The organism is Nocardia sp. NPDC059229, from assembly GCF_042754165.1.
Lineage (GTDB): Bacteria > Actinomycetota > Actinomycetes > Mycobacteriales > Mycobacteriaceae > Nocardia.
Genome location: NZ_JBHZAK010000006.1, coordinates 277,315 through 333,006, shown reverse-complemented (window position 1 = coordinate 333,006; position 55,692 = coordinate 277,315). Strand labels below are relative to the sequence as shown.

The window sequence follows — 55,692 nt, the reverse complement described above, 5'->3', positions numbered from 1 at the left end:
GATCGTCGATGCCAGGGTTTGCATGAACGCGTGTATGCCCGCCAGCGTGTGCGCCGGCATCATGACGTCACAGAACGGCAGCGCCGCCGCCATCGCACCGGTGGTCGGCTGGAATAGGGAGTCGCCGGCCCGGGGATTGAGCCAGATGACGCGCCAGGCCCGGCGTCGGATCCGGGCCATCGCGCGGGCGAGGACATCGGGTGTGTCGCTGTCCCAGCCGTCCGATGCGATGACGACGACGGCGCCGCGCACGGCGTTGCCAGACGGAGTCGCGAGCAACGTACCGAGGCACCGGCCGATATGCGTGCCGCCGTAGCGGTCGACCACCTTGTCGTTGGCCCGGGCCACCGCGACATCCGGGGAGCGGTGCGCCAGCACCGAGGTCAGCCTGGTCAGCGAGGTGGAGAAGGCGAACACCTCGGGGCGATCGGGCGAACGGCGCTGCATCGCTGCCCGCATCAGGTGCAGGTAGATCGTCGAATACGGCTGCATCGAGCGGCTGACGTCGCAGAGCATGACGATTCGGCGCGGGCGGCGCCGATGACGAGTACGGATCAGCACCGCCGGCTCCCAGCCGGTACGGCGGGAGTGGTCCATCGTCGCCCGGAAGTCGATCCGCTTGCCGTGCGGATGGTGTGCCCAGCGCCTGCTCCGGCGCTGCGGCCACAGCGCCGACGCCTGCTCCAGCCAGGCGCCGACCATCCGCAGGTCGTCCGGATCGAAACGGGCGAACGGTTCCTGTTCCCGGGCCGCGAACCGGCTCGGCAGCACGTCCGGCAGCGCCACACCCCGGTCGGTCGATCGGTCGGCACCGGTTGCTGATTGCAGTGTCGCCCAAGGGACTTCACCGCCCTGCCCGGACTGCCCCCGGCCGCCCGTGCCCGGCGCCGGCGCGCGTTCGGTCGGCAGTCCATGGACTCGGCTCGCCGGGTCCACACCGAGCACCGCGTCGGCGAACACCGTCGCGAAGACCGCGTCGAAGGCGGCGAGATCCTGCATGCGATCGACGAGCGTGAGTCGCGCAGCCCAATAGAGTTCGGTGCGCGACCGCGGCGCCATGCGACGCAAGGCCTGCACGAACAGCGCGGGCCCGCTCGGCGCCACCGCGACGCCACCACGCCGCAGCCGCGCGACCACCGCGACAGCGAACGCGGCCAGATCGACGCGCAGCAGTGCCGCTCGCGTCATCGCTTCCCGCGCATCTGCCTGCGTACCAGGATGATTCCGAGTACGGCCGCGAGCACGAACGCGATCGCGGGCCCGTACTTCTTGATCATCGCGGGCACGACGAGCTCGACCAGATCGAGCGGCGCCGGCTCGGTTTCCGCGACCGGTTGCGGCCGTGCCGCTCGGCTGTCCGGCCCGGCCGTCGCTGCGGCGGCCGAATCGCCCGCTGCGAGCTTCTCTTCCAGAGAGGCGACGAATTGACCGATCATCTTCTCCGACACCTGCTGCAACATCCCGCTGCCGAACTGGGCGAGCTTGCCGACGATCTTGAGGTCGGTGTCCACGGTGACACGGGTCTCGTCACCGTCTTCGCGCAATTGCGTGGTGATGGTCGCCGCCGCGTTTCCGGATCCGCGTGAATCCCGGCCGCTACCGGTGATGACGGCGCGATGGTCGTGTTCGTCGCGCTCGACGAAATTCGCCTTCCCGGTGAATTCACTGGTCACCGGGCCGACTTTGACCTTCAGTTTGCCGAGGAAGTCCTCACCCTCCCAGCCGACCAGCTGTGCCCCGGGCATGAGCGGAACCACCTGTTCGAGATCGGTCAGCACCGCCCATGCCTGCTCGAGGGGTGCGTGGACGGTGAACTCATTGGCGATCTTCATCGGAGTATCCCTCTCATCCGGTAGCCAGGCTTCGGGTGTATTCGACGAATGCCTCATGGACCGTGGTGCGGTCGTCGGGTGTTTTCGCCAGTGCGCTGAGCGCGGCGACCGCCTCCGGCGCGGTGAGATCGGCGACGTCGAGCGTCACCAGCGCGGCGATCCAGTCGATGGTCTCGGCGACACCGGGCGGCTTGTCGAGATCGAGATCGCGAGCGCGGCCCACGAATTGGGTGGCGTGCTCGATCAGCGCGTCGGTGGCCCCGGGCACGGTGCGTCGCACGATCGCCACCGCACGGGCCGGTTCCGGGTAGTCGATCCAGTGGTAGAGGCAGCGTCGCCGCAGCGCGTCGTGGAGGTCACGACTGCGGTTCGAGGTCAGCACCGCGAGCGGCGGATGTTCGGTGACAAAGGTCCCGAGTTCGGGAACGGTCACCGTGGCCTCACCGAGGAATTCGAGCAGCAGCGCTTCGAATTCGTCGTCGGCACGGTCGATTTCGTCGATCAGCAGCACCGGGGGCGTCGGGCCGCGATATCGCACACAGCGCAGGATCGGGCGGTCGACCAGATATGCCTCGGTGAACAGGTCGGCTTCGGTGAGCTCGGCGCCGCGCGCCTCGGCGAGCCGGATGCTGAGCAGCTGACGCTGGTAGTTCCAGTCGTACAGCGCTTCGCTCACGGTGAGGCCCTCATAGCACTGCAGGCGGATCAGCGGCGCACCCAGCACGGTGGCCAGGGTCTTCGCCGCCGTCGTCTTGCCCACTCCCGGTTCACCTTCCAGCAGCAGCGGCCGGCCCAACGTGGTGGCCAGATAGAAGGCGGCGGCGGTTCCGGTATCGAGCAGGTAGTCGTCGGCGTCGAATCGCCGCACCACGTCCTCGATATCGTCGAACGGCGACATCATGGCGACGTCGCGGCGCGCAGGCGCTTGTAGTCGTCCCAGGTGTCGACGTCCAAGGGCACCGGTGCGTCGACGTCGAGTTGCGACACCGGGACGCGGCCCGACTCGATGATCTTCCACACGGCCTTGTCGCCGTGCAATCGCGCCAACTCACCGAATATGCTGCGACTCAGCCAAAATGGATGCCCGATACCGTCGTGGTAGCGGCAGACCGTGAGCACGGCGGACGTTCCCTCGGCGATCAGCCGCTCGACGGTCGCCGCCGGCAGACCCGGTTGATCACCGAGCATCAGCACGATTCCGGCGGCCCGAGGATGCACCAGGTTCAGGGCCGAACGCAACGACGACGAACAGCCCGAACCGAAGTCTTCGGCCAGCACGACCTCCACCCCGGTGAGATCGACCTGCTGGGCCACCGCCGCCGCCGAGCCGCCGAGCGTGACGATGATCTGATCGAACGCGCAGGACCGCACCATGTCGAGGGTGGCGCCGAGAACCGTCGTATTCCGGTACGGCAGTATCTGTTTCGCCGTGCCGAGACGCTCCGAGGTTCCCGCCGCGAGCACCACTCCGGTGACGACCCCGTTCGTCATGAGCCTGTCCTCGTCGCTGCGAAAGAGGTGCGGCAGCCGGAGCTGCAGAACCAGTGGTCGACACCGTCGACAATGAGATGCGGGGTGTCCGGCCCGACGGTCACCGTCATGCCGCACACCGGATCGAGCACCTCGATCGGGACCTTCGCCGCGCGGGACGTGACGGCCAAGCCACCTTTACGGATCGCCTGGATCACTTCCGCGACAATCGAGACCGCTATCTCCGCGGACGTCTTGGCGCCGATCGGCAAGCCCACCGGGGTGCGTACGCGAGCCCGCTCGGCATCGGTCAATTCGAGGTCGTCGAGGATCGACGCGCCCCGAATCGTGCTGGCCACCAACCCGATGTACCCCACACCCGCGTCGAGCGCGACGCGGATCATCTCGGCCTCCGGGCCACCGTGGCTGGCGATCACCACCACCGTCGTATCGGCCAGCGAATCCAGCGAGCCGGCGTCGGCAGCACCGCGCCGCACCCCGAAGCCCACCAGTTCGCACATGTCGGCCAAGGCATCCGCGATGGGTGTCGCGCCGCAGATGCGCACCAGCGGCGCCGGGATCTGCGGCTCCAGGAAGATCTCCAGCGCTCCACCGGACAGACAGGGATTCACCACCACCGCCGCGCCGGGCGCTTCGGGAAAATGCAGATCGCCGTCGGGCAGTACGCGCAGCAGCACGCTCTCGTGCGACTGCAGGGCACCCAGCGCCGCCTTGCGGACCGAGTTCTGGGCGCACTGGCCGCCGACGAATCCTTCGATCGTCCCGTCCTGCAACAGGATCGCCTCGTCGCCGGCGTGCGCCGAGGTCGGCTGCTGGGCGCGCACGACGGTCGCGTGCACGAACGGGGTCCGGGTGCGGACCAGCTCCTGTGCACGGTCGTTCATCTTCATCGGTGATCCCATCGCTCGGACCCCACTCAGATGGGCGGTGTGGCGCGGCCCTGCATCGCGTCCCACACCCGCGACGGCGTCAACGGCATGTCGGCGTGCCGAACCCCGAACGGCGCCAGCGCATCCACCACCGCGTTGACCACCGCCGCCGGCGATCCGACCGTGGCCGATTCGCCGATGCCCTTCGCGCCGATCGGATGATGCGGCGACGGCGTGACCGTATATCCGGTCTCGAAGTGCGGAACCTCCAGCGCCGTCGGGATGAGGTAGTCCATCAGCGATCCGCCGAGGCAGTTGCCGTCCTCGTCGAAGGCCATGATCTCCATCAGCGCCATGCCGATGCCATCGGTGATGCCGCCGTGCACTTGACCCTCGATGATCATCGGATTGATCCGGGTGCCGCAATCGTCCACGGCGAGGAAGCGCCGCACCTTCACCACGGCGGTCCCCGGGTCGATGTCGACGACGCAGAAGTACGCACCGTAGGGGAAGGTGAGATTCTCCGGGTTGTAACAGATCTGCGCGTCGAGTCCGCCCTCGATCCCCTCGGGCAGATCACCGGCGCCGTGTGCGCGCATCGCGATCTGCTGGATCGTCACGGCCGCGGACGGATCGCCCTTGACGTGGAACGAGCCCTTCTCCCACTCGAGGTCGGCGACGGAGACCTCGAGCATGCCCGACGCGATGATGCGCGCCTTGTCGCGCACCTTCCGCGCCACCAGTGCGGCAGCGGCGCCCGAGACCGGTGTCGACCGGCTGCCGTAGGTGCCGAGGCCGAACGGTGTCTGATCGGTGTCGCCGTGCACAACGTCGATGTCGTCGGGCGGGATGCCGAGTTCCTCTGCGACGATCTGGGCGAACGTCGTCTCGTGCCCCTGTCCCTGAGTCTGAACCGACAGCCGCACAACGGCTTTGCCGGTCGGATGGACTCGCAGCTCGCACCCGTCGGCCATCCCGAGTCCGAGGATGTCCATATCCTTGCGCGGACCCGCGCCCGCGGCCTCGGTGAAGAAGGACATCCCGATGCCCATCAACTCGCCGCGGGCGCGCCTTTCCCGCTGTTCTTTACGCAAGGCGTCGTAGCCGATCATGTCCATCGCCAGACGCATGGTCTTCTCGTAGTCGCCGGAGTCGTAGACCCAGCCGGTCTTGCTCTTGTACGGGAATTGTTCGGCGCGAAGAAGATTCCGCAGCCGCAGCTCGGCCGGATCCATCTTCAGCTCGTAGGCGAGGCAATCCACCAACCGCTCGACGAAGTAGACGGCCTCGGTGACCCGGAACGAGCACGCGTAGGCGACGCCGCCGGGGGCCTTGTTGGTGTAGACCGCGGTCATCTTGCAGTAGGCGGCCTCGATGTCATAGCTACCGGTGAAGACGCCAAAGAAGCCCGCCGGATACTTCAGCGGCGCGGCCGTGCCGTTGAAGGCGCCGTGATCGGCGAGCACGGTCGACCGGATGGCCAGGATCCTGCCGTCGGTGGTGGCGGCGATTTCGCCGACCATGATGTAGTCGCGGGCGAATCCGGTGCTGGTGAGGTTCTCGCTGCGATCCTCCATCCACTTCACCGGTTTGCCCAGCAACAGCGACGCGACGATGGCGCAGACATATCCCGGATAGATGGGGACCTTGTTGCCGAACCCGCCGCCGATATCGGGTGAGATCACCCGGATCTTGTGTTCGGGCAGTCCGGCCACCATCGCGTAGATCGTGCGGTGGGCGTGCGGCGCTTGGCTCGTCGACCACAGCGTGAGCTTCCCCGTCACGGGATCGAGATCGGCGACAGCGCCGCAGGTCTCCATCGGGGCGGGATGGACTCGCGGATAGACGATCTCCTGCTTGACCACGACATCGGCGCGCGCGAACACCGCCTCGGTCGCGGCGGCATCGCCGGTCTCCCAGTCGAAGCAGTGGTTGTCCCGCTTGCCCTGGAGATCATCGCGGATCACCGGCGTATCGGGCGCCAGTGCGGTCCGGGCATCGATCACCGGATCGAGCATCTCGTACTCGACATTGATGAGCTCCAACGCATCACGCGCGGAGTAGCGATCCTCGGCGACGACGAAGGCCACCTCCTGGCCCTGGAATCGGACCTTGTCCGTCGCCAGCACCGCCTGCACATCGTTGGACAGCGTCGGCATCCAGGCCAGACCCTTCGCCGCGAGATCGGCACCGGTGACGACCGCCTTGACCTTCGGATGTGCCTGTGCCGCTGAGACATCGACGCTCACGATCCGCGCGTGCGCGAACGGGGAACGCAGTATCGCCATGTGCAGCATCCCAGGCAGCTGTACGTCGTCGACATAGTTGCCGCGCCCGCGAATGAACCGCGGATCCTCCTTGCGGAGCATCCTGCCGTGACCGCACGGCTTGCGGTCGTTGTCGACTCGGTCTTCGGGCCGGGGCTCGACGGCGGTCATGACGTGCTCCCTACCGGCGTCGGCGTGGCCGCGGGTTCGGGCTCCACCGCTTCGCCTCGTTGCTTCGCCGCGGCCCACTGGATCGACCGCACGATGGTCGTATATCCGGTGCAGCGGCAGATCTGGCCCGAGATCGCCTCCCGAATGGTCTGCTCGTCGGGATTCGGATTGCGGTCGAGCAGGGCGCGGGCGGTGATCATCATTCCGGGCGTGCAGAATCCGCACTGCAACCCGTGACACTGCATGAAGCCCTCCTGCACGGGATCGAGCCGGCCGTCCACCTCGAGCCCCTCGACAGTGCGCACCGCGTGGCCGTCGGCCATCACGGCCAGCATCGTGCACGACTTCACCGGTTCGCCGTCGACCTCTACCACACAGGTGCCGCAGTTGCTGGTGTCACAGCCCCAGTGGGTTCCGGTGAGCCGCAACTGATCTCGCAGGAAATGCACCAGCAGGATGCGTGGCTCGACCTCCGCGGTCACCGGCTCGCCGTTGACGGTCATGGTTACCTGCATGGCTAATTCCCTTCCAGCGCAGATTCGTTCAGGACGCGCTCGACCGCGGTACGCAGCACGCGAATCGTCAGTTCGGACGCGAGATGGCGCTTGTAGTCCGCGCTGCCGCGCGCATCGGTGACAGGTGAGCACGCTGCGCTCGCGCGGCGGCCCGCCTCCGCGAAAACGTCTTCGGTGGGCGGCCCGCCGATGAGTGCGTCGACTGCGCCGGCGAGCGCCGCCGGATCGGGGTTGACCGCGGTCAGACCGATCCGTGCGGCCGCTATCGTCTCGCCGTGCAGTGTCACGGTCGCCCCTGCCGCCGCGATCGCCCAGTCGCCGACCCGGCGCTCCACCTTCGCGTAGGCACTCGAGGTCCGATGCCGCACCGGAATTCGGATCTCGATCAGAAGTTCGTTGTGCGCCATGGCGGTTTCGTACGGACCGACCAGGAAGTCGTCCATGGCGATCTCCCGGTCGCCGGACGGCCCGCGCACCAGGCAGGTGGCACCGAGGACCGTGCAGACGGTGGTGAGATCCTCGGCGGGATCGGCCTGGCACAGCGAGCCGCCGATCGTGCCGCGATTGCGCACGACCGGATCGGCGATCACACGCTCGGCGTCACGGAAGATCGGGCACACCGCGGCGAGATCGTCGGACTCGAGCAAATGCCGATGCCGGACCATCGCACCGATGCGCACCAGGGTCGGATCGGTGACGATGTAGCCCAGTTCGGCAGCCAGGTCGTTGATGTCGATGAGATATTCCGGATTGGCCAGCCGCAGCTTCATCATCGGTAGCAGGCTGTGCCCGCCCGCCACGATGCGCGCCTCGTCGCCGAGCCGGTCCAGTAGTCCGATGGCGTGATCCACGCCCGTTGCGCGCTCATATTCGAATGGCCCAGGAACTTGCACGTGATCTACCTCACATCAATGGGAAGAAGCTCAGCCTCTGTCCCGCTGATGCGGTCGTCAAGACCCAGTTAAGCAATCGCTTAACTGGCTGTTTGCGCCTTGTGGTGGATGCGGCCGCCGGTCCGGGTCAGGGAGCGACCGTGTCCGCCCCAGCGGCGCGCGATGATCTCCGCCGCGATGGACACCGCCGTCTCCTCGGGTGTCCGGCCGCCCAGATCCAGCCCGATCGGGCTGGCAAGCCGGGCGAGTTGCTCGTCGGTGAGACCTGCCTGTCGCAGCCGGGTCAGCCGCTCGTCGTGCGTGCGGCGCGACCCCATGGCGCCGACATAGCCGATCTCCGGCGCGCGCAGGGCCACCTCGAGCAGTGGAACGTCGAACTTGGGATCGTGGGTCAGCACGCAGACGACGGTCTGCGAATCGATCGCACCGGCCGCGATCTGCGCGGCCAGGTAGCGGTGCGGCCAGTCGACGACGACCTCGTCGGCGGTCGGGAACCGGGCGGAGGTGGCGAAGACCGGCCGCGCGTCGCACACCGTCACCCGGTACCCGAGGAACGATCCCTGCTGTGCCAGGGCGGCTGCGAAATCGATCGCCCCGAACACCAGCATCCGCGGCTGCCGGGCATAGCTCGCGACGAAAACCGCCATGCCCTCGCCGCGGCGCTGCCCGTCCGGACCGTAGGACAGCACCTCGCTGCGGCCTGCCGCGAGCAGCCCGCGCGCGTCATCGATCACCGCATCGTTTGCGCGCGCCGACCCCAGGGTGCCGTGCGCGCTGCGCGGCCGGATCAGCAGCCGTCGCCCTATCCGGGCGGCGTCGGGGTGCTCGATGACGGTCGCGATCGCGACGGGCCGATCAGCGGCGATCTCCGCGGCGACCTCGCCGAGTTCCGGAAACGTTGCCCGCGAGACCGCCTCGACGAAGATGTCGATGATGCCGCCGCAGGTGAGACCGACGGCGAATGCGTCGTCGTCGGAGATGCCGAACCGCTCCAGCACCGGACGACCGGTCCGGATGACGTCGGTGGCGAGTTCGTAGACCGCGCCTTCGACGCAGCCGCCGGAGACCGAACCGCCGACCGTGCCGTCCGAGGCGACGACCATGGCCGCGCCCGGCGGTCGCGGCGCCGAACGGAAGGTCCGCACGACCGTCGCCACCCCCGCCGTGCCCCCGCCGTTCCAGGTTTTCATCAGATCCGTGAGCACGTCCTGCATGGTGCGTCCTCCGGGCGCGATGCGGCTGTAGGCACTGCGTCCACCTCCAAACTAGACTCGGGTTGTGACGCCCGCCCAGCTTCGGGCCTACTCGACGGTGGTGCGGCTCGGCTCCGTCCATGCGGCGGCCAGAGAGCTGGGGATATCCGACGCCGGTGTCTCGACGCACATCGCGCAGCTGCGTAAGGAGCTCGACGACCCGCTGTTCACTCGCACGGCGGCCGGTCTGGCCTTCACGCCCGGTGGGTTACGCCTGGCCAGCCGGGCGATCGAGATTCTAGGACTGCAGCGCCAGACCGCCATCGAGGTGAGCGAGGCGGCGCACGGCCGGCGGCTGCTCCGCATCGCGGCCTCGAGCGCGTTCGCCGAACATGCCGCGCCCGGCCTCATCGATCTGTTCGCGGCGCGGGCGAAGGATCTGTCGGTCGAGCTGAGTGTTCATCCCACCAGCCAGTTCCGCAGCTTGATCGAGACCCGTGCGGTGGACATCGCGCTGGGACCCGGGCAGAACGACACCGATACGGCGACCACCACCCGGCCGTTCCTGAAGTATCAGATCATTTCGGTCGCGCGCCCCGACAGCCCGCTGGCGGACGTCGCACCGTATCCGGCGCTGCTGCGGGAGCAGCAGTGGATGCTGGGCCCCGGCGCCGGCAGTGTCGACGGGCGTATCGCGACGATGCTGCGCGAGTTGGCGATTCCCGAATCACACCAGCGGATCTTCCAGAGCGACGCGGCCGCCCTCGAAGAGGTCCGCCGGGTCGGGGGCATCACCCTCGCGATCGGCTTCGCCGTCTCCTCCGACCTCGCGGCCGGTCGGTTGACCCGCATCAAGGGAGCCGGCCTTCAGGTATCCGACGAGTGGTGCGCGACCACTCTGCCACCCGACACCCGACAGCCCGCGGTGTCGGAACTGCTGAGGTTCATCGCCACCCCGCGATGCATCCAGGCGATGATCCGCGGGTCCGGGGTCGGAGTCACCCGGTTCCGCCCGAAAGTGCATGTGACGTTGTGGAGTTGACCCTACTGACCGGCCAGATTTCCGCGCCGAGACAACGAGGGAGCAGCACATGGACGACGAGTTCGAACGCACGCCGCGTCTCACGGCCTTCCCGCGCATCGACGACTACGGTTTCATCTCCGACTGCGAGGTCACTGCGCTGATCGCCCCCAGCGGGGCCATCGAGTGGATGTGTCTGCCTCGCATCGACTCCGCCAGTGTCTTTGCGGCCATATTGGATCGTTCCGCCGGTTCGTTTCGGTTCGCCCCGGTCGAATTCATGGCGCCCACCGATCGCCGCTACGTCCCCGGGACGATGGTCATGGAGACGAGTTGGCGCAGTGGCGAAGGGTGGGCGACGGTTCGCGATGCGCTGCTGGTCGGGCCGTGGCGGCATCAGACACCCGGCCACAGCGCCCATCGTCGAACCCCCACCGACTACGACGCCGAGCACATATTGCTGCGGACGGTGCACTGTGAGACCGGGCAAATCCAGTTCGGGCTCGACTGCCAGCCGTCCTTCGACTACGGCAGGCATCATGCCCATTGGGAGTACCTCGACAGTTACTACGTCGCGCAGGCCAGCGCCGACGGGATCGATCTGGAGCTGACGCTCAGCACCGACATGCGCTTGGGACTGGAAGGTACGCACGCGCTCGCGCGCACCCTGCTGAAGGCGGGCGACACCCGCTTCTGCGCGCTCTCCTGGGGTAGTCGCAACGCGCCCACCGCGGTCGACGAGGCCGAAGAACGGCTGCTTCGGACGATCCACCATTGGCGGCACTGGCTTGCCGGCGGGCGGTTTCCGGACCATCCATGGGCCGCCCAGCTGACGCGCAGCGCGCTGACCCTCAAGGGGCTGACCTTCGCACCCACCGGTGCCATCAGCGCCGCTGCCACCACTTCACTACCCGAAACACCAGGTGGACAACGCAATTGGGACTATCGCTACTCGTGGATCCGGGACTCCGCCTTCGCGCTGTGGGGCCTGTACACACTGGGCTTCAGCTGGGAGGCGAACGACTTCTTCTCCTACATCACGAACTTGACCGAAGGCGTCCGCGACATGCAGATCGTCTACGGCATCGGCGGCGAAAGCGACCTCACCGAGCAGACCCTCACCCATCTGCGCGGCTACGAGAATGCCAGCCCCGTGCGCATCGGCAACGACGCGTACCGGCAACGCCAGCACGATGTGTGGGGCGCTGCGCTGGACGCCGTCTACCTCTACGCGCGCAACCAGGACCGAATCGACGCACGCGCCTGGCCGGTGCTGGGCCGGGCGGTCAAGAGCGCCCTCACCTACTGGCGCGAACCCGACCATGGCATCTGGGAAGTGCGCGGGAAGCCTCAGCACTTCACCTCCAGCAAGGTGATGTGCTGGGTTGCCGCCGACCGCGGTGCCCGACTGGCCCGCATCCACCAGGACTTCGAACGCGCGCATCGCTGGCAACAGGCCGCAGACGAAATCCATGCCGACATATGCGCTCATGCGGTCGACTCCCGGCAGGTGTTCACCCAGTACTACGGCGGTACGGCGCTGGATGCTTCGGCCCTGCTCATCCCGCTGGTTCGTTTCCTGCCCCCCGAGGATGAGCGGGTACGCAATACGGTGTTGGCCATCGCCGACGAATTGACCGAGGACGGCCTCGTATTGCGGTACCGAGTCAGTGAAACCGACGATGGATGCGCAGGGGAAGAAGGTGCCTTCACGATCTGCTCGTTCTGGCTGGTCTCGGCGTTGTCGGAGATCGGCGAGAAGAGACGAGCCAAACAGCTGTGCGAGAAACTGCTCGCCTACGCCAGCCCCCTCGGCCTCTACGCCGAGGAGATCAACCCCCGAACCGGCCGACATTGGGGCAACTTCCCCCAGGCGTTCACCCACCTCGCGCTGATCAACGCCGTCATGCACGTCATCCAGGACGAGCAAGCCGTCACGCGCCAGGCACTCGGCGGGGAATCGATCTCCCCGCGACTCGACGATGCATCATTCTCGCTGGGATACATTCGCTGACCGCGAAGAGGAATAATTTGGTCGCCACTGGCGGGCTCCAGCTCAGTGGCGTTTGGTGATCACGACCGGTTTGATCTCGGTGAGTATACCATCCAGCGCCGATACCGGGATGCCGAGAACAGTGGCGGTAACCTCGCGAGGAATCGAATTCAGGGCAGCGAGAATGCCGATATCGTCGCTTGTCTCCGGAGCGCTGGTGTTGAAGACGATAAGTAGTTCGAGTGGGGCGTCGGCGCGGGAATTTTCGAAGTAGTGAAAGAACCCCTGCGGGGCGAAGACCAGGTCGCCTGCGTGTGCTTCGAATACATCGTTGTGGTAGCTGCCGTCCGGATGGGTACCCATGACCGTCCATTTCGCGCTGCCGGAGATGTGGTAGTTGAGTTCCCACGCCGTGGGGTGCCAGTGTGGTTCGCGGACGCCTCCTGGCTCGAGTCGCACGAAGTACGCCGCACCGTTCTGGCCGGCCAGCACCGGGAAGTTCTGTTCGTGGGCTCCCTGCAGCGTGCCGCCGTCGTAACGGTCCGGTTCGGCGGCGCTGAGGTGGAACAGATGCGCGGACTTGTTCAGATTGGCATCGATGCTGCCGGCACTCGGTAGTTCGGTCCGCGCAGGCTCGGCGCAGGCCGCGGCGGCTGTCAAACCCGCACCGAGCGCCGCGCCGCCCAACATTGCCGCGCCGGTCCCGATGGCAGCGCGGCGGTTCACTGCTGGTGTTTCGTCAGGACGATCGCTCGACATGTCGCTCCGTTCCACACAGATTCGTCGCGGTCAACTCCGGGCAAATGCATCGACAGGGGCGCTCGACAAGGAGCGTACCCAGGGTCGCGCCGCCGGCACGGAAGCGACTCCCGAGCAGATGAACGCGCCGGGAGTGGTGGAACAGCAACGGCTTACGTCGCGCTGCAAGGAAGACGTCGATTTCTGTTGTGGCGCTCAGCTTTTGATGACCTTTCCGAGGCCATCCGCTATCGAGTCCGTTTCACCCGCACCGAAGGGGATACCCCAGCGGAGTACCCCCTCGAAACCGCCTCAGATCAGGCGAGTTTCAGGCTGCGGCCGATGATTTCCTTCATGATCTCGGTGGTGCCGCCGTAGATGGTCTGGACGCGGGCGTCCATGTACGCCTTGGCAATCGGGTACTCGCGCATGTACCCGTAGCCGCCGTGCAGCTGCAGGCACTTGGTGATGAGGTCGACCTGCTCCTCGCTCGACCACCACTTGGCCATGGCGGCCTCCTCGACGGTCAGCTTCCGGTCGTTGAGCAGCTCGATGCAGCGGTCCACGAACACGCGCACGGCGGTGGTCTTGGTGGCCAGCTCGGCGAGCACGAAGCGGGTGTTCTGCTGGGCGCCGATCGGCTTGCCGAATGCCTTGCGGTCGCGCACGTACTGGCAGGTCAGGTCCAGGCAGGCCTCCATGGCGGCGGCGGCCATGACGGCGATGGACAGGCGCTCCTGCGGCAGGTTCTGCATCAGGTGGACGAAGCCCTGACCCTCGGTGCCCAGCAGGTTCTTGCCGGGGACACGAACGTCGGTGAAGGACAGCTCGGCGGTGTCCTGCGCCTTGAGGCCGATCTTGTCCAGATTGCGGCCGCGCTCGAAGCCGGGCATGCCGCGCTCGACCACGAGCAGCGAGAAGCCCATCGCGCCCTTCGACGGGTCGGTCTGGGCGACCACGATCACGATGTCGGCATTGATGCCGTTGGTGATGAAGGTCTTGGCGCCGTTGAGGATCCAGTCGTCGCCGTCCTTGACCGCGCGGGTCTTGATGCCCTGCAGGTCCGAGCCGGTGCCGGGCTCGGTCATGGCGATGGCGGTGATGATCTCACCGGAGCAGAAGCCCGGCAGCCAGCGCCGCTTCTGTTCCTCGTTGGCCAGCTCCAGCAGGTAGGGCGCGATCACGTCGTTGTGCAGACCGAAACCCAGGCCGGAGTAGAAGCCCTTGGTGACCTCCTCGGTCACGATGGCGTTGTAGCGGAAGTCCAGCACGCCCCCGCCGCCGTACTCCTCCGGCACGGCCATGCCGAGAAACCCCTGCTTGCCGGCCTCCAGCCAGACCGAGCGATCGACGATGCCGTCGTGCTCCCACTGCTCGTGCTGGGAAGCCACATGCTGATCGAGAAACTTACGGAACGACTCCCGGAACAGCTCGTGTTCGGGTTCGAAAAGAGTGCGCTCCACGCCAACCTCCTACAGTGACCACATCGGCACCATCGCCTGTGCTCATTACCGTACTCGAAAGTCGAACGGAGGTTAACTTCACGGGGGAAGAAAGTGGTCCGAACTGCGACAGTCGCCATTGACGTCGCGGAACGGGGCTGCTGAACCCCGGTAAACCTACCGGGAAATCAGGGTGGTGCTCAGAGGCCGAAGCGGCCCAGGGTTCGGCCCAGCAGGCTGCGACCGCGGTCCCGGTCGCGCTCGGCCAGCAGGAAGTCCAGTTCACCTTCCAGGGCCTTCTTCACCACGGTCTGCAACTCGGTGGCGGCGGCCTCGAGATCCTCGGCGTCACGCCACGGGCTGGTGTCGATCGGGGTGCCGAGGGCGTAGTAGAAGCGCTCGGGCTTGGGCACCAGTGTCGGACCGAGGCCGCGGATCAGCGGCGGCGTCAGATTCGAGCGCAGGCCCAGGCCCTCGACGGCCTTGCGCAGCGGCAGCATGACCGGGTGATCGCCGTCGAAGACGATGTCGTAGATGTCGTCGCCGCCGACCATGGCGATCGGGACGATGGGCGCGTCGGTCGCGATGGCCATCTTGGCGAAGCCGGTCCGGCCCTCCCACAGCAGCTGGTACTTCTGTCCCTTGCCGCGCATGGCCTCGCGGCCGCCGCCCGGGAACACCGCCACGGCCTCGCCCTGTTCCAGCAGCGTGGTGCAGTTGTGGCGGTTGCCGCGCACGATTCCCCAGCGGTGCAACACATCTCGCAGCCCCGGCACATCGATGAGCACGTTCTCGGCGAGCCCCCGCACCAGCCGATCGTGCTGCACCAGAATCTCGTGCGCGAGCAGCGGGGCGTCGGTGCCGCCCGCCAGGCTGTGATTGCCGACGAGCAGCACCGGGCCCTGCTCCGGGAAGTTCTCCATCCCGTAGAAGCGCGGGCTGAACCACGCCCGCGAGGGGGCGATGAGCAGATCGATGATGCGGCGATCGGCATCGGTGAGATCGACGTGCAGTGGCGCGCCGTCGGTCAGCCCCCTGGGCGATTCGGTGTCGGACCATTGATCGTCATGACGAGACAAGACAAACCCTCCCTGCAAGAACCTTCGATAACGGCATCGTAACGAAAGTCCGCGCAGGTCACCGAATCAGGGTTAGAACAGGTTCGAGCGCCCGAATGAGACAAACTCGGCTTCGAGTTCCAATTTGCCGGAATCGGTGAAGATGTCGTACTCCGGTTTGCCGCGACCGGCCCAGCGATAGATCGGCTCGGATGTGTGCCAACGCTGTTCCTGGAGTTCGCGTTTGAGCACCTTGTTGGAGCCGGTGACGGGCAGATTTCCCGACACCCGCAGCAGCCGGGGCGCGCCCTTGCTGCCGAGATCGTCCTGGGCGCTGAGGAATTCGGCGAACTCGGCGGAATCGAATGCGGCCGGGTCGGCCACCTCGATGGCGGCCATCACCTGGTCGCCCGAGCGGGCGTCGGGGACGCCGTAGACCGCGGCGGCAATGACCGCGGGATGCCGTCGGATCACCTGTTCGATCAGCAGCGTCGAGGTGTTCTCGCCGTCGACGCGAAGCCAGTCACCTTTACGTCCGGCGAAATAGAGGAATCCGTCCGCGTCGATATATCCGAGATCGCCGGTCCAATACCAACCGTTCCGCAAACGTTCGGCATCCGCGACGTCGTTTTTGTAATAACCCTCGAAGACGAGCGCACCTGCTTTGTCGATCATCTCGCCGACCGATTCGTCCGGATTCAATACACGACCGTATTCATCCAATTCCGCTCGCGCGCAATCGGCGAGGGTCTCCGGATTCACCACCGCCACCCCCGGATGGGCCGGACGGCCCAGCGCCGCGGCCGGCGCCGCCGGGTCGATGGCGGCCAGGGCCGGGCCCTCGCTGGAGCCGTAGCCCTCGAAGAGCTCGGCCCCGAAGCGGCGGCGGAACTCGGCCTGGTCGGCCACCGACGCCTCGGTGCCGAAACCACGGTCCAGGGTGTTGTCGGCGTCCTGCGGACTCGCCGGGGTGGCCAGCAGGTAGCCCAGCGCCTTGCCCACATAGGTGAAGAAGGTCGCGCCGAAATACCGCACGTCCGAGAGGAATCCGGAGGCCGAGAACTTCGGGGTGAGGCAGACGGTCGCACCGTTGGCCAGGGCCGGAGCCCACAGCGCCATGATGGCATTGCCGTGGAACAGCGGCATGCAGCAGTAGTCGACATCCTCGCGTATGTGACCGAACTTGTCGGTGGCCGCGTACGCGATCACCGCCAGGCGGCGCTGCGTGCACTTGACCGCCTTGGAGGTGCCGGTGGTGCCGGAGGTGAACAGCAACAGCAGCAAGGCTTCCGGGCCCGCGTGGGCGGCGGGCTCGACCCGGTGCGCGTCGATCCGCTCGGTGTAGGCCGGATCGTCGACCAGCAGGAACCGCTCGGGTTCCAGGCCGAGATCCAGCCCGCGCAGGCGGGCCATCCCGGCCGCGTCGGTCACGATCAGCTGGCAGTCGACGTAGCGAATGTCGGCCTCCAGCTGGGCGTTTCCGCGCGTCGGGTTGATGCCCACCAGGGTCGCGCCCGCCAGCGCGGCGGCGCCCAGCCAGAAGACGAAGTCGGGCACATTGTCCAGCAGCACCCCGATGTGGAAGGGCCCGTCGCGCCGCAGCTCCCGGGCCAGTTCGGCGCGCGCCGCCGACTCCCGCACCACCGCGTCCCAGGTCCAATCCCGGTCGCGGGTCCGCACTCCGAGCCGCTCGTCGCCGCGGCGGTCGAGCAGCATGGTCGCGATGTCCGCGCGACGCCGGGGTTGCTCCGGCGACACCGCCGGGGTCTCCGCCGACACGGCCGGGGGTGCCACTGATAGGTCCGTCATGTCCGATTCGCCTTCCATATGCCGAGTCTCGCCGCTGTCAGACGGCAGGGTGCACGAGTTCGACGTATTCCCTGGGCAGCTCGTCGAACGACAGCTTGCGGATCTCCACCGGGCCCGAGTGGTAGGAGTCCTCGCCGACGATCAGGCCGTTCGCGTCGACCGGCCACAGCAGCAGCTGGCGGAAGGTGATCAGGTAGTCGGCGGCGGGATCGTCGACGGGGATGCCGATCTGGGCGGCGTAGGCGCCCGGGTAGATCTGCTTGAGGAAGCCCTCGGTGACCACGCAGTCGTCGTCGACGAGCAGGCGGTCCAGCTCGAACTCCAGGATGTTGGACTTGCTCTCGACGAAGGCCGAGTAGTAGGCGTGCACGGTGTCCCACCCCTTCGGGCCGACGTCCTGGCCCGCGTTCCAGAAGTGGTAGTCCGGTTCCGCGACCAGGGTGCGCATCAGACCGTCCAGGTCGGGGGCGGCCTCGGCCTTCATGTGCTCGATGACGATGCCGAGCACCTGGCGGTGGCGCTCGTTGGTGGTGACGGCCAGCCGCTGCTCGAGCAGCTCCCAGGTCTTGACCGGATCGACAATCGCCATGGTGTGAATCTCCTTCTCCCGCACCGGTTGTGCCCACCGATCGTCACCGACCGACGTGACCCGGATCACCCGCCGCCCGTCGCGGGTATCACCGCCTTCACCCGACACCTGTCGGTTCGGGCGGCATGCGGCCCGCCAACTGCGCGGACGACAGCGTCATGCGCCGGACCGTCAGCACCAGGGTGGCGGTGAACCGGTCCAGCGTCTCGTCCACATCCCAGCCCATCACCGCCTCGACCTGCGCTATCCGCGCGGCCACCGTGCTGTGATGCAGGTGCAGTTCGGTCGCGGTGCGCCGCAGGGTGCCGAAGACGCAGAACGCCTCGAGGGTGTCGACGGCCAGCGCTCCCGCCTCGGTGGCGGCGAACTCGTTGATCCGCATGACATCCGCCGTCCCCAGCAACCGCTGCACCGGCAGATCCGCCAGCAGCTCCAGGGCCCCCAGCCGCTCGAACGCGATCACCCGCCGCCCGTGCCAGGTCGACGACGCGAATCGCATCGCGCGGCGCGCCTGCTCCCACGAGGTGGCCGCCGCGAACGCCGGCAACCGCTCCCCCACCCCGATCCACGGCCCGCCGGTGCCCGCCTGCGATGCCGGGAACGACTGCGCGACAGCAGCATTCAAGACATCCGACAGCCCCCGGTCGACCATCGACGGACGCCCCGGCCCGGTCGTGACCGGCACCGCCGAGCTCCCGGCCGCAGGCACGGACCGGTCCGAAGCGGCAGCCGGGCGGCGCGCGGTCCCCCCGGCACCACCGGACGGCGCGAAATCCTGTACCAGCACCGCGGTCGTCGCCCCGATCACGGCCTGCCGCAGGATCGGCACGTGCTCGCCGATGATCCGCACCGCGTCCGCCGCGCCCGGCCCGGCCACCGCCAGCACCCGCGTCGCCCGCGCCGGATCCAGCCCGAGCAACCGCATGGCCCGCACGCGATCCTCACGCCGTTCCTTCTCCGACAGCACCACTTCCAGCAATGCCGGATCATCCATCCGCAGCGGATTGGCCGCCTGCCGCACCGACACCACGCGCAGACAATGCCGCAGCCGATCCAGCACCACGCCGTCCAGCGGATGCGCCGCGGCCGACGACTGTTGCCCGAGCGGACCCGGTAGCGCGGCGATCATGCTGTCCCGCTGCCGATTTCGTGGTCCGGCCGACGGTATACCGTTGCGTCGCGGCCGGTCGGATTCCCGTGCGTCGGCCGCGTCCGGCGCCACCTGCCGCTCCAGCCAGACGGCGGGATCGGTCCCGACCGCGTCGGCGGGTGTGCCCGCGGCGGCCAGCAGCCGGCCCGCGGCGTCGTAGCGGATCACGGTGCCGGACGGCCAGCTCGCCCCGACCGGGCATTCGGCCAGCAGCGCGGCGGCTCGCACGACCGTGTCGGCATTGGCGGCGGACTCGTCGAAATCGTCGAAGTGCGCGATGACCCGCAATACCGCGGTCGAATCAGCACCGAGCTCGGACAGTCGCAGCGGGTTCGGGGTCGGCGCAGGCTCCATCCCGCTGCTCCCTCCACTCTGATGGGATATCCCCTCAGACTCGCAACCGCTCGGCCGAATTCGTCACGAATCAGTCGAACCGTACAACTGAGTGGGACGCGACAACGCCGAGGGGTCAGGCGCGAAGAAACAGCCTCAGCGATTCGTCGACCACCGCATCGCGAGTGCGGTGATCCGGATCGGCCTCGGGGCGCAGCCAGATGGAGGCGTGGTTGAGGATGCCGTGCAGGCAGTGCAGGGCCACCGAGGGGTCGGGGCAGTCGAAGGCGCCGGAATCGATTCCGCGGTCGATGACCTCGCGGAAGAGGCGGTCGTGGCGGCGGCGCATGGTCTTGATGGCCTCGGAGTGCTCGCTCGGCCAGGGGGCGGGGAACGAGAAGAGCTTGCCGACCTCGGGATACAGCACGGTCAGCACATGCAGCTGGGCCGTGATCAGGACCCGCAGCTGCTCGGCGGGCGGCGCGTCGGCGGCGGTGTCCAGGGCCGCGCGGAGGCTGGTCAGAACATCGGCGGTGAGTTTCTCCAGGGCCGCGGACACCAGCGCGTCCTTGCTCGGAAAGTAGTGGTAGAGCGTGGCTTTGGCGATGTCGGTGCGCTCGGCGACGTCCTCGAACCGCATGCCCTGATAGCCACTGCTGGACAGGATCTGCAGCGCGGTCGCGATCATCTCCGCCTTGCGGCGGTCACGCCGGCGTGCCGCGCGCCCGGCGGGGGCGGCGTCCTCGTCCACGGTCGAAGTCATCGCTCGATCATAGGCGGCGCTAGGGTCGGTTGTTCCGACCACAAAGATGGTTTACCGACTAGCCAGATCAAAACTCGACCCGTAGGTTGGGAAACGTGACGGAGACGAGCGCACCCGCGTCCAGCTACTTCCGGCGAGTCGGCGAACACCGATTCGTCCCCACCCGCCATGCGGGCGGCGCGTGGGCCGACGACGAACAGCACTTCAGCCCGGTCGGCGGCCTGATCGTGCACGAGATCCTGCGCGCCCGCGCCGATCGCCCGGGTCTGGTGCCGAGCCGCATCAGCTTCGACATCCTCGGCCGGATCGGGTTCGAGGAGTTCGAGATTCGCGTCGAGACCGTCCGGCCCGGCCGCACCATCGAGCTGGTGCAGGCCACAGTCACCATCGGCGGCCGCAGCGTGGTGAGCGCCCGGGCCTGGTTCCTGGGCGTCCAGGACACCGACAGCGTCGCCGGCGGTGAACCGGACCGGCTACCCGCGCCCGAGGAGCTGGAGTCCTGGGAGCTCGGTTCGCTCTGGTCGGGCGGCTACATTGCCTCCATCGACACCCGGCCGGTCGGTATCCCGCAGCCCGGCCGCACCACGGCCTGGATCACCACCTCCCTGGACCTGGTCGAGGGCGAGCAGTCCGAGGCCCTCGCCTCCTACATCGCACTGGTCGACACCGCCAACGGCATCGCGGTCCGGCAGGAGCCCACCAAGTGGATGTTCCCGAATGTGGACCTGACCATCCACCTCTACCGGCAGCCGGAGGGCGAGTGGACCGGCCTCGATACGACGGTCACCTTCGGCCACACCGGGCAAGGGCTGACCAGCACCGTTCTCCACGACGTCCGCGGCGCGGTCGGTTACGCCCAGCAGATCCTGACTGTGCGCCCGCAGCCCTGACCGATCGGGCCCTATAGTCGATGGGCATGACCTTCCACAGCGACAGCAGCACAGTGCCGTCGATCGTCCTGAACGACGGAAATGCGATTCCGGCGCTCGGTTTCGGAGTGTTCCAGGTCGCCGACGCGGAGGCGTTCGACACCGTCACCGCGGCACTCCAAACCGGTTACCGCAGTATCGATACCGCCGCGATCTACGGCAACGAGGTCGAGGTGGGCCGAGCCATCCGCGAGTACGGGCTGCCGCGCGAGCAGGTCTACCTCACCACCAAACTGTGGAACTCCGAACAGGGCTACGACACCACTCTGCGCGCCTTCGACGCCAGTATGGCGCGGCTCGGAATGGACTATCTGGACCTGTATCTCATTCACTGGCCGGTGGCGCAGGCCGGTCGGTTCGTCGATACCTTCCGGGCCTTCCAGACCCTGAAATCCGAGGGCCGGATCCGGTCGATCGGCGTCTCGAACTTCAACCGCGATCACCTCGAGCGCATCATCGACGAGACCGGCGAAACTCCGGCGGTGAACCAGATCGAACTGCACCCGCATCTGGCGCAGCCCGAGCTGCGGGCCTTCCACGCCGAGCACCGCATCACGACCGAGGCCTGGAGTCCGCTCGGCCGGGGCGCGGATCTGAAGGATCCGACCATCGTCGAGATCGCGGAGGAAACCGGCCGGACCCCGGCGCAGGTGATCATCCGCTGGCATCTGCAGCTCGGCAATGTAGTGATCCCGAAATCGGTGACCCCGTCCCGCATCCGGGAGAACTTCGACGTCTTCTCCTTCGAGCTGACGCCCGGCCAGCTGGCCCGCATCGACGGCGTCGACCGGGGCAATCGGATCGGCCCCGACCCGGCCACCCTCACCGCCGGCCTGGACGTCTGAGCCCGCCGGTTATCGAGCGGCCTTCTGCTGGTGGGCGATTCGATAGCGGCCGGGGGTGGTACCGACGAGGGCCGTGAAAGCGGTGATGAAGCCGCTGGGATTCGACCACCCGCACGCGTGCGCGACCTGTGTCGTGTCATGGCCGTCGGCGAGGAGGACGAGGGCGTGATAGGCCCGGACCTGGGTGCGCCACTCGTAGAAGGTCATGCCGAGTTCGTTGCGGAACAGCCGGCTCAGGGTGCGGGAGCCGGCTCCCACCGCCCGGCCGAGATCCGCCAATGAGCTGTTGTCCCCGGGGTTTTCGTAGAGCATCCGTGCAAGGGCCTGCAACCGATCATCGCGGGGCTCCGGCAGTTGCAGTGGCTGCTCGCGCGCTTCGCGCAGTTCGTCGACGAGGACACGATGCAGGCGGGCACGCGCGGCGCGGTCGTAATCGCGGGCGCCGGTGAGCGCGAGCACGACTTCGCGGGCCAGGTCGGAGGCCAGGAACACGGCGGGATGGTCCGGTATCAGCCCGGCGAGCGTGGGCGGCAGGAAGACGATTCGCATGTCGGTGTGGCCGTGCGCGCGGTGGTAGTGCGTGAATCCCGCCGGCGTCCAGGCGATTCGATTGGCCGGGACGATCGAGGTGCCGTGTTCGGTGTGCACCGACAGCACGCCGCGCGCCGCGTACACCAGGTGCCCACGCGAATGGGAATCGGCCGAGCTCGCCGCGCCCGACGACCAGAGGTGGGCTCCGCCGGACGGCCACAGCCGCGACTCGAGAGGTTGGCGGCTATCGGGCATAGCTTGGCATTCTATCGGTAGCCCGCCAGCCTGCCGGTCGTCAACAGTGGATGCATGAACACGATGACGCGAGTGAATACGACTATGCGAGCGGCGATCTGCGGCCGGGCCGGCGACCCCGAGGTGCTGGAAATCCGCGAGCTGCCGATCCCCGAGGTCCGGGAGGGCTGGAGCCTGGTGCAGGTGAAGGGCGCGGGCCTCAACCGGTCGGAACTGCGGACCCGCCAGGGGCATTCGCCCAGCGTGCGCTTCCCGCGGGTACTCGGCATCGAATGCGTCGGAATCATCGCCGCATCCACCGATCCCGCGCTCCCGGAGGGCACGACCGTCGCCGCGGTCATGGGCGAGATGGGCCGCGATTTCGACGGCGGCTACGCCGAGTACGCCCTCCTGCCGAACTCCCTCCTGATGCCGATCACCACCACCCTGCCGTGGGAGATCCTGGCGGCCCTCCCCGAGTCCTACCTGACCGCCCAGGGTTCGCTCGACGCGCTGGAAATCGAGCCGGATACCAAGGGCCGGTTGTTGATTCGCGGCGGCACCTCCTCGGTGGGCATGGCCGCCGCGTCGATCGCCGTCGGCCACGGCATCGAGACCGCGACAACGACGCGGCAGCCCAGCAGGATCGACGCCCTGCGTGCGACCGGCGTCAACCATGTCCTCGTCGACGACGGCGAATCACTGGCCGCGAGCGTGCACGCCATCTGGCCCGACGGCCCGGACTACGTTCTGGACCTGGTCGGCGCCCGCACCGCGGTGGACTCGCTCCACCTGGTCCGGCGCGGCGGCACGGTCTGCGTGTCGGGCTCGCTCAGCGGATGGCTCATCTCCGATTTCGAACCGATCGCGATGATCCCCTCCGGCACCAGACTCACCGCCTTCCACAGCAAGAACCGCGAAGGCGGCGTGGGAACGCCTGTGCTGCAACGGATCATCCACGACATCGAATCCGGCGCCTACCGTCCCACCATCGACCGCATCTTCCGGCTCGACGAGATCGCCGCCGCCCATCGATACATGGAAAACAACCAGGCCACCGGCAAAGTCGTGCTGCTGCCCTGAGCCGCCGCGCACCGATGTTCAGGCAGGCTGCCAGAGCTCGATCCGGTTCCCCTCCGGATCGGTCACCCAGCCGAATCGCCCGACCCCCGCCATATCCTGCGTTTCCTCGGCTCATCAACCGTTGGTGGCACGTCACACGATTCAGTCGCCGCTGGGGCAAGATGCCTGGCATGAAGGTGATCCTCTTCGGAGCGACCGGCATGATCGGGCACGGGGTTCTCAACGAGTGCCTGGGGGACGAGCGGGTCGAGCAGGTCCTCGCCGTCGGGCGCAGCTCGCTCGGTATCGAGAACCCCAAGCTGCGCGAGCTGGTCCAGCCCGACCCGACCGATCTCTCCGCGATCGCCGGCGAGCTGCCGGAGTTCGACGCCTGCTTCTTCTGCCTCGGTGTTTCCTCCGTCGGCATGAAAGAGCAGGACTATCGCCGGATCACCTACGACCTGACCCTGAAGGTCGGTCGCACGCTGGCGGCCGCGAACCCGAAGCTGACGTTCGTCTACGTCTCCGGCCAGGGCACCGACAGCAGCGAGAAGAGCCGCTCGATGTGGGCGCGAGTGAAGGGAAAGACCGAGAACGACCTGCTCGCACTTCCCTTCCAGGCGTACATGTTCCGCCCCGGATTCGTCCAGCCCATGGACGGCGTGGTCTCCAAGACCCCGCTGTACCGCGCCGCGTACGCGGTCACAGGCCCACTGATCCCGCTGCTGAAGCGGCTGGCCCCGAACGCATTCAACGACAATCGCGAAATCGGTCGCGCCATGATCGCCATCGCAGCCTCCGGAGCGGACAGCCACGTCCTCACGTCCCGGCAGATCTCCGCGCACGCCAGGCCGTAACGGAGAGCGTCAGCCCTGACCAGTTGCCTCGCGAGGCCACGACTTCGGCGGTCGACGACGCCCTCGATCTGACCGCCGCCATGTTACCGGCGGCGGTATGCCAGATCAGCCGTTGCACTCCGTGGTCACGACGTGCCATTCGTCGTGCGTGCCGGCCGCGCTGCCGACGGGCGGTAGGCCCGAGGGCCCGGTCGGCAGCGCCACACACGACCGGTCGTCAGCGGAAGCCGCCGTAGGGCACCGTGATGATCTCCAGTCCGTGGCCGTCGGGGTCGTTCCAATAGAGGCCGCGCCCACCGTCATTGGTGTTGATCTCGCCCTCGAGGGTGTGGTGGGGGTCGGCCCACCAGGTGAGGCCGCGGTCCTTGATGCGGGCGTGGATGGCGTCGAACTCTGGCTCGGAGACCAGGAAGGCGTAGTGCTGGGGGTGCGGGGTGCCGCCGCCGTCGGCGAAGTCGAGGGAGACGTCGTTGTCGAGGACGACCATGAGGAACGGTCCGGCGACGATGGGGGCGGGGAGGCCGAGGATGTCGGCGTAGAAGTGGGATGAGACCTGTTTGTCCGAGCAGCGGACGATGGTGTGGTTGAGGTGAACACTCACAGTGCTTCTCCTGATCGTGTTGTGCCGGGCGCCGCTACCGCCGCCTCCGCCGGGCGGGAGCCTTGCGCATCGTCGGCATGGTCAACCCGATGGCGGCCGCTCATCAATTCTGGCAGGTCCGGGTCCGCAGCCGTCCCGACGCCTCCGAATCCCTGGCCACCGCGCCGGCGGCCCGCGACGACATCGCCCGGGTCGCGGTGACCGCCGCCTGTCCACCTTGATCCGCACCCGAACCAAGAAGCGGCCGAGTACGGAACGCGGACCGTTCGACACGGGTAATCAGCGAGAGTGGATGCTTGTCCAGTCTCGCTGGGCAGTGCGGCGAACGGATGTTCGTCGTGCTGATCTCGGGCGTCAGTGGTTGCAGGGCAGAGGAGGACGTGCGTGGTCGGTCTGGATCTGGAAATCCAGCAGTGGCTTTCTCAGCATCGGACACCGGTGTTGACGACGGTGGCACGGTGGGTCATGGATGCCGGGATGAGCGGCGCGGTCGTGGTTGCGGTCGGAGCGGCAGGGCTGGTGGTTGTGGTCATGAAACGCTGGTGGTGGCAAGGGATTACGGTCGGCGTGTCGGTGGTGACGGCGCAGGCGGCGGCCAGGGCGCTGAAGCAGATGATCCAGCGGGGGCGTCCGTCGGGGGATCTGACGGTTGTTCAGGTTGGCGCGTTTTCGATGCCGTCGACCGTGGCGGCGATGACGGCGGCTGTCGCGGTCGCCTCGTATCTGGTGCTGCCCTGGCCGGCGGAACGGCGCGGCTGGATCGTGGGACTGCTCGCCGCGCCGCTGGTATCGATCGGCGTCGCAATGGTTTATCTGGGGGCGCACTGGGCGACCGATGTGGTGGCCGGATGGGGTGTGGGGGCCGGAGTCGCCGGAGTTGTCGTGACCCTGGCACGAGTCGCCGCATCGAATGTCCGCGTAGACGGCGGGCAGGACGCTTCGACTAGGACCTGAGCACGCACTGCTTGGCGGCATCCGACCTACTCGACTTGTACCTCGTGCCGGTCGGCGGGAGCTTCGTCACAGCGCGTACTCCTTCGCGAGCCCGAGCAGCAGCTCTCTGGTGTCCGTCTCCGACAACGCTACCGCCCGCATGGACGCGACCGCGCGCCGATATCGGTCGATCTCCGTGGCACGTTCGTGGTAGAGACTGCCGATCGCGCCCTCGACGAAAACGACTGCGGGCAAGGCTGTTCCGCTCGAACCGTGCGGGAATTCGAGCAGGGTGAAGGGCTGGATCGTGAGGCCGCGGTGCGGGCCGGCCGACCAGGGGATGGCGCGAAGGCTGATGTTCTCCGTTCGCCGATCTCGGCGAGCCAGCGCAGCTGGGCCGCCATTGCCGCCGGAGTGGTCCGAGCTCGCCGAACAGGACAAAATGGCCAAAGCGCAAGGGAACTCGAAGGGCTTCTGGAAGGCCTACACCGATCAAGATCCGGTTCGTCGATCCGGATGATCGCGCGCCGGTGCCGTTCTGCGTCACTGCCCGGCCACAGCCGGAGCGCCTCGTCACGAACCTCTGCCGACGCCCCGTAGTTGGCGAGCAGGAGTTTGATCAGCGGCCCGGTGAGTTTGGTGGGACTCCCCTCCTCCATTCGCATGATGACCTGGCGGGACACCTCGAGGCCCGCCGCGGCGGCGAGGAGCGTCTGATGTGCGTCTTCACGTACTCCGCGCATGAAGTTCCCGAAATCCATGCGAGAGACCGTCAATTCAGTCATTTCCTAGCCTCGCTATCAGGGAAATGTCCGCCGCGGACACCGCCGAGACGGACTTTCATCGTATTTCGTGAAATGTTCGCGAGGGACTCACTCCGGCAACGCGTTTGGATGTCTACTTATCACAGAGCGTTCAGCAAATCAGATTCGACCGCAGGTTCATTCGCAATCCGAAGAAACAGTGGGAGTCGTAATGCCTTGGGATGCTTGGGTTTTGTCGCTGATGACCGTTTTGGGCGGAATATTGCTCGCCGCTTGCCTTGTCGAAGACATCAGGAACTCCGCCGCTCGGCGCGCACGGGCGGGGCGGCATCGCGCGGAGCGGCGATAGGTGAGGAACTGAGCCCAGCGATGACGCCGGACACGCCACAGCCGGAGGTAGTCATCCATACCTCCGGCCGGGCGGGTCAGGATTGCGAGCCGTTGGGCGAGCCGCCCGCGTGGGCGAACTCGGTCAACTGGCCGGCGAGAGCATCCGGGACGCGGGCGTGGACCCGGGTGCCGGACTCCTCGTGCTCGGAGCTGAGGATCTTGCCGTCGGCGTGGATGCGGGCGAGCAGGTCGCCGCGGGTGTACGGCAACAGGACGCTGACCTCGACATCCAGGCCGCCGAGGATCTGGCCCAGGAGGTCGCGGAGCTGGTCGAGGCCCTCGCCGGTGCGGGCGGAGACGAAGGCCGCGTCCGGCAGCCAGCCGCGCAGCTGGGTCAGCTCCAGCGGATCGAGCGCGTCGATCTTGTTGACCACCAGGAACTCCGGCGGCGCGGGCAGCTTGGACTCGCGCAGCACGTCGGTGATGACCTCGCGGACCGCCTTGATCTGCTGATCCGGCAGCGGGTCGGAGCCGTCGACCACGTGCAGCAGCAGGTCGGCGCCCGTCACCTCTTCCAGGGTGGACCGGAACGCCTCGACCAGCTGGGTGGGCAGGTGGCGGACGAAACCGACGGTGTCGGTGAACACCACTTCACGGCCGTCCTCCAGGGCGGCGCGGCGGGTGGTCGGATCCAGGGTGGCGAACAGAGCGTCCTGCACCAGGATTCCGGCATCGGTCAGCGCGTTCATCAGCGACGACTTGCCCGCGTTGGTGTAGCCGACAATGGCCACCTGCGGGATGCCGCTCTCCGAACGCTTGGCGCGCTTGGTGTCACGGGCGGTCTTCATCTCGCGAATCTCGCGGCGCAGCTTGGCCATTCGCTCACGAATGCGGCGCCGGTCGGTCTCGATCTTGGTCTCACCGGGACCACGCAGACCCACACCGCCATTGCTGCCGGCGCGACCACCGGCCTGCCGGGACATGGACTCACCCCAGCCGCGCAGCCGCGGCAGCATGTACTCCATCTGCGCGAGCGAGACCTGCGCCTTGCCTTCGCGCGAGGTGGCGTGCTGGGCGAAGATGTCCAGGATCAGCGCGGTGCGGTCGATGACCTTCACCTTCACGACCTTCTCCAGCGCGGTCAGCTGCGCGGGGGTCAGTTCACCGTCGCAGATGACGGTGTCGGCGCCGGACTCGAGAACGATGGCGCGTAGCTCCTCGGCCTTGCCGGAGCCGATATAGGTGGACTTGTCGGGGCGGTCACGACGCTGGATTATCGCGTCGAGCACCTCCGAACCCGCGGTCTCGGCCAGCGCGGCCAGCTCGGCCATGCTCGCCTCGGCCTGTGTGGCCGTGCCCTCGGTCCAGACGCCGACCAGCACCACCCGCTCCAGGCGCAGCTGCCGGTACTCGACCTCGGTGACGTCGGTGAGTTCGGTGGACAGACCCGCGACACGGCGCAGGGCACTGCGGTCCTCGAGCTGCAGTTCACCTACCGTCGGCGCGGCCGACCAGCCGTTGCGGCCGGTCTCGGGGGCGTCGTTGATCTCCTCGTCGAGGTCTTCGGCGGGAGTGAACTCATACGTTTCTGGCTTACTCATACACCTCCATGTTCCCACGTCCCAACGAACGACCGCATTCGGTTATTTCGCGGCGAAGCGTTCCCCGGCTCGGGAGATGACATCGTCGAGGACTTCGCGGGAGCGCAGGAGGTCGGCGATGGTGCGGTCGATGCGATCGCGTTCGGCAACCAACTCGTCGACGAGCTCGGGCGTGGCACGCTCGTTGGCGCCGCCGTCGGTGTCGCGCATGCAGGGCAGGATCTCGAAGATCTTCTTGCTGTTGAGGCCGGCGGCGAAGAGTTCCTGGATGTGGATCACACGGTCGACGGCGAGGTCCGGATAGTCGCGCTGGCCGCCGGGGGTGCGGGCGGCGACGAGCAGGCCCTGCTCCTCGTAGTAGCGCAGCGATCGTTCGCTCACGCCGGTGCGTCTGGCCAGCTCACCGATTCGCATGCGGCACTCCGGATTCCGAGGCTTGCACCTCACATCAATGTCAGGTTCTACCTTACGGGCATGACGAACACGGACCTCTTCAGCACCGGCCGGATCGGCCGCCTGGAACTCCCGAACCGGCTGGTCATGGCCCCTATGACCCGCAATCGCGCCGCCGCCGACGGGACCCCCACCGAGCTCATGGCGACCTACTACACGCAGCGCGCGGGAGCGGGACTGATCATCGCCGAGGCGGCCACCCCGAACCAGGTCGGACTGACCTACCCGAACATCCCTGCCCTCTACACCGATTCGCACCTCGCCGGCTGGCGGCGCGTCACCGACTCGGTGCGGGCCGCGGGCGGGCGGATGTTCCTGCAACTCCAGCACGGCGGGCGGGTCGGGCACCCGGACAACAGCGGACTGACCCCGGTAGCACCCTCGGCGATCCCACTGCCGGAGACCATCCACACACCGTCCGGCCAGCAGGAGGCGGTGACTCCGCACGAGCTCACCGACCACGAAATCCAGGACACCATCGCCGATTTCGCGACGGCCGCGCGCAAGGCGGTGGCCGCCGGATTCGAGGGCGTCGAGATCCACAGCGCCAACGGGTATCTGCTGCACCAGTTCCTGTCGGGCAATACCAATCGCCGCACCGACGCGTACGGCGGCTCGATCGAGAACCGGATCCGGTTCACCCTCGAAGTGGTGGACGCGGTGATCGCGGCCATCGGCGCGGAACGGGTCGGGGTGCGGATCGCACCCGGCGTCACCGTCAACGGCATCGCCGAAACCGATACCGGCGAGCTGTACCCGGCACTGGTCGCGGCGCTGGCGCAGCGCCATCCGGCCTACCTGCACGTGGTGTTCGCGAACCCGGAAAGCGCGCTCTTCCAGCAGATTCGCAGCCTGTGGCCGACCACGCTGATCGCCAATCCGAACCTCGGCTGGGGCATCCCGCTGCCCGCAGACGGCGGCGCCGCCGCGGCCCGCGCGCTGCTCGTCGCGGGCGCGGACCTGGTGTCACTGGGCCGGTCGTTCCTGGCCAACCCGGATCTGGTGGACCGCCTGCGGATCGGTGCGCCGCTGAACCCGGTGCGCGACGCACACCTGATGTATGTCGGCGGCGCAGCAGGCTACACCGACTACCCGGCACTCGAATCCCTCGCCGACACGGCGCTCGGCACCACGGCGGCGTGATCAGCGGGTCAGGCGTCCTGCCACCATTTGGCCGCAAGGCGGCCCGTCGCCACCAGCTCCGACGGGCCGCGCAGCCAGGCCGTCCCGTTCTCGATGCCGACGGTCACCACGCCGCCGGGAATGCGAACCTTCACATGCCCGGCATCGGAGGCCAGGTCGAAGCCGTCGCGGGCCAGGGCGGCGGCCGCCGCGGCCACGGTTCCCGTTCCGCAGGAGCGGGTTTCGCCGACGCCGCGCTCGTAGACGCGCATGTCGACGCCCCGCTCGCCGTCCGAGCCGACGGTGAGCGCGGTGAGGATCTCGACGTTCACGCCGTTCGGGAACAGGGTGTGGTCGAAGCCCGGTAGCTGCTCGAGGTTCAGTTCGGCGAGCGAAGCCGTGGTCAGCTCCGGGTCCACGCAGGCCAGGTGCGGATTGCCGACATCGATGCCGAGGCCGGTGAATTCGCGTCCGCTCACGGTCGCGGTCGAGACGCCGAGCGTCTTCACCCGGCCCATGGCCACGGTCACCTCGCCGTGCACGGGATCGGCGTGGTGCACTACCACCGGCCGCGCGCCCGCGCGCGAACCGACCACGAATTCCGCACTCTGCTCCATCCCGGTCGCGACCAGGTAATGCGCGAACACGCGCACCCCGTTGCCGCACATCTCGGCGATGGATCCGTCCGCATTGCGGTAGTCCATGAACCAGTCCCCGGCGCTGACGCCCTCGGGCAGCGCGGCCAGCACACCGGTCTCGATCAGCGCGCCCGCGCGCGCGACCCGCAGCACCCCGTCCGCGCCGAGCCCGCGCTGCCGGTCGCACAGCGCGGCGACCCGGGACGGCGTGAGCTCCAGCCACGCGTCCGGGTCGGGCAGCACCACGAAATCGTTCTGGGTGCCGTGGCCCTTGCTGAATTCGATGTCAGCGGCGCTGTTCTCGCTCGTCATAGTCCTCACCGTAGCGCCCGGCGCTGCCGGGATATTTCGTAGAGGGCCACCGCGGCCGCCGAGGGCGCACCGAGGGTGCCGTCGGCCGGGATGCAGATCAGCTCGTCGCACACCTGCCGCCAGGCGGGGGCGAGCGATTCGCTCTCGTCACCCAGGACCAGGACGGTGCCGCCGTCGAACTCGGCGTCGTCGAGGGCCAGGCCGCCGTGGTCGTCACTGCCGACGATACGGGTGGCGATGCCGCGGGCTCGCTGCCGGTCCCGGAACGCGCCCACCTGCGCCGGGCCCGAGGCGCGCAGCACGGGGACGGCGAACAGCGCGCCGTCGGAGGCGCGCACGCTCTGCGGGTCGTAGTGGTCGACGCCGGAACCGGTCACGATCACCCCGCCCACCCCGAACGCCGCCGCCGAACGGATGAGCGCCCCCAGCCGGATCGCCGACGCGGGCCGGTCGATGACCACCACGGTGGCCGGATCCTCCGGCGTGCCCGGCGCGAACTCCTCCAGCTCGGGCCGCTGGGTCACCGCCACCGCCACCAGTTCCGGCACCGGCTCAGTGGGTTCGGCCAGCCCGGCCATCACCTCCGGCACCAGCCCGACACTGGGCACGCCACTGGAATCGAGCACCTGCCGTGCCCACGGTGACGGCTCGGGTAGCCGGTACACGAGAGTCTCCAGCGGCCAACGGCATTCGAGGGCGCGGCTGATGGGCCGCATGCCCTGCACCAGGAATCGATTGTCCCGGATCCGGGCGGCACGGGTGGTCAGGTAGGCCTGCCACACCTGAACCGCCGCAGTGCGAGTGTTCGCGCGACGCGTCACTGGGGTTCCTGTTCGTCCCTCATCGGTGAGGAGTTGACGAGGGCCAGCGCGGTGTCCGCCAAGGCGGGATCCGCGCCGTCCACCCATCGCACCCGCTGGTCTCGACGGAACCACGAACGTTGTCGCCGGACATAGCGCCGGGTGCCGATGAAGGTGCGCTCCTGAGCTTCGTTCAGCTCGTATTCGTTGTCCAGGAAATCGAGGACTTGCGCGTAACCGATGGCGCGCCGGGCGGTTTGGCCGTGGCGCAGGCCCAGCGCGATGAGGCCCTCGACCTCCTCGACGAGACCGGACTCGAACATGATCGCGGTGCGCACCTCGATGCGGGCATCCAATTCGGCCGTGTCGCGATCGACGCCGATGATGACCGTCCCCCACCGTGGTTCACCGATCCGGGGCGCCGAGGCGGCGAACGGCTCACCGGTCAGCTCCACCACCTCCAGCGCGCGCACCATGCGGCGGCCGTCGGTGGGCAGGATGGTCTGCGCGGCCACGGGATCGGCCCGCTTCAATGCCTCGTGCACGGCGACGGTGCCGCGATCGGCCAGCACCGCCTCCCATTTGGCGCGGATCTCCGGGTCGGTGGCCGGAAAATCCCAATCGTCCAGCAGCGCTTGGACATACATCATGGAGCCGCCGACGATGACCGGGGTGCGCCCGCGCGCCATGATGGCCTCCACATCGGCGCGGGCCGCCGTCTGATACGAGGCGACGGTGGCGGTTTCGGTGATGTCGAGGACGTCGAGCTGGTGGTGCGGGATGCCGCGGCGTTCGGACACCGGCAGTTTGGCGGTGCCGATGTCCATGCCGCGGTAGAGCTGCATGGCGTCGATATTGACGATCTCGCCGTCGAGCCGCTGCGCCAGATCCAGGGCCAGATCGGATTTCCCGGTGGCGGTGGGGCCGACCACGGCGATGGGCCGGGTCATGTGACGGCTCCGCCGCGCGCACGCGGACGCCACACGCTGACGTGGTAGGCGACGCCGAACGGGGCTGCGGCGTAGAGGGTTTCGACGTCGGGGTCGGCGGGATCGGTGGCGAACAGCCCGGCCAGCACCTGGTAGGCGGGACGGCCCTGCACCTCGATCTCGGCGCACAGGCGCGTGTCCAGGGCGGCCAGGGCCTGCCGGTCCCCCGCGCTCAGCGCCCGGTCGATGGCCTCCTGCACGCCCGCGGCGCGCTCGTCCAGATAGCGGGGGGCCTTGAGCGACAGGGTTGCCGCGCCGTCGCCGACGATCAGCACGGCGATCGATTCCGGCTCGGTGTCCAGGTCGGCCCGCAGCTGCCGGCCGAAGGTCAGGCTCTCGTCGGCGGAGGCATCGGCCGAGATCAGACGGCATTCGGCGGTGGCCTCCGGCGCGACCTGCTCGCGCAGCCAGCCCGCGATCAGGGCCGGCAGCGGCAGCATCGGGTCCGCGACACGCTCGGCAACCACCCCAGACAAACCGACACGCAGGTCCACCCCGTATCCCCGGAATGTGCCCACCGCATCGGAACCGATCACGCGGCCGGAATCGCCGCCGCCGGAACCCTCCTCGGGCTCCGCCACGCCGACCACGATCCACCGCGACGCGCGGGCCGCCAACTCCCCCGCGGCCCGCAACACCGCAGCTCGCAGCTCCGCGACCGTTCCTTCGGCCGACGCACCGGCCGCGCCCCCGAGTTCGGGCACCAGCACGGGCGGCGAAGGGACCAGTGACGCAACACAGAACACGCCGACAACCGTAGCGCTAACGCACCTCACCAGCCCCACCCCCACCGATCGCCGCGCCGCCGAAGCGGGCTCAAAGACAGCATTTCCCATCTCAGCCTGGTTGAATGGGATGAGCTAGACCGATGAGCTAGGGCGTAACCAGGCAGCCGTGACGCGCGGCAGGGACGAGGAGCAATGACCGACAACAACGGAAACGAGAAGGCTACCCACCCGGAGTCGACCCCGACGCCCAAGCCCGGCGCGCCGATGCCCACCCCGAGCGAGGGCGCCAAGCCATCACCGGCGGCCGCCACCGCACCCCGTCCTGGGGGCCCGCGCCGCAAACCCGAATCCCCCAAACCCCATGCCGTCAAGCCCACGCCCGGCGCGGCGGCACACCATCCGCATCCGGTCGTCGTACCGAGCGTGAGCGACCCCAGCCAGTGGGGACGGGTCGACGACGACGGCACCGCCTGGGTGAAGACCGCCGACGGCGAACGTGTCATCGGCTCCTGGCAGGCCGGTGACGCCGCCGAGGGTCTGGCCCACTTCGGCCGCCGCTACGACGATCTGGCCACCGAGGTCGCCTTGCTCGAGGCCCGGCTCGCCGCCGGCACCGATGCCCGCAAGACCAAGACCGCCGCCACCGCGATTGCCGAAACGTTGCCGACGGCCGCGGTCATCGGCGATATCGATGGGTTGACGGCCCGGCTGCAGGCCATCATCGAACACTCCGACGAGGCGGCCGCGCACGCCAAGGAGGAGAAGGAACGCACCCGGCATGAGCAAACCGAGCGCAAAGAAGCCCTGGCCGCCGAGGCCGAGCAGATCGCCAATGACTCCACCCAGTGGAAGGTCGCCGGTGACCGGCTGCGGGAGATCCTGGACGAGTGGAAGACCATTCGCGGCGTGGACCGCAAGGTCGACGACGCGCTGTGGCGGCGCTTCTCCAAGGCCCGCGAGGCCTTCAATCGCCGCCGCGGCGCTCACTTCGCCGAACTCGACCGGGAGCGTGCCGCCGCCAAGGGCCGCAAGGAAGAGCTCTGTGTCCGCGCCGAGGAGCTGTCGGGTTCGACCGACTGGTCCGGCACCGCGGCCGTCTTCCGCGACCTGCTGACCGAGTGGAAGGCCGCCGGCCGCGCCCCGCGCGAGGCCGACGAGCAGCTGTGGCGTCGGTTCAAGGCCGCGCAGGACGTCTTCTTCGCCGCCCGCAATGCCGCCGCCAGCGAACGCGACCACGAGTTCGAGGAGAACGCGTCCGCCAAGGAAGCGCTGCTGCACGCCTACGAGCACATCAACCCCGATGCCGACCTGGACGCCGCCCGCAGCGCCCTGCGCGAGCTGCAGGAGAAGTGGGACGCCATCGGCAAGGTCCCGCGCGAGCGCATGCACGATCTGGAATCGCGCCTGCGCGCCATCGAGAAGAAGGTCCGCGAGGCCGTCGACGCCCAGTGGCGCCGCACCGACCCCGAGGCCATGGCCCGCGCCGCCCAATTCCGCGAACGCGTCGCCCAATTCGAGGAGCAGGCCGCCAAGGCCCAGGCCGCCGGCAAGACCCGCGACGCGGAGAAGGCCCTGGAGCAGGCCAAGCAGTGGCGCGAGTGGGCCGAGGCCGCCGAGGGCGCGGTCAGCCAGCGCTGAGCCGACCGCCTGGGTTCCCTTGTGGCCCAGGCGATCAGCACCCCAGGTGTGCGGTCGCGATCAGGCTCGGTGCATGGCACCGAGTAGCGAAGAGCTGATCGCGCACCCGGTGATCACCGGCATGGCAGGTCGGGTCGACTTCCTGAACACCCTCCGGCGAGCCGATGCCGGATCTGGTTGTGGCCCACCATGGTTGGTGCGCCGGCACGGGCATCCTCGGCCAGGGCTTCAGTTGAGGTGGGCCGGGGCGGGTTCGGTGATGATCTCGTGGCGGGTGGGGCGGTGCGAGCGGCGGTATTCGCTCGGGGGGAGGCCTACTTCGCGGTTGAAGTGGGTGCGGAGGTTGGCGGCGGTGCCGAGGCCGCAGCGAGCGGCGACGACGTCGACGGGGAGGTCGGTGAGTTCGAGGAGTTCGCGGGCTCGGATCAGGCGTTGGGTGAGCAGCCACTGGAGCGGGGTGCCGCCGAGTTCGGCGTGGAAACGGCGGGCCAGGGTGCGCTCGCTGAGGTTGGCGTGGCCGGCGAGGTCCGCGACGGTCAAGGGGTGTTCGAGGTTGGTGAGGGCCCATTCGAGGGTGGTGGCGAGGCCGGAGTCGGTGGGCTGGGCGGGGACCGGGGACCGCAGGTATTGGGCCTGGCCGCCGGCGCGGTGCGGGGACACGACCAGATAGCGGGCGGCGGCATTGGCGGCCCGGGAGCCGAGGTCCTTGCGGATCAGGTGGATGCACAGGTCCATGCCGGCCATGGTGCCGGCGCTGGTGAGGATGCGGCCGTCGTCGATGTAGAGGACGCCGGGGTCTATGTCGAGGTGGGGGTGGCGCTCGCGCAGGGCGGCGATGTGCCGCCAGTGGGTGGTCATGCGGCGGCCGTCGAGCAGTCCCGCGGCAGCCAGCACGAAGGCGCCGGTGCACAGGGAGGCGATGCGGGCGCCGCGCTGGTAGGCGGCCCGGACCGCCTCGACCAGGTCGGCGGGCGGGTCCTCGCGAACGTTCGGGGTGGACGGGACGATCACGGTGTCGGCGCGGATCAGGTCGTCGTAGTCGTGATCGGTCAAGGCCACGAAGGGATCTCGCAGCGTGGCGTGCTGGGTGTCGCGCGGGCCGCAGAGCTGGAATTCGTACCAGGCGGCGGGATCGACGCCGAGGGGCGGCTCGTAGAAGACCTGGTACGGGATGGCCACCTCGAAAATCGGCATGCCGGGCGCGACGGCGACGGCCAGGGTTCCGGGACCGGTCGATTCCATGACTCGAATCTAGCGCCGCAGCGTGTCAGAAATCTAGCGCAGTGTGGCATTCCTGCCACTCGTGGATCGTGCCGCCGCTTCGCATAGTCGAAGACATGACCACGACGACCGACGCCACAACCGCACTCCCCCAACCGGATACGGCTCTCGACCCGCGCCGATGGCGGGTGCTGGCGATTGCCGCGATCGCCCAGTACCTGGCCATCCTGGATCTGTTCGCGGTCATCGTCGCCTTCCCGGCGCTGCAGCAGTCCTTCGGCCACGCTTCGACCGGCGCGGTGTCGTGGACGTTGAACGCGTACACCATCGTCATGGCCGCCCTGCTGGTTCCGGCCGGCCGGTTCGCCGACGACACCGGCCGCAAGCGCGGATTCCTGCTCGGCATAGCGCTTTTCGGGCTGGCGTCCATCGCCTGCGGCCTCGCCCCGAACCTGGCCGTCCTGATCGTGGCCCGCGTGCTGCAGGCCGCGGCCGCGGCCCTGCTCATCCCGACCGGGCTCGGCCTGGTGCTGCCGGTGTTCCCGAAGCGCGAGCACGCCACGGTCATGGGCATCTGGACCGCGATCGCCGCGGCGGGCGGCGCGAGCGGCCCGGTCATCGGCGGGCTGCTGCTGCAGGCCGGCTGGCGCTGGATCTTCCTGCTGAACGTACCGTTCACGGTCGTGGCCTTCGCCTTCGGGCTGCGCGTGCTGCCCGATATCCAGCAGCGCGCCAACCGGCGGCTGGATCTGCTGGGCGCGGCCCTGATCCTCGGGGCCACGGCCGCCTTCACCACGGTGTTCGTGCAGGCCACCGACTGGGGCTACACCGCCCCGGGCACCCTGGGCTGTCTGGTCGCCGCCCTCGCCCTGACGGCCCTGTTCGTCCGCCACGTCCGCCGCCACCCGGACCCGGTGGTGAGCCCGATCGTGTTGCGGCACCGCCTGTTCCGCACCGCCACCCTCGGCGTCTTCTGCTACTACCTGGCCTTCGCCGCCATGATCCTGGAGGCCACACTGTTCATGACCGAGGAGTGGCGGTATTCGACCCTGCGCGCCAGCCTGGGCGTGGCGGCCATGCCGATCAGCTGCCTGCTGCTGTCACCGCTGTCCGGCCGCTTCGTCGCGCTGGTCGGGGCGCGCGCCTCGGCGGCGCTGGGCGGGGCGGCCATCGCACTGGGCTGCGCCTGGTGGGTGCTGGCCAGCGGCTTCTCGAATTCCTATGCGGTGGTGATGGTTCCGGGCGCGATCCTGGCCGGGGCCAGCACCGCGCTGCTGCAACCGCCGCTGTTCGGCGCCTCGACCCTGCTGCCCGCCGACCAGATCTCGCTCGGCTCGGGCACCCTGATGATGGCCCGCCAGACCAGTTCCGCCCTCGGCGTCGCCATCCTGACCGCCATCCTCGGCGACGCCGCCCACCGCACCATGACCGAGTTCCGCGCAGGCTGGCTCTACATGGTGGCAGCGGGCCTGGCCGCCATGGTCGCCGGCCTCGCCTACCGCCCCGACCGCGCCGCCGCCTGACCTCACCAGCGGTACGAAAAAGGCCCGGTGGCAACCGCATTCGGTTGCCGCCGGGCCTGGGTCGATTGCTCAGTCCTCGCCGAAGAGGCGGCGGCGCTGCTGTTCCTCGGCCTTGGCCTCGGCCAGGCGGCGCTGTTCCTCGGCGGCCAGCTGCACGGAGGTGCGCGCCCACACCACCCGGACCCAGTGGAAGGTCAGCACGACGATGGCGATGGTGGCCACGATCAGGCCGATGCCCGGGCCCGCACCGTGGTAGTTGCCGAGGCCCGGGGTCTGTCGGTGCCAGATGGACAGCACGCCGAACACGCTGCCGATAGCCGACCCCGCGACCGCGATCCAGGCCAGCAGCCAGCGGCGGGTGATGAGCGCCAGCACCGAGAACCCGATGCCGAACACCACGACGAACCAGACGAAGACCCGCGAGGGCAGGCCGATGTGGTCGGCCTGGGCGACCGTGTCGTACAGCAGCACGTCGAAGCCACGGGTCTTGCCCGCGTGCGGCAGCACCAGCGAGGCGAGCAGCACGAACACCGAACCGGCCACGACCATGGCGCGCACGCCCGGGTCGATCTCGCCGGCGATCTTGCGTTCGACGGCCTCGAGGTCCGCGCGGAACTGCTCGAAGTCCTGACTGTTCTCGGCGGCCTGCATGCTCTCCTCGTTCGCCTCGGGCGTCCGTTCCGACGCCGGTTCCGATTGTGCTGCTTGGTCTTCCGGATGCTCCGGCCGGTCACGAGGCTCGTCCGGGCCGGTGGGCTGCTGCTCGGTCATACCACTCGAGATCCTTGCTGACGGCTAGCGCTCCCGCGCCGGGGATGTGGTCAGGCGGTGTGCGAGGAGTACCCGTGACAGGTCGATGCCTCGCACGTACCCCAGCGATCCTGCCCTATGACGCTGTGTAGTTGACAGCGACCCCACCATTCGCCGCCCGAGGTGGCGCCGACCGGCTCGGTAGCCGCGGGCCGGACTACTCGCCGCAGGCCGGCCCGCAGCCCGCGGCCGCGGTCTCCACCACGACCGGCGCGCCGATGCTCGGCAGACCCAGGCCGACGCCGATCGGCGCGGTCTTGGGGGTGACGCCACGCTCGTGCGCGTCCCCGGCACGGGTGCGGCGGTGGGTGAGCACCTCACCGTCTGCGATCAGGTAGTGCGGTGCCGCACCGGTGACATCGACGGTGATCACATCGCCGGGCCGAATCTCGTTGCCGGGAGCCGGATCCACCGGCGGACGGAAGTGCACGAGCCGGCCGTCGCGGGCGCGACCGGACATGCGCGCGGTCTTGTCGTTCTTCTTGCCCGCGCCCTCGGCGACCAGCAGCTCGACGGTCGAGCCGATCAGGGCCTGATTGCCCTCCAGCGAAATCTGCTCCTGCAGCGCGATGAGCCGGTCGTAGCGTTCCTGCACGACCTCCTTCGCCAGCTGATCGGGCATGGTCGCCGCGGGCGTGCCGGGCCGGATGGAGTACTGGAAGGTGAAGGCGCTGGTGAAACGCGCCTGCCGCACCACATCCAGGGTGGCCTGGAAGTCCTCCTCGGTCTCGCCCGGGAAGCCGACGATGATGTCGGTGGTGATGGCGGCGTGCGGCATGGCCGCGCGCACCTTCTCGATGATGCCGAGGAACTTGGCGCTGCGGTACGAGCGGCGCATGGCCTTGAGCACGCGGTCCGAACCGGACTGCAGCGGCATGTGCAGCTGCGGGCAGACATTCGGCGTCTCGGCCATGGCCTCGATGACGTCGTCGGTGAACTCGGCCGGGTGCGGGGAGGTGAAGCGCACCCGCTCGAGACCCTCGATATTTCCGGTGGCGCGCAGCAGCTTCGCGAAGGCGCCGCGGTCGCGCGGCTCCTCCGGATCGGCGAAGGAGACGCCGTAGGAGTTGACGTTCTGACCCAGCAGCGTCACCTCGAGCACGCCCTGCTCGACCAGTGCCTGCACCTCGGCGAGCACGTCGCCTGGACGCCGGTCGACCTCCTTGCCGCGCAGCGCCGGAACGATGCAGAACGTGCAGGTGTTGTTGCAGCCCACCGAGATCGACACCCAGCCCGCGTACGCGGACTCGCGCTTGGCGGGCAGCGTCGACGGGAACGCCTCCAGCGATTCGATGATCTCGACCTGGGCCTGCTCGTTGTGGCGGGCCCGCTCCAGCAGCACCGGTAGCGAGCCGATGTTGTGGGTGCCGAACACCACATCCACCCAGGGCGCCTTCTTGACCACGGTGTCGCGGTCCTTCTGCGCCAGGCAGCCGCCGACGGCGATCTGCATGCCCGGGCGGTCGGCCTTGATGGGCGCGAGGTGTCCGAGGGTGCCGTACAGCTTGTTGTCGGCGTTCTCGCGCACCGCGCAGGTATTGAAGACGACCAGGTCAGCGGTATCGCCGGCCACGGCCTTGACGTAACCGGCGTCCTCGAGCAGACCCGAGAGCCGCTCGGAGTCGTGCACGTTCATCTGGCAGCCGTAAGTGCGTACCTCGTAGGTCCGGGCCGGGGAATTCACCCAACCAGGGTAATAGGTGCCCGGCGCAGGCCGTGAACCCCGTCCGCTCCGGGTGACCCGGGCCCTCGTGGCGGACCTGTGATGGCCCGGGTAGGTCCGGCGGATGGTCATGGAATTGTCAGCGAATCATCGTCCGACCGGGCGATGGTGGTCTCAGCAGCATCAATCGCTGGTTACGCGGCGGTGTCGAGTCCTGGCACAGTTCGAGCCGCCCTGGCAAAGACGAGCATTTCGGGCACGACATGATTAGGGTCACTGGTCATGACCGACGTGGCCGATTCCATCAGCACCCCCGCGCCGATGATCTCGATGCGGAATGTGGACAAGCACTTCGGCTCGCTGCACGTGTTGCGTGACATCAATCTCGAAGTGCCCAAAGGGCAGGTCGTGATCGTGGTGGGGCCCTCCGGCTCCGGCAAGTCGACCCTGTGCCGAACCATCAACCGGCTCGAGACCATCGACTCCGGTGAGATCGCCGTCGACGGCGTGAAACTGCCCGACGAGGGCAAGGCCCTCGCGAAGCTGCGCGCCGATGTGGGGATGGTGTTCCAGCAGTTCAACCTGTTCGCGCACAAGACAATTCTCGAGAACGTGATGCTGGCGCCGGTGAAGGTGCGGCGCGTCGACAAGGCTCAGGCGCGCGCCCGGGCACTGGAACTACTCGACCGGGTGGGCATCGCCAATCAGGCCGACAAGTATCCGGCGCAGCTGTCGGGCGGTCAGCAGCAGCGCGTGGCCATCGCGCGGGCGCTGGCCATGAACCCCAAGGTGATGCTGTTCGACGAGCCGACCTCCGCGCTCGACCCGGAGATGGTGTCCGAGGTGCTCGAGGTCATGGTCGGGCTGGCCAAGGACGGCATGACCATGCTCGTCGTCACTCACGAGATGGGCTTCGCGCGGCGCGCGGGCAATCGGGTGCTGTTCATGGCCGACGGCCAGATCGTCGAGGACACCGAGCCCGAATCCTTCTTCACCGCACCGAAATCGGATCGCGCCAGGGACTTCCTGGGCAAGATCCTCTCCCACTGACTCCACTCCACTAGGGAACACCCCGCACTCCACGAGAGAACAGGACGTTCGATGAGGATCAACCACGCAATCCGGATCGCCGCCGGAGTGGCTGCCCTGGCACTCGCCGTCACCGCATGCGGCGGCGGCAGCAACAAGACCGCCAGCCAGCACGCGGCCGACGGCAAACTCACCATCGGCATCAAGTTCGACCAGCCGGGCCTGGGACTGCTCAACAAGGACGGCAGCTACAGCGGTTTCGACGTCGACGTCGCCAAGTACGTGGCCGACAAGATGGGCGTGAAGCCGGAGAACATCACCTTCAAGGAATCGCCGTCGGCGCAGCGCGAGACGCTGATCCAGAACGGGCAGGTCGACTTCATCGTCGCCACCTACTCCATCACCGACGCCCGCAAGCAGAAGGTCGACTTCGCGGGCCCGTACTTCGTGACCGGGCAGTCGCTGCTGGTGCGGTCGGACAACACCGACGTCACCGGGCCGGAATCGCTGACCGGCAACAAGAAGCTGTGCTCGGTCAAGGGCTCCACCCCGGCGCAGAACGTGAAGGACAAGTACGCCAAGGAAGTTCAGCTGCAGGAGTACGACACCTACTCGCTGTGCGTCGAGGCGCTGAAGTCGGGCGCGGTGGACGCGGTCACCACCGATGACATCATCCTGCGCGGTTACGCGGCGCAGTCGCCGGGCGCGCTGAAGGTGGTCGGCAAGACCTTCTCCGTCGAGAACTACGGCATCGGCGTGAAGAAGGGCGACACCGAATCGCGCGGCAAGATCAACGACGCCATCGACGCCATGATCACCTCCGGCGCGTGGAAGGCGGCGCTGGAGAAGGAATTCGGCAGCACCGGCTTCCAGATCCCGGAACCGCCCAAGGTCGACCGGTACTGATTCGCGGGCGCGCCAGGTGATTTCACGTCTCGCGAAATCACCCGGCGTGCTTCGTCTTCCGATCGGAGGAATGGGGCAGTCGTGTTCGACTTGATCTCCAACTATCACACCAAACTGCTCGATGCGTTCTGGGTGACGATCAAACTGACGCTGTATTCGGCGTTCTTCGCACTGATTCTCGGCACCATCGTGGCGGCCATGCGGGTGTCGCCGATTCCGATCGCACGCTGGATCGGCGCGCTGTACGTCAACATCATTCGCAATACGCCGCTCACGCTGATCATCGTGTTCTGCTCGCTGGGCCTGTACCAGACCCTCGGGTGGCGGCTGGCATCCGAGGGGCCGAACAGCATCGCGGAGAACAGTTTTCGCTTCGCCATTGTCGGATTGAGCGTCTACACAGCGGCTTTCGTGTGCGAGTCGCTGCGGGCGGGCATCAATACGGTGCCGTTCGGGCAGTCGGAGGCGGGGCGTTCGCTGGGACTCACCTTCGGGCAGAACCTGCGGCTCGTGGTGCTGCCGCAGGCGTTCCGGGCGGTCATCGCACCGCTGGGCAGTGTGTTCATCGCCCTGACCAAGAACTCGACCATCGCCTCGGCCATCGGCGTCGGTGAGGCCGCGCTGCTCATGTCGGAGATGAACGAGAACGAGGCGGCGCCGCTGAGTGTCGGCGCCATCTTCGCGCTCGGGTTCGTGATCCTGACATTGCCGACCGGTCTGTTCTTCGGTTGGCTGGCCAAGCGATTCGAGGTGGCGCGATGACCGCGTCCGTGTTGTATGACGCGCCGGGACCCCGCGCGCGCCTGCGCTACCGCGTCTACTCGGTCGTCGCCATCGCGGCCGCGGTGGCGGCGGTCTGGTTCGTCTATCACGGCCTGGCCGACAAGGGGCAGTTCACCGCCGACAAGTGGAAGCCCTTCACCGAGGGCGATACCTGGCGCACCTACCTCCTGCCGGGTCTGCGCGGCACACTCGAGGCGGCGGCGCTGTCGATCGTGCTGGCGCTGATCCTCGGAATGGTGTTCGGCATTCTGCGAATGTCGGACCATCGCGCGGTGCGCTGGTTCGCCGGTGTGGTGGTGGAGATCTCTCGGGCCATTCCCGTGCTGATCCTGATGCTGTTCCTGTTCACCCTGTTCGCCCAGCAGAATGTCTTCCCCTCCGACCAGCTGGCGCTCGCGGCCGCGGTGGCGGCGCTGACCATCTACAACGGATCGGTCATCGCCGAGATCGTGCGCTCGGGCATCCGGGCGCTGCCCCGGGGACAGACCGAGGCCGCCGTCGCCCTGGGCATGCGCAAAACCCAGGTGATGGTGACGATTCTGCTGCCGCAGGCCGTCACCGCCATGCTGCCGGCGCTCATCTCGCAGATGGTGGTGGCGCTGAAGGACTCCGCGCTGGCCTACCAGATCACCTATCTGGAAATCGTGCGCAGAGGCACGCAGCTCGGTGCGGCGGAAAAGAATCCGATCCCGTCGCTGATCGTGGTGGCCATCATCATGATCGTCATCAACTACGCACTGACCGTGATCGCCACCCGGGTCGAGAAGTGGCTGCGCACCCGCAAGCGCGGCTCCCGGGCCGTGCTCGCGGCGGGCGCCGTCACCCCTCCCCCGGGCATGGATGTCGTCATGCCCGACCAGAGCGCGTACGGCGCTATCGCGGACGCAGCGCAGCCGCCGTCGAACTGACCGCTCGGTTCCCGGTTCGGAGGGGATGACTCCCGAACCGGGACCGGGCATTCCGGGAATGCATCCCGACCGGCGGACAAGAGGTCCTTCCGGCTCGCATACTGAATTTCATGAACGAAGACGACAGCGCTCGAAGAGAATTCGTCTTCGGGCTGTTCCTGACCACCATCGTCACCCCCCTCCTCGCCGGCCTCACCGCCTTCGCCGCCGTCATCGGCGCGCTCGCCATCCACGAGGCCGCCGGCCGCCTCCTGGCCTCCCGCCGCGACAAACCACCCCGCCCATCCGCACCCCACATGGCCACCCCCCGCACCCTCCGCCACACCAACCACCGCCACACCCGCCGCGCCCTCTCCACCCGCCGCCCGGGCGGCGTCCTGCACTGAACTCGGTACATACCGCATCCCCAACTGTGACGCGATCCCGAAGTCAGTTGTTTTCGCCCTCGGGTACCCCTCATATCTGTAGTCGTGCCGCATTACCCGATCCTCTTTCTCGACATCGACGGACCGCTACTGCCGTTCGGCGGACCGCCCGGGAATGACGCACCGACCGGGCAGGACGGGACCAACCCGCTGGTGACACGACTCGATCCGGCACTCGGGCCGCTGCTGTCCGCACTCCCCTGCGAATTGGTGTGGGCGACGACGTGGACGCACGAGGCCAACCGGGTCGTCGGTCCGCTGCTGGGATTGCCCGACCTGGCGGTGGTGGAATGGCCGGAACGGGCGGATGAGCAGGTCGACGAGTGGTTCGGACTGCACTGGAAAACGCGGACGGTGGTCGAGTGGGCGGCGGGACGGCCTTTCATCTGGGTCGACGACGAGATTCGGAACCACGACCGGGAGTGGGTGTCGGCGCAGCACGGCAGATCGGCTCTCCTGTACCGCGTGGACCCTCGGACAGGGCTGCGGCGCAAGGACTTCGCGGTATTCACCGAGTGGGTCAATGGTGTTTTCAGGTCACAGTGACCACACATGTGAGGACGTGACTACGGGGCTGTCAATCCGGCTCGGAAGTCGCTCGTGCGGGCGATTGAACCGGTTCAGGGTCCGGCGCGTATTCCTCGGTGGGACGGAAGACAGGTTGTTTCATCAACTAGCTTCATCACACGAAGTGGGACGTCATGACCACCAACGTCACCGATAGCAACGTCAAGGATCCGGGCAAGAATATCGATTCCATTGCGGTCGATGTGGGGCTGCTGGTGTTACGGGTGTTCTTCGGTGGGTTGCTGTTCGTGCACGGCAGCCAGAAACTGTTCGGGTGGTTCAATGGCGAGGGCTGGCACCAGACCACCGCGGGGTTCGAGAAGCTCGGGTATCACCCTGGCAAGGTGTTCGGCACGCTGGCGGGGCTGTGTGAATTCACCGGCGGCGCGCTGCTGTTCCTCGGGCTGTTCACGCCGCTCGCGGCGGCGATCGCCATCGGCACCATGATCAACGCGATGAATGTGACCTGGCATCACGGGCTGATGGGCTACGAGAGTGCCCTGCTGTTCGCCGTGGCCGCGCTGACACTGGCGATCGCCGGGCCGGGCCGATTCTCCCTCGACCACAACCGGCCATGGGCACGCCGCGGCGTCATATGGGGCGTCGCCGCCCTCGCCCTCGCCGTGGTGGCCGCGGTGATCACCTTGGTCATCAAGTGGTCGGGATAGGCGCCGAGTTCTCGGATCGAGCCGAGAGCGCGGTCAGGCATCGAATCCGTTGGCTGCCAGTTCGGATTTCACCACCGAGTAGGCGGTGGATTGGCTGAAACCGCGGCGGGCCAGGAGACCGACCAGACGGCGGATGGCCTTGTCGCGGTCCAGGCCTCGGGGCAGGGTGCGAAGTTTGGCGCGCACCAGTTCGGCGGCACGATCCTGTTCGTTCTCTGGCGAGCCGGTCTCTGACGCCGACTCTTCGGAGTCGCTTTCGCCGAGGGCGCGACCGCCCAGCACGGCCCTGTCGCGCGGCCCGGCATTTGCGCGACGCATCGGCGATGAGGCCATGCGGTCGGAGTTCTCGTCCTGGCTGTCGGAATTCTGCTCACGATGAGCGTCGGTCCGCTCGCTCATGTGGAGTACACCCGACGCTGCGAGCTCCGCGGCCACCACCTGATACGCGGTGCCGGGACTGTAGCCGCGACGTGCCAATAGGCCGACCAGTCGGCGGGTGGCCGTGTCGCGGTCGAGTCCGGGCGACAGGGTGCGGAGCTTGGTGCGGACCAGTTCGGCCGCGGAATCGGTGTCGTCAACGGCGAATTCGCGGCGGGATGCGGTGGGCTTCGTACGCGTTGCAGGGGCGGACGGAGCGGGCGCGGACGGGGTCCGGGCATCGGGCGGCTGTTCCTGGGGGTGCCGCGTCGCGAGCGCGGCGAGTTCGCCCGTCACCACCTCGTAGGCGGTGCCCGGGGTGTAGCCGCGGCGCGCGAGCATGGCGACCAGGCGACTGATCGCCTTGTCGCGGTCCAGATCCGGGGACAGCGTGGTCAGCTTCCGGCGCACCAGCTCCCCGGCGCGGACATTCTCGTCCTCGGCGGTCACCGACTCGAGCGCCGGTTCGGCGTCCTCCGGCGCGATGCCCTTGCGCCGCAATTCCTCGGCGAGAACCTTCTTACCCTTACCGGAGTAGGTGTGCCGCGACCGTACCCACTGCTGCGCGAAGGCCGCATCGTCGATCAGCCCGACCTCGGTCAGCCGATCCAGCACCCGCTTCGCCACGGCAGCAGTGAAACCCCGATCCGCCAACCGATCCGCCAACTCGGCCCGGCTCCGAGCCCGATCGGTCAGCAACCGCAGGCAAACATCCTTCGCCTGCGCCTCGGTCCCCCCGCCCCCGGCACCGACCGATCGCCCCGGCTCCCCTCCGGATTCCGAACGCCCACGACCATGTCCACGCCGCCGCCCACCCCGACCGAACTCCTCCCCCCGATCAGCCGAGACTTCCGAACCGACATCGGCCGAACTACCACGACTGCCGTCGTCCCCACCCCTCGACTCGCCTCCACGCCCCGGCTCGTCCCCGCCGGTCGGCTCATCCCCGCCACGTCGCCGTCTGTCCCGACGACCTCGTCGATCCGATTGCGCGCCACTTCGTTCCGAGAAATCCGCTCCACGACCCGCGCCGCCTCCCCCATTCCCCCGCGCCGAGAACTCATCCGACTCACCCGACTCGTCGTAGGAGTCCGCAGACACCCGCTCGACCGAGGTTGAGCCGGATCCGCGAGTGTTTCGACGACCGCGCTTCTCCGCACTCGCCCCACTCACCGCCGCTTTCGCAGCCACGACCGCATTCGCCTCGGCCAACGCTGCCCGCGCCGCCGCCAACCTGTCCCTCGGAGCACCGCTGACCGAGTTCTGGGCCGTACCACCGGCAACCCCATCCACAGTCGCAGGCGCGCAGTCACCGAGCCGGCGCTGGCCGGAGTTCGGCCCGGCGTCGAGGTCGTTCGGTCGAGCCTCGTGATGTGCCGCCCGACCGAGATGTGCGGAATCAGCGGCGTTCGCCTCGGCCGATTCGGCCCCGGTGGTGTCCCGGCTGGTCGGGGGTGCGATCGGCCCGGTTGCCGCATGATCCGAAACAGTTGCGGCCGAAGAGAACCCACTGCTCGGGCCTTTGAGCGCTAGGTCACCCTGGGCAACAGACTCCCGCTGCTGCCACGGCGCGATCGCGCTCTCAGCTGCTTCGGCCGTCTGCGATCGACCGGCATCCTCGGACTCGGCAACCGTCGCGATCAGTTCTGCGGTTGGGCGGTTCAACACACCGGAGAGCTCCGGTCGGTGCGATGGGGGCGGTTCGGCGGGGGTGGTCGCATCGTCTGTGGTGCGCCAGGTGGAGTGATTGGTGTCCGGCGAATTGTCTTCGGGGACAGGGTGATAGGACGCGGCGGGGGTGGATGGGCCGTAGTTCCAGGTGCCGACGCCGGTGGTGTAGGGGTCGGCGGAGCCGAAGAGGTCGTGGCCGGGCTCGGGGGTTCGGGGCCTGGGAGCGGTGGGGCGGCGGCCGGCACTGCGGGCGGCGGAAGACTCCAGTTGGCGACGGAGGCGTTCCACCGCGTCCAGGCGAGCCGGCCCCGGCGAATCAGGCCGGGGCCCTTCGGGTTCCCGAGGGGTCATGGATCAGAAGTCGGCGGGGGCCTCTTCGGCGGTGACGTCCGCGCCGATGCCGAGCTTCTCCTTGATCTTCTTCTCGATCTCGTCGCGGACATCGGTGTTCTCGAGGAGGAACTTGCGGGCGTTCTCCTTGCCCTGGCCGAGCTGGTCGCCCTCGTAGGTGTACCAGGAGCCGGACTTGCGGATGAAGCCCTGATCGACACCCATGTCGATGATCGAGCCCTCCTTGGAGATGCCGATGCCGTAAAGAATGTCGAACTCGGCCTGCTTGAACGGCGGGCTCACCTTGTTCTTGACGACCTTCACGCGGGTGCGGTTACCGACCGCGTCCGAACCGTCCTTGAGGGTCTCGATACGGCGGACATCCAGACGGACCGAGGCGTAGAACTTCAGCGCCTTACCACCGGTGGTGGTCTCGGGGGAGCCGAACATGACGCCGATCTTCTCGCGCAGCTGGTTGATGAAGATGGCGGTGGTGCCGGAGTTGTTCAGCGCGCTGGTCATCTTGCGCAGCGCCTGGCTCATCAGGCGGGCCTGCAGACCGACGTGGCTGTCACCCATCTCGCCCTCGATCTCGGCGCGCGGCACCAGGGCGGCGACGGAGTCGATGACGATGATGTCGATGGCGCCGGAACGCACCAGCATGTCGGCGATTTCGAGGGCCTGCTCACCGGTGTCCGGCTGGGAGACCAGCAGCGCGTCGGTGTCGACACCCAGCTTGCGGGCGTAGTCGGGATCCAGCGCGTGCTCGGCGTCGATGAAGGCGGCGACACCGCCGGCGGCCTGCGCGTTGGCGACCGCGTGCAGGGCGACGGTGGTCTTACCCGAGGATTCCGGACCGTAGATCTCGACGATGCGGCCGCGCGGCAGGCCACCCAGGCCCAGCGCCACATCCAGCGCGATGGAGCCGGTCGGAATCACCGAAATGGGCTGACGCGCCTCTTCGCCCAGACGCATGACCGCGCCCTTGCCGAAGCTCTTCTCCACCTGCGCGAGCGCAAGCTCGAGCGCCTTGTCACGATCGAAAGCCTGTGGTGCCATCGTCTGATCCCCTTCTCAACGGGTGTGTCTCATGCTGTGGTTGGCGCCCACGTTAGAGGGCGGCACCGACAAGTTCCGACGACGAGCTTAGACGAACAGGTGTTCGATGCAAGCGACGCGCTGGGCGACACGCGAAACACCTGGTGGCAAGCATTCGGCAATCAGGGCAGCACCGCGAGTTTCTGCGCATCGACCAGCGTCTGCGACTGTTTGAACACCCGCAACGCCGTCGTCACCTCGATATCCCGGATGCCGGGCAACGCACCGAGCCGTTCGGTCACATAGCGGTACAGATGGGCATTGTCCCGGCAGACCAGCGACGCGGTCAGATTGGCCGGCCCGGTGATCGCCGCCAGGTAGGCGACCTCCGAATGCTCCGAGATGGTCTTGCCCACCTCCTCCAGCCGCGCCGGATCCACCCGCATCCACAGCACCGCGCGACAGGTGTAACCCATGAGCTGCAAAGCGAAGTCGAGGTCGAAGTAGAGCACGCCGGACTCGATGAGCTCGCTCATCCGCCGGGCCACCCGGGTAGCGCTCCAGCCGGTGGCGGCCGCCAGCCGCGCGTAGGGCGCGCGCCCGTCCCGAGCCAGGATGGCCATCATCGCCTCGTCCTCGCGCGACAGCGTGACCTGGGTTTCCGGACCCACGGGCTCCCACATCGGCGGCCGCGGGCCGAGCTCGCGCAGCTGCTCCGCGGTGAAGAACCGGTCGTAGCGGGGCCACTCCTCGGGGAACGGAAACTGCCGCATCACCTCGTGCACCGTCAGCCCGACCACCGAACTGGCGCGCGGAATCACGCGCAGCAGCAACTCGTCCCGCCGCTCGATCGACCGCGTGCGGCCCGCGCACATGATCTCGAAACCACTGGTCAACAGCGACACCCAGCTCAATTCCGGTACCCGCGCGAGAGATTCGGCCAGGGCGACGGTCTTGGCGGGTGTCGAGGTGATGCGCATGACCCAGCGCGGCTGCCCCAGCGGCACCGTGTTCACCTGGCCCGCCACATGAATAATGCCGCGCGAGCGCAGTGACCGATACCGCCGCGCCACCGTTTGCTCGGAGACGCCGAGGATCGCCCCCAGCCGTGCGAACGGGATGCGCGCATCGGTGACCAGGCCGTGCACGATCTGTTTGTCGAGCACGTCCAGGACGGAGGAATCATCCAGCTCTTCCTCGAACATAGGAGGAATCTACCGCATCGAGCGGGATAGCTAGGTGGATCCAAGCGCCTATCCCATGCTTGGAGACGAAATCGTTCGTTCTCTGGAGGTTCTCATGCGGAAGTGGTTTCCCCTCTTCGCCGCGTGCCTGGGCTCACTGATGCTGCTCATCGACGTCACCATCGTGAATGTGGCGCTGCCGGACATCGCCGCCGACCTGGGCACCGGCCTGTCCGGGCTGCAATGGGTCATCGACGGCTACGCGCTGGCGCTGGCCGCACTGCTGCTCATGCTCGGCTCGCTCGCCGACCGGTTCGGCGCGAAACCCACCTATCTGATCGGCCTGGCCCTGTTCGCGGCCGCCAGCCTGGCCTGCGGTGTCGCCGGGTCGGCGGGCGTGCTGGTGGCGGCGCGCGCGGCGCAGGGCATCGGCGGCGCGGCCATGCTGGCCACCACGCTGTCGCTGCTGCACGCCACGTATACCGGTCGTGATCGCGGCATCGCCTTCAGCGCGTGGGGCGCGGTCTCGGGTGCGGCGGCCGGTATCGGCGTGGTGCTGGGCGGCGTGCTGACCGATCTGCTGTCGTGGCGGTGGATCTTCTTCGTCAACCTGCCGATCGCCGCGATCGCGATCGTGTTGTCCGCCTTGGCGTTCGGGCCGTCGCCGCGGCACGAGGACCGGCGCATCGACATCGGCGGGATGCTGAGCTTCACCGTCGCGGCGACAGCCGTCACCTACGGCATCATCCGGGGCGGCGAGCACGGCTGGGTTGATCGCGGGGCGGCGGTGGCACTGATCGCCGGCGCGTTCTCGCTGATCGCGTTCATCGTGCTCGAATCCCGCAGCGCGGCACCGATGTTGCCGCTGCCCCTGCTGCGCAGTGCGGGCTTCACCGCGACGCTGATCGCCGCGGTCGGCATGAGCTTCGCCGCCTTCGCGTCCAGCCCGCTGGTGTCGCTGTGGCTGCAGCAGTACCTGCACCTGACCCCGCTGCGGGCCGGGCTGTCGATGCTGCCGATGTCGGTGTGCGCCTTCCTGACCTCGGGCATCTTCGGCCGGTTCCTGCACGAGGTAGCGCCGAAGTGGACGATCGGCGGCGGCCTGCTGTCGATCGGCGCGGGCAGCTCTCTGCTGACCCTCATCGACTCCGGATCCTCCTGGACCGCCGCCATTCCCGGCTTCCTGGTGATCGGTGTCGGCGTGGGTGTGATGGCTCCGCCGCTGATGGCGGTAGGCATGGCCGCGGTCCCGCCGCGTCAGAGCGGCACCGCCGCCGGTGCGATCAACACCGCGCGGCAGCTGGGCCTGGCGCTGGGAGTCGCGGTGCTGGGCACCGTCTTCCGCAATACGAGCGATGCGCACCCGATGACTCACGGCTTCGTGGACGGCCTGAACTCGGCGACGCTCACTGCGGGCATCTTCGGAATCGTCTCAGCAGCAGTGGTTTTCGCCCTCTACACCCGCGCCTCCCGCCCCACCCCCGAGACCCCTGCCCTCGCCCCGCCCCAGCCCGCGGCGGTCGCCTGACCGGGAAATCAAGATCAGGGAGCTCTCACGGTGGAATTCGCCCCCGAATTCCCCGCAGTGAGAGCTCCCTGATCTTGTTGTCACCGAAGGGGGAAGCCCAGGGCGTCCTCGCCGGGGGTGCGGGGGCCGAAGATGCGGCGGTCGGACTCGGCGATAGGGACGTCGTTGATGCTGGCCTCGCGGCGGGACATACGGCCGTCGGGGGCGAATTCCCAGAGCTCGTTGCCGTAGCTGCGGTGCCACTGGCCCTCGTCGTCGTGCCATTCGTATTGGAAGCGAACGGCGATGCGATTCTCGGTGAAGGACCACAGGTCCTTGCGCAGGGCGTAGCCGTTCTCCTTGGCCCACTTGCGCTTCAGGAAATCGACGATTTCGGCGCGGCCAGTAAGGAATTCGTCGCGGTTACGCCAGACGGAGTCCTCGGTGTACGCCTGGGCGACCGTCTCGGGATCGCGCGTGTTCCAGGCGTTTTCGGCAGCGCGGACTTTGAGCTTGGCGGATTCGAGGTCGAAGGGAGGCAGCGGAGGACGCATGAAGGAGACCTTTCGATTCGGTGCGGGTGGGCTGGGCGCCTCGCCGGTACGCGGCACGGCGCGAGGGGGCGGATGGGTGCAGGACCGCTGGATGCAGGCGGAGTCGATGACCGAGGACGGAGTTGCCGGGCAGCACGGCGGACGCGCACGGTACCGGCTAGGGATTGGCCGGGGACAGCTCGGGTTCGCTCCAGCGCAAGGGTGTTGCGTTCGCGATTTCGACGACTTCGGTGACGGTGAAGTCGATGGCGCATTGGGCACCGGCCGTGAAAGCGGCTTCCTCCCAGGTGATCTCGGCGGTACCGGTGAGTTGCAGGGTGGTGCCGGTGCGCCAGTCGGGAATCAGGAGGCCGCAGCGCGGGTCGGCGGCGATATTGCCGAGGGTCATGAACATGGAGTTGCCACGGTAGTCGGGCCAACGCAGGCGGGTCGGGGAAAGCACCTGCAGGAAGCCGGGATTGCCGCCGCGATGGGACGCGTCGGCATTGCCGTCGACATCGGCGGACGCGATGAAGAACGCGTCGGCGTGGGCGATGAGCTGCCGCTGGGACTCGTCCAGCGCGCTGGTCCGGCGCACCGTGGGAGCCCCGCCCGTCGCCCACCCCTCGATGCCGCGGCGAGAGATGTACTTCGGGCAGTTCGAATACACCTGCTCGGTATCGATGTGCAGCCCGGTCGCGGTGGGTGCGATCACGCCATTGACGCGCATCCGCCGCCGCAATTGCGGCTGCAACGCGATCATGCCGACATGCCGTGCACCACGTAGCGATTCGGCGAGCGGGTCACCGGCCACCGGCAATGCCTCGACCTCGATCGCCCGCTCCCCGGAGGCGTACACGAAACCGGGCGGCCCAACCAACTGCCCCGCCCACATCCGCCCGCCGTCATCCCCGGCAGCCACCACGATCACCGGCTGCTCCGCCAGGAATGCCGCCGCCGCGGCCGGAATGTCAGCGCGGATCATCCGCCCGACCCGCTGAGCAATATCCTCCTGCCCCATGCGCCGCTGCACGGCCAATTCCCCAGGGTGATAGCCGATCCCGCTCGCCGGCACGGCACCGCCCTTCGGCATGGCGCCACCGGCAGTCACCGTGTCGGTGGTCGATCCGGGCTCGGAGGCCTGCGCGCCGGGCTTATCCGTGGCCGATGCTTTGCCGCCGTGGTGCGCATCGCGTGTCGAAACAGCGTTCATGTGAGCTCCCATCGGGCCGCCTGCGCAGGTGACCGGTCTTCTCGGGTGAATTCTGGTGCTGGTGGCGGTATTCCGGATCAGAAGAAGCCGCAGGTAGGGGCGGCGCCGGAGGGGGCCGGGGCGTGGTCGGCGCCGGAGGGGGCGTAGATCTCGAGGCGGATGCCGTCGGGGTCGATGAAGAAGATGCCGCCGGAGGAGGCGCCCTCACCATGGGCGACCACGCCGTCGTGGGCGAAGGCGACATTCAGGGCCTTCAGGGCGGATTCCACCTCCCGGACCTGGTCGATGGTGTCGACCTGGAACGAGAGATGGTGCAGGCCGGGGGTTTTGGCGGAGAACTCGCCGTCACTCTGCTGCCAGAGGGTGACCTGGAGTTTGCCGGCGCGGCCGAGGAAGGCGAAGCGCTGGGCGCCCTCGCCGCCGGCGCCGAGCTGTTCGAAACCGAGGGCGCGGCGATAGAAGTCCACCGAGCGGTCGAGGTCGGTGACATTGAGGCCGATGTGCCCGGTCGCGAGAACAGGTGCGGTCATAGGGAACCCCTTAGGAAGTTTTAACCATCATAGTTCGTTTGACTAGTTAGAAATTAGCGGCGGCGAACGCCTGACGTCAACCCCTATAGTTGGTTTTGCCAGTTAGAAAGGAGTCGTCGGGCCGATGCGCGCACTACGGCGGTTACCCTCAGACGTGCCAGAACCACGCCCCCACCTCGGTGAACCGCTCGCCCTGGACCTGCTCAACACCCGCTGGATCGCGGCGACGGGACCCCAGGACCTGCTCACCGACGTGTCCGGGCTGCGCGAGTGGCTGGCCGACAACGACCTCGACCTGCCCGCGGACGAGGAGACGCTGCACGCGCTCGTGACAACCCGGGAAGCGATCCTGCGCGCGGTCCGCGGCGAGACCGCCGACGACCTCAATACCGTCCTGGCGCACGGCCGCATCCGCCGCGCCCTCACCCCGGACGGCCCGGCCGCGCTCCCCGAGGTCGCCGATCCGGCCTGGCTACCCGGCTGGCTCGCCGCCGACAACCTGCTCCACCTGCTGGCGAGCACCCCGGACCGCATCAAGCAGTGCGCGCACCCGCAGTGCATCCTGTACTTCCTGGACACCTCGAAGAACGGCACCCGCCGCTGGCATTCCATGGCGGCCTGCGGCAACCGCGCCAAGGCCACCCGGCACTATGCGAAGAAGACGCAGGCGGAGTAGGCGAACCCGCTGCGGCTCAGAACAATTCGTCGAGCAGGCGGTAGTAGGCCAGCCGCGCAGGATCGGGATCGGGCAGGCCGTAGGCGGCGAAGAAGGCCTCCACCTCGCCGACTCCGAAATCATCGGCGAGATCCCGTGCGGCCAACGCCAGATCGCGGTAGCGGTCCGCGACCCCCAACCGGCCCACATCGATGAGAATCCCACCCGCCAGCACATTCGGCGGCGTGTAATCACCGTGCGCCACAACGAGATCCTCGGCCTCGGGCCGTTCGGCCCAGTACGTTCCATTGGCCCGGACGACCCCGCCACTGAGCCCCTCGTGATCGTCCGACCACGCTGGATTCGGCCCGAGCAGCTGCGCCACGCGCGGCGGTAGCCGCAGCCTCACGCGGATCTGCTCACCATCGCGACTTCGGCACGTCGAATTCCGCGCACAGCGCCCGCCACACGTCGCGTGGATCCACCCCCGCCTCGATGGCCTGGGCCCCCGTCCGCCCGATGGACGGCAGTACATGATCGGTCAGCAGCACGTCTCCCCGCGCCGTCCCGAACTCGGTATGCAACAGCTCCTGGAACTCCGTCAACCGCACGGCCGC

General features: G+C 68.1%; 55 protein-coding genes and 2 pseudogenes (1 of these 57 only partly in view). 20 read left to right on the top strand and 37 right to left on the bottom strand.

Annotated elements, in window-relative coordinates; genetic code table 11:
- From ACFXHE_RS17080 to ACFXHE_RS17040, 9 genes are all read right to left on the bottom strand, one after another.
- Positions 1 to 1,188: the 5' portion of a VWA domain-containing protein gene (locus ACFXHE_RS17080; RefSeq protein WP_379384006.1), read on the bottom strand. The gene continues 9 nt to the left of window position 1, outside the view; 1,188 of the gene's 1,197 nt are visible here — the first part of the coding sequence; its start codon is at positions 1,186 to 1,188; its stop codon lies off the left edge, out of view.
- Positions 1,185 to 1,832: an SRPBCC family protein gene (locus tag ACFXHE_RS17075; RefSeq protein WP_379384004.1), complete on the bottom strand. Its 648-nt coding sequence runs from the start codon at positions 1,830 to 1,832 to the stop codon at positions 1,185 to 1,187. The genes ACFXHE_RS17080 and ACFXHE_RS17075 overlap by 4 nt, the downstream gene beginning before the upstream one ends.
- 13 nt (positions 1,833 to 1,845) lie before the next feature.
- A complete protein-coding gene (locus tag ACFXHE_RS17070) occupies positions 1,846 to 2,733 on the bottom strand; it encodes an AAA family ATPase (protein WP_379384002.1) in 888 nt (295 codons plus the stop codon).
- Positions 2,730 to 3,323, bottom strand: coding sequence for an NTP transferase domain-containing protein (locus ACFXHE_RS17065; RefSeq protein ID WP_379384000.1), 594 nt, complete (start codon positions 3,321 to 3,323; stop codon positions 2,730 to 2,732). Before ACFXHE_RS17065 ends, ACFXHE_RS17070 begins: the two co-directional genes overlap by 4 nt.
- A complete protein-coding gene (locus ACFXHE_RS17060; protein WP_379383998.1) occupies positions 3,320 to 4,213 on the bottom strand; it encodes an XdhC family protein in 894 nt (297 codons plus the stop codon). The genes ACFXHE_RS17065 and ACFXHE_RS17060 overlap by 4 nt, the downstream gene beginning before the upstream one ends.
- A gap of 26 nt (positions 4,214 to 4,239) precedes the next feature.
- Positions 4,240 to 6,630 carry an aerobic carbon-monoxide dehydrogenase large subunit gene (locus ACFXHE_RS17055; RefSeq protein WP_379383997.1) on the bottom strand — a complete coding sequence of 797 codons (2,391 nt, stop codon included), beginning with the start codon at positions 6,628 to 6,630 and terminating at the stop codon, positions 4,240 to 4,242.
- On the bottom strand, positions 6,627 to 7,145 hold the full coding sequence (locus ACFXHE_RS17050) for a (2Fe-2S)-binding protein (protein WP_364626047.1): 519 nt from the start codon (positions 7,143 to 7,145) through the stop codon (positions 6,627 to 6,629). The genes ACFXHE_RS17055 and ACFXHE_RS17050 overlap by 4 nt, the downstream gene beginning before the upstream one ends.
- Before the next feature lie 2 nt (positions 7,146 to 7,147).
- Positions 7,148 to 8,038, bottom strand: coding sequence for an FAD binding domain-containing protein (locus ACFXHE_RS17045; protein WP_379383995.1), 891 nt, complete (start codon positions 8,036 to 8,038; stop codon positions 7,148 to 7,150).
- Positions 8,039 to 8,118: 80 nt separating this feature from the next.
- On the bottom strand, positions 8,119 to 9,252 hold the full coding sequence (locus ACFXHE_RS17040; RefSeq protein ID WP_379383993.1) for an XdhC family protein: 1,134 nt from the start codon (positions 9,250 to 9,252) through the stop codon (positions 8,119 to 8,121).
- Between the two features lie 64 nt (positions 9,253 to 9,316).
- Here ACFXHE_RS17040 and ACFXHE_RS17035 point away from each other — a divergent pair, with 64 nt between their 5' ends.
- Both ACFXHE_RS17035 and ACFXHE_RS17030 read left to right on the top strand, forming a co-directional pair.
- Positions 9,317 to 10,273: a LysR family transcriptional regulator gene (locus ACFXHE_RS17035; protein ID WP_379383991.1), complete on the top strand. Its 957-nt coding sequence runs from the start codon at positions 9,317 to 9,319 to the stop codon at positions 10,271 to 10,273.
- A 49-nt stretch (positions 10,274 to 10,322) separates the two neighbouring features.
- A complete protein-coding gene (locus ACFXHE_RS17030) occupies positions 10,323 to 12,266 on the top strand; it encodes a glycoside hydrolase family 15 protein (RefSeq protein ID WP_379383989.1) in 1,944 nt (647 codons plus the stop codon).
- 42 nt (positions 12,267 to 12,308) lie between these two features.
- Here ACFXHE_RS17030 and ACFXHE_RS17025 read toward each other — a convergent pair whose 3' ends face one another.
- The 7 genes from ACFXHE_RS17025 to ACFXHE_RS16995 all read right to left on the bottom strand — a co-directional run bounded on the left by ACFXHE_RS17025 (position 12,309) and on the right by ACFXHE_RS16995 (position 20,127).
- Complete coding sequence (locus tag ACFXHE_RS17025) at positions 12,309 to 12,971, bottom strand: cupin domain-containing protein (protein ID WP_379383987.1); 663 nt, start codon at positions 12,969 to 12,971, stop codon at positions 12,309 to 12,311.
- A 329-nt stretch (positions 12,972 to 13,300) separates the two neighbouring features.
- Entirely contained in the window at positions 13,301 to 14,446 is a 1,146-nt protein-coding gene (locus tag ACFXHE_RS17020; RefSeq protein WP_354839688.1) for an acyl-CoA dehydrogenase family protein, read from the bottom strand.
- A 179-nt stretch (positions 14,447 to 14,625) separates the two neighbouring features.
- Entirely contained in the window at positions 14,626 to 15,504 is an 879-nt protein-coding gene (locus tag ACFXHE_RS17015; RefSeq protein ID WP_379383984.1) for a lysophospholipid acyltransferase family protein, read from the bottom strand.
- A gap of 72 nt (positions 15,505 to 15,576) precedes the next feature.
- The gene (locus ACFXHE_RS17010; RefSeq protein WP_379384190.1) at positions 15,577 to 17,199 is read right to left on the bottom strand and encodes an AMP-binding protein; all 1,623 of its coding nucleotides are present in this window, start codon (positions 17,197 to 17,199) and stop codon (positions 15,577 to 15,579) included.
- Between the two features lie 130 nt (positions 17,200 to 17,329).
- A complete protein-coding gene (locus tag ACFXHE_RS17005; protein WP_379383982.1) occupies positions 17,330 to 17,881 on the bottom strand; it encodes a nuclear transport factor 2 family protein in 552 nt (183 codons plus the stop codon).
- A gap of 97 nt (positions 17,882 to 17,978) precedes the next feature.
- Positions 17,979 to 19,385, bottom strand: a complete 1,407-nt coding sequence (locus tag ACFXHE_RS17000) for a PucR family transcriptional regulator (protein WP_379383980.1) — start codon at positions 19,383 to 19,385, stop codon at positions 17,979 to 17,981.
- Between the two features lie 115 nt (positions 19,386 to 19,500).
- The gene (locus ACFXHE_RS16995; protein ID WP_379383978.1) at positions 19,501 to 20,127 is read right to left on the bottom strand and encodes a TetR/AcrR family transcriptional regulator; all 627 of its coding nucleotides are present in this window, start codon (positions 20,125 to 20,127) and stop codon (positions 19,501 to 19,503) included.
- 95 nt (positions 20,128 to 20,222) lie between these two features.
- Here ACFXHE_RS16995 and ACFXHE_RS16990 point away from each other — a divergent pair, with 95 nt between their 5' ends.
- The gene (locus ACFXHE_RS16990) at positions 20,223 to 21,017 is read left to right on the top strand and encodes a thioesterase family protein (protein ID WP_379383976.1); all 795 of its coding nucleotides are present in this window, start codon (positions 20,223 to 20,225) and stop codon (positions 21,015 to 21,017) included.
- Positions 21,018 to 21,043: 26 nt separating this feature from the next.
- Positions 21,044 to 21,901 (top strand): aldo/keto reductase, encoded by an 858-nt coding sequence (locus tag ACFXHE_RS16985; RefSeq protein ID WP_379383975.1) that lies wholly within the window; start codon positions 21,044 to 21,046, stop codon positions 21,899 to 21,901.
- A 9-nt stretch (positions 21,902 to 21,910) separates the two neighbouring features.
- On the opposite strand, the gene ACFXHE_RS16980 is transcribed toward ACFXHE_RS16985, so the two are convergent.
- Positions 21,911 to 22,687, bottom strand: coding sequence for a helix-turn-helix domain-containing protein (locus ACFXHE_RS16980; RefSeq protein WP_379383973.1), 777 nt, complete (start codon positions 22,685 to 22,687; stop codon positions 21,911 to 21,913).
- A 54-nt stretch (positions 22,688 to 22,741) separates the two neighbouring features.
- On the opposite strand from ACFXHE_RS16980, the gene ACFXHE_RS16975 reads away from it, so the two are divergent.
- Both ACFXHE_RS16975 and ACFXHE_RS16970 read left to right on the top strand, forming a co-directional pair.
- Positions 22,742 to 23,749 (top strand): zinc-binding dehydrogenase, encoded by a 1,008-nt coding sequence (locus ACFXHE_RS16975; RefSeq protein ID WP_379383971.1) that lies wholly within the window; start codon positions 22,742 to 22,744, stop codon positions 23,747 to 23,749.
- Positions 23,750 to 23,919: 170 nt separating this feature from the next.
- Complete coding sequence (locus ACFXHE_RS16970; RefSeq protein ID WP_379383969.1) at positions 23,920 to 24,585, top strand: epimerase; 666 nt, start codon at positions 23,920 to 23,922, stop codon at positions 24,583 to 24,585.
- Between the two features lie 217 nt (positions 24,586 to 24,802).
- On the opposite strand, the gene ACFXHE_RS16965 is transcribed toward ACFXHE_RS16970, so the two are convergent.
- The gene (locus tag ACFXHE_RS16965; protein WP_379383967.1) at positions 24,803 to 25,186 is read right to left on the bottom strand and encodes a VOC family protein; all 384 of its coding nucleotides are present in this window, start codon (positions 25,184 to 25,186) and stop codon (positions 24,803 to 24,805) included.
- Between the two features lie 77 nt (positions 25,187 to 25,263).
- Between ACFXHE_RS16965 and ACFXHE_RS16960 the strand changes: the two genes are divergently transcribed.
- Together ACFXHE_RS16960 and ACFXHE_RS16955 are read left to right on the top strand one after the other, a co-directional pair.
- A complete protein-coding gene (locus ACFXHE_RS16960) occupies positions 25,264 to 25,407 on the top strand; it encodes a hypothetical protein (RefSeq protein ID WP_379383965.1) in 144 nt (47 codons plus the stop codon).
- A gap of 163 nt (positions 25,408 to 25,570) precedes the next feature.
- On the top strand, positions 25,571 to 26,140 hold the full coding sequence (locus ACFXHE_RS16955; RefSeq protein WP_379383963.1) for a phosphatase PAP2 family protein: 570 nt from the start codon (positions 25,571 to 25,573) through the stop codon (positions 26,138 to 26,140).
- A gap of 66 nt (positions 26,141 to 26,206) precedes the next feature.
- Here ACFXHE_RS16955 and ACFXHE_RS16950 read toward each other — a convergent pair whose 3' ends face one another.
- The 3 genes from ACFXHE_RS16950 to ACFXHE_RS16940 all read right to left on the bottom strand — a co-directional run bounded on the left by ACFXHE_RS16950 (position 26,207) and on the right by ACFXHE_RS16940 (position 29,228).
- Positions 26,207 to 26,569 (bottom strand): Scr1 family TA system antitoxin-like transcriptional regulator, encoded by a 363-nt coding sequence (locus ACFXHE_RS16950; protein WP_379383961.1) that lies wholly within the window; start codon positions 26,567 to 26,569, stop codon positions 26,207 to 26,209.
- A gap of 739 nt (positions 26,570 to 27,308) precedes the next feature.
- Positions 27,309 to 28,814, bottom strand: coding sequence for a GTPase HflX (hflX, locus tag ACFXHE_RS16945; protein WP_379383959.1), 1,506 nt, complete (start codon positions 28,812 to 28,814; stop codon positions 27,309 to 27,311).
- Positions 28,815 to 28,856: 42 nt separating this feature from the next.
- A complete protein-coding gene (locus ACFXHE_RS16940) occupies positions 28,857 to 29,228 on the bottom strand; it encodes a MerR family transcriptional regulator (RefSeq protein WP_379383957.1) in 372 nt (123 codons plus the stop codon).
- 60 nt (positions 29,229 to 29,288) lie between these two features.
- On the opposite strand from ACFXHE_RS16940, the gene ACFXHE_RS16935 reads away from it, so the two are divergent.
- On the top strand, positions 29,289 to 30,410 hold the full coding sequence (locus ACFXHE_RS16935) for an alkene reductase (RefSeq protein WP_379383955.1): 1,122 nt from the start codon (positions 29,289 to 29,291) through the stop codon (positions 30,408 to 30,410).
- An 8-nt stretch (positions 30,411 to 30,418) separates the two neighbouring features.
- Here the strand turns inward: ACFXHE_RS16935 and dapF are convergent, their stop codons facing one another.
- From dapF to ACFXHE_RS16915, 4 genes are read right to left on the bottom strand one after another with little or no spacing between them, the layout of a single operon-like run.
- Entirely contained in the window at positions 30,419 to 31,339 is a 921-nt protein-coding gene (gene dapF, locus ACFXHE_RS16930) for a diaminopimelate epimerase (RefSeq protein ID WP_379383953.1), read from the bottom strand.
- A gap of 5 nt (positions 31,340 to 31,344) precedes the next feature.
- Positions 31,345 to 32,160 carry a TrmH family RNA methyltransferase gene (locus ACFXHE_RS16925; protein WP_379383951.1) on the bottom strand — a complete coding sequence of 272 codons (816 nt, stop codon included), beginning with the start codon at positions 32,158 to 32,160 and terminating at the stop codon, positions 31,345 to 31,347.
- Positions 32,157 to 33,089 carry a tRNA (adenosine(37)-N6)-dimethylallyltransferase MiaA gene (gene miaA / locus ACFXHE_RS16920; RefSeq protein WP_379383949.1) on the bottom strand — a complete coding sequence of 311 codons (933 nt, stop codon included), beginning with the start codon at positions 33,087 to 33,089 and terminating at the stop codon, positions 32,157 to 32,159. The genes ACFXHE_RS16925 and miaA overlap by 4 nt, the downstream gene beginning before the upstream one ends.
- Complete coding sequence (locus tag ACFXHE_RS16915; RefSeq protein ID WP_379383947.1) at positions 33,086 to 33,874, bottom strand: hypothetical protein; 789 nt, start codon at positions 33,872 to 33,874, stop codon at positions 33,086 to 33,088. Before ACFXHE_RS16915 ends, miaA begins: the two co-directional genes overlap by 4 nt.
- A gap of 174 nt (positions 33,875 to 34,048) precedes the next feature.
- Between ACFXHE_RS16915 and ACFXHE_RS16910 the strand changes: the two genes are divergently transcribed.
- Complete coding sequence (locus ACFXHE_RS16910; RefSeq protein WP_379383945.1) at positions 34,049 to 35,494, top strand: DUF349 domain-containing protein; 1,446 nt, start codon at positions 34,049 to 34,051, stop codon at positions 35,492 to 35,494.
- Between the two features lie 228 nt (positions 35,495 to 35,722).
- Here the strand turns inward: ACFXHE_RS16910 and ACFXHE_RS16905 are convergent, their stop codons facing one another.
- A complete protein-coding gene (locus tag ACFXHE_RS16905) occupies positions 35,723 to 36,736 on the bottom strand; it encodes a GlxA family transcriptional regulator (protein WP_379383943.1) in 1,014 nt (337 codons plus the stop codon).
- 95 nt (positions 36,737 to 36,831) lie between these two features.
- On the opposite strand from ACFXHE_RS16905, the gene ACFXHE_RS16900 reads away from it, so the two are divergent.
- Positions 36,832 to 38,238, top strand: coding sequence for an MFS transporter (locus tag ACFXHE_RS16900; protein WP_379383941.1), 1,407 nt, complete (start codon positions 36,832 to 36,834; stop codon positions 38,236 to 38,238).
- Positions 38,239 to 38,307: 69 nt separating this feature from the next.
- On the opposite strand, the gene ACFXHE_RS16895 is transcribed toward ACFXHE_RS16900, so the two are convergent.
- A complete protein-coding gene (locus ACFXHE_RS16895; RefSeq protein ID WP_354839743.1) occupies positions 38,308 to 38,889 on the bottom strand; it encodes a hypothetical protein in 582 nt (193 codons plus the stop codon).
- A 316-nt stretch (positions 38,890 to 39,205) separates the two neighbouring features.
- Positions 39,206 to 40,843 (bottom strand): tRNA (N6-isopentenyl adenosine(37)-C2)-methylthiotransferase MiaB, encoded by a 1,638-nt coding sequence (gene miaB / locus ACFXHE_RS16890; protein WP_379383939.1) that lies wholly within the window; start codon positions 40,841 to 40,843, stop codon positions 39,206 to 39,208.
- 189 nt (positions 40,844 to 41,032) lie between these two features.
- Here miaB and ACFXHE_RS16885 point away from each other — a divergent pair, with 189 nt between their 5' ends.
- The 7 genes from ACFXHE_RS16885 to ACFXHE_RS16855 all read left to right on the top strand — a co-directional run bounded on the left by ACFXHE_RS16885 (position 41,033) and on the right by ACFXHE_RS16855 (position 45,997).
- Positions 41,033 to 41,761: an amino acid ABC transporter ATP-binding protein gene (locus ACFXHE_RS16885; protein WP_379384188.1), complete on the top strand. Its 729-nt coding sequence runs from the start codon at positions 41,033 to 41,035 to the stop codon at positions 41,759 to 41,761.
- A gap of 51 nt (positions 41,762 to 41,812) precedes the next feature.
- Entirely contained in the window at positions 41,813 to 42,646 is an 834-nt protein-coding gene (locus tag ACFXHE_RS16880) for a glutamate ABC transporter substrate-binding protein (RefSeq protein ID WP_354839620.1), read from the top strand.
- Positions 42,647 to 42,727: 81 nt separating this feature from the next.
- Entirely contained in the window at positions 42,728 to 43,408 is a 681-nt protein-coding gene (locus ACFXHE_RS16875; protein WP_379383937.1) for an amino acid ABC transporter permease, read from the top strand.
- Positions 43,405 to 44,337: an amino acid ABC transporter permease gene (locus ACFXHE_RS16870; protein ID WP_379383935.1), complete on the top strand. Its 933-nt coding sequence runs from the start codon at positions 43,405 to 43,407 to the stop codon at positions 44,335 to 44,337. The genes ACFXHE_RS16875 and ACFXHE_RS16870 overlap by 4 nt, the downstream gene beginning before the upstream one ends.
- 110 nt (positions 44,338 to 44,447) lie before the next feature.
- Positions 44,448 to 44,723 carry a hypothetical protein gene (locus ACFXHE_RS16865; RefSeq protein ID WP_379383934.1) on the top strand — a complete coding sequence of 92 codons (276 nt, stop codon included), beginning with the start codon at positions 44,448 to 44,450 and terminating at the stop codon, positions 44,721 to 44,723.
- A gap of 84 nt (positions 44,724 to 44,807) precedes the next feature.
- A complete protein-coding gene (locus tag ACFXHE_RS16860; RefSeq protein WP_379383932.1) occupies positions 44,808 to 45,308 on the top strand; it encodes an HAD domain-containing protein in 501 nt (166 codons plus the stop codon).
- A 155-nt stretch (positions 45,309 to 45,463) separates the two neighbouring features.
- Entirely contained in the window at positions 45,464 to 45,997 is a 534-nt protein-coding gene (locus ACFXHE_RS16855; RefSeq protein ID WP_379383930.1) for a DoxX family protein, read from the top strand.
- A 33-nt stretch (positions 45,998 to 46,030) separates the two neighbouring features.
- Here ACFXHE_RS16855 and ACFXHE_RS16850 read toward each other — a convergent pair whose 3' ends face one another.
- The 4 genes and pseudogenes from ACFXHE_RS16850 to ACFXHE_RS16835 form a co-directional block, all read right to left on the bottom strand.
- Entirely contained in the window at positions 46,031 to 46,315 is a 285-nt protein-coding gene (locus tag ACFXHE_RS16850) for a hypothetical protein (RefSeq protein WP_379384186.1), read from the bottom strand.
- A 369-nt stretch (positions 46,316 to 46,684) separates the two neighbouring features.
- Positions 46,685 to 47,197: pseudogene (gene recX / locus ACFXHE_RS16845) on the bottom strand (recombination regulator RecX); the annotation flags it as partial.
- A 1,242-nt stretch (positions 47,198 to 48,439) separates the two neighbouring features.
- Complete coding sequence (gene recA, locus ACFXHE_RS16840) at positions 48,440 to 49,474, bottom strand: recombinase RecA (RefSeq protein ID WP_354839607.1); 1,035 nt, start codon at positions 49,472 to 49,474, stop codon at positions 48,440 to 48,442.
- Between the two features lie 161 nt (positions 49,475 to 49,635).
- Positions 49,636 to 50,658 carry an Lrp/AsnC family transcriptional regulator gene (locus tag ACFXHE_RS16835; RefSeq protein WP_379383928.1) on the bottom strand — a complete coding sequence of 341 codons (1,023 nt, stop codon included), beginning with the start codon at positions 50,656 to 50,658 and terminating at the stop codon, positions 49,636 to 49,638.
- Positions 50,659 to 50,752: 94 nt separating this feature from the next.
- Here ACFXHE_RS16835 and ACFXHE_RS16830 point away from each other — a divergent pair, with 94 nt between their 5' ends.
- Complete coding sequence (locus ACFXHE_RS16830) at positions 50,753 to 52,165, top strand: MFS transporter (RefSeq protein WP_379383926.1); 1,413 nt, start codon at positions 50,753 to 50,755, stop codon at positions 52,163 to 52,165.
- 80 nt (positions 52,166 to 52,245) lie between these two features.
- On the opposite strand, the gene ACFXHE_RS16825 is transcribed toward ACFXHE_RS16830, so the two are convergent.
- The 3 genes from ACFXHE_RS16825 to ACFXHE_RS16815 form a co-directional block, all read right to left on the bottom strand.
- On the bottom strand, positions 52,246 to 52,698 hold the full coding sequence (locus ACFXHE_RS16825) for a nuclear transport factor 2 family protein (protein ID WP_379383924.1): 453 nt from the start codon (positions 52,696 to 52,698) through the stop codon (positions 52,246 to 52,248).
- A gap of 157 nt (positions 52,699 to 52,855) precedes the next feature.
- Positions 52,856 to 53,737 (bottom strand): pyridoxamine 5'-phosphate oxidase family protein, encoded by an 882-nt coding sequence (locus ACFXHE_RS16820; protein ID WP_379384184.1) that lies wholly within the window; start codon positions 53,735 to 53,737, stop codon positions 52,856 to 52,858.
- Positions 53,738 to 53,967: 230 nt separating this feature from the next.
- Positions 53,968 to 54,420: a VOC family protein gene (locus ACFXHE_RS16815; protein WP_379383922.1), complete on the bottom strand. Its 453-nt coding sequence runs from the start codon at positions 54,418 to 54,420 to the stop codon at positions 53,968 to 53,970.
- Between the two features lie 154 nt (positions 54,421 to 54,574).
- Here ACFXHE_RS16815 and ACFXHE_RS16810 point away from each other — a divergent pair, with 154 nt between their 5' ends.
- Positions 54,575 to 55,096 (top strand): CGNR zinc finger domain-containing protein, encoded by a 522-nt coding sequence (locus ACFXHE_RS16810; protein ID WP_379383920.1) that lies wholly within the window; start codon positions 54,575 to 54,577, stop codon positions 55,094 to 55,096.
- Between the two features lie 16 nt (positions 55,097 to 55,112).
- Here the strand turns inward: ACFXHE_RS16810 and ACFXHE_RS16805 are convergent.
- Positions 55,113 to 55,478, bottom strand: a pseudogene (locus ACFXHE_RS16805) (phosphotransferase); the annotation flags it as partial.
- Between the two features lie 16 nt (positions 55,479 to 55,494).
- Complete coding sequence (locus tag ACFXHE_RS16800; protein ID WP_379383918.1) at positions 55,495 to 55,686, bottom strand: DUF3046 domain-containing protein; 192 nt, start codon at positions 55,684 to 55,686, stop codon at positions 55,495 to 55,497.
- Positions 55,687 to 55,692: the final 6 nt, after the last annotated feature.

What these genes read in the sequence shown, in the direction of transcription:
- ACFXHE_RS17075 (WP_379384004.1), bottom strand. Translation starts at nt 1,832, where the DNA reads ATGAAGATCGCCAATGAGTTCACCGTCCACGCACCCCTCGAGCAGGCA.
- ACFXHE_RS17070 (WP_379384002.1), bottom strand. Translation starts at nt 2,733, where the DNA reads ATGATGTCGCCGTTCGACGATATCGAGGACGTGGTGCGGCGATTCGAC.
- ACFXHE_RS17065 (WP_379384000.1), bottom strand. Translation starts at nt 3,323, where the DNA reads ATGACGAACGGGGTCGTCACCGGAGTGGTGCTCGCGGCGGGAACCTCG.
- ACFXHE_RS17060 (WP_379383998.1), bottom strand. Translation starts at nt 4,213, where the DNA reads ATGAAGATGAACGACCGTGCACAGGAGCTGGTCCGCACCCGGACCCCG.
- ACFXHE_RS17055 (WP_379383997.1), bottom strand. Translation starts at nt 6,630, where the DNA reads ATGACCGCCGTCGAGCCCCGGCCCGAAGACCGAGTCGACAACGACCGC.
- ACFXHE_RS17050 (WP_364626047.1), bottom strand. Translation starts at nt 7,145, where the DNA reads ATGCAGGTAACCATGACCGTCAACGGCGAGCCGGTGACCGCGGAGGTC.
- ACFXHE_RS17040 (WP_379383993.1), bottom strand. Translation starts at nt 9,252, where the DNA reads ATGCAGGACGTGCTCACGGATCTGATGAAAACCTGGAACGGCGGGGGC.
- ACFXHE_RS17030 (WP_379383989.1), top strand. Translation starts at nt 10,323, where the DNA reads ATGGACGACGAGTTCGAACGCACGCCGCGTCTCACGGCCTTCCCGCGC.
- ACFXHE_RS17010 (WP_379384190.1), bottom strand. Translation starts at nt 17,199, where the DNA reads ATGCTGCTCGACCGCCGCGGCGACGAGCGGCTCGGAGTGCGGACCCGC.
- ACFXHE_RS17005 (WP_379383982.1), bottom strand. Translation starts at nt 17,881, where the DNA reads ATGGCGATTGTCGATCCGGTCAAGACCTGGGAGCTGCTCGAGCAGCGG.
- ACFXHE_RS17000 (WP_379383980.1), bottom strand. Translation starts at nt 19,385, where the DNA reads ATGGAGCCTGCGCCGACCCCGAACCCGCTGCGACTGTCCGAGCTCGGT.
- ACFXHE_RS16995 (WP_379383978.1), bottom strand. Translation starts at nt 20,127, where the DNA reads ATGACTTCGACCGTGGACGAGGACGCCGCCCCCGCCGGGCGCGCGGCA.
- ACFXHE_RS16985 (WP_379383975.1), top strand. Translation starts at nt 21,044, where the DNA reads ATGACCTTCCACAGCGACAGCAGCACAGTGCCGTCGATCGTCCTGAAC.
- ACFXHE_RS16980 (WP_379383973.1), bottom strand. Translation starts at nt 22,687, where the DNA reads ATGCCCGATAGCCGCCAACCTCTCGAGTCGCGGCTGTGGCCGTCCGGC.
- ACFXHE_RS16975 (WP_379383971.1), top strand. Translation starts at nt 22,742, where the DNA reads ATGAACACGATGACGCGAGTGAATACGACTATGCGAGCGGCGATCTGC.
- ACFXHE_RS16970 (WP_379383969.1), top strand. Translation starts at nt 23,920, where the DNA reads ATGAAGGTGATCCTCTTCGGAGCGACCGGCATGATCGGGCACGGGGTT.
- ACFXHE_RS16960 (WP_379383965.1), top strand. Translation starts at nt 25,264, where the DNA reads ATGGTCAACCCGATGGCGGCCGCTCATCAATTCTGGCAGGTCCGGGTC.
- hflX (WP_379383959.1), bottom strand. Translation starts at nt 28,814, where the DNA reads ATGAGTAAGCCAGAAACGTATGAGTTCACTCCCGCCGAAGACCTCGAC.
- ACFXHE_RS16940 (WP_379383957.1), bottom strand. Translation starts at nt 29,228, where the DNA reads ATGCGAATCGGTGAGCTGGCCAGACGCACCGGCGTGAGCGAACGATCG.
- ACFXHE_RS16935 (WP_379383955.1), top strand. Translation starts at nt 29,289, where the DNA reads ATGACGAACACGGACCTCTTCAGCACCGGCCGGATCGGCCGCCTGGAA.
- dapF (WP_379383953.1), bottom strand. Translation starts at nt 31,339, where the DNA reads ATGACGAGCGAGAACAGCGCCGCTGACATCGAATTCAGCAAGGGCCAC.
- miaA (WP_379383949.1), bottom strand. Translation starts at nt 33,089, where the DNA reads ATGACCCGGCCCATCGCCGTGGTCGGCCCCACCGCCACCGGGAAATCC.
- ACFXHE_RS16910 (WP_379383945.1), top strand. Translation starts at nt 34,049, where the DNA reads ATGACCGACAACAACGGAAACGAGAAGGCTACCCACCCGGAGTCGACC.
- ACFXHE_RS16905 (WP_379383943.1), bottom strand. Translation starts at nt 36,736, where the DNA reads ATGGAATCGACCGGTCCCGGAACCCTGGCCGTCGCCGTCGCGCCCGGC.
- ACFXHE_RS16900 (WP_379383941.1), top strand. Translation starts at nt 36,832, where the DNA reads ATGACCACGACGACCGACGCCACAACCGCACTCCCCCAACCGGATACG.
- ACFXHE_RS16895 (WP_354839743.1), bottom strand. Translation starts at nt 38,889, where the DNA reads ATGCAGGCCGCCGAGAACAGTCAGGACTTCGAGCAGTTCCGCGCGGAC.
- miaB (WP_379383939.1), bottom strand. Translation starts at nt 40,843, where the DNA reads ATGACCATCCGCCGGACCTACCCGGGCCATCACAGGTCCGCCACGAGG.
- ACFXHE_RS16885 (WP_379384188.1), top strand. Translation starts at nt 41,033, where the DNA reads ATGATCTCGATGCGGAATGTGGACAAGCACTTCGGCTCGCTGCACGTG.
- ACFXHE_RS16880 (WP_354839620.1), top strand. Translation starts at nt 41,813, where the DNA reads ATGAGGATCAACCACGCAATCCGGATCGCCGCCGGAGTGGCTGCCCTG.
- ACFXHE_RS16870 (WP_379383935.1), top strand. Translation starts at nt 43,405, where the DNA reads ATGACCGCGTCCGTGTTGTATGACGCGCCGGGACCCCGCGCGCGCCTG.
- ACFXHE_RS16865 (WP_379383934.1), top strand. Translation starts at nt 44,448, where the DNA reads ATGAACGAAGACGACAGCGCTCGAAGAGAATTCGTCTTCGGGCTGTTC.
- ACFXHE_RS16855 (WP_379383930.1), top strand. Translation starts at nt 45,464, where the DNA reads ATGACCACCAACGTCACCGATAGCAACGTCAAGGATCCGGGCAAGAAT.
- ACFXHE_RS16850 (WP_379384186.1), bottom strand. Translation starts at nt 46,315, where the DNA reads ATGCGTCGCGCAAATGCCGGGCCGCGCGACAGGGCCGTGCTGGGCGGT.
- recA (WP_354839607.1), bottom strand. Translation starts at nt 49,474, where the DNA reads ATGGCACCACAGGCTTTCGATCGTGACAAGGCGCTCGAGCTTGCGCTC.
- ACFXHE_RS16835 (WP_379383928.1), bottom strand. Translation starts at nt 50,658, where the DNA reads ATGTTCGAGGAAGAGCTGGATGATTCCTCCGTCCTGGACGTGCTCGAC.
- ACFXHE_RS16830 (WP_379383926.1), top strand. Translation starts at nt 50,753, where the DNA reads ATGCGGAAGTGGTTTCCCCTCTTCGCCGCGTGCCTGGGCTCACTGATG.
- ACFXHE_RS16825 (WP_379383924.1), bottom strand. Translation starts at nt 52,698, where the DNA reads ATGCGTCCTCCGCTGCCTCCCTTCGACCTCGAATCCGCCAAGCTCAAA.
- ACFXHE_RS16815 (WP_379383922.1), bottom strand. Translation starts at nt 54,420, where the DNA reads ATGACCGCACCTGTTCTCGCGACCGGGCACATCGGCCTCAATGTCACC.